The 57,671-nt window shown below is 35.6% G+C and carries 64 protein-coding genes, 7 tRNA genes and 4 riboswitches (1 of these 75 running past the window's edge); of the genes, 17 read left to right on the top strand and 54 right to left on the bottom strand.

What is annotated here, in order from left to right; all coding sequences use genetic code 11:
- The 4 genes from FOT98_RS01565 to FOT98_RS01550 form a co-directional block, all read right to left on the bottom strand.
- Positions 1-111, bottom strand: partial view of a PTS sugar transporter subunit IIB gene (locus FOT98_RS01565; RefSeq protein ID WP_061680155.1) — the beginning only. It extends 195 nt beyond the left edge of the window; the window shows 111 of its 306 coding nt (coding positions 1-111); it begins with the start codon at positions 109-111; the stop codon falls past the left edge of the window.
- Between the two features lies 1 nt (position 112).
- Positions 113-433 (bottom strand): PTS lactose/cellobiose transporter subunit IIA, encoded by a 321-nt coding sequence (locus FOT98_RS01560; RefSeq protein ID WP_000131338.1) that lies wholly within the window; start codon positions 431-433, stop codon positions 113-115.
- Between the two features lie 111 nt (positions 434-544).
- The gene (locus tag FOT98_RS01555) at positions 545-2,485 is read right to left on the bottom strand and encodes a BglG family transcription antiterminator (protein WP_063263482.1); all 1,941 of its coding nucleotides are present in this window, start codon (positions 2,483-2,485) and stop codon (positions 545-547) included.
- 76 nt (positions 2,486-2,561) lie between these two features.
- Positions 2,562-3,650 carry a DUF871 domain-containing protein gene (locus tag FOT98_RS01550; protein WP_063263481.1) on the bottom strand — a complete coding sequence of 363 codons (1,089 nt, stop codon included), beginning with the start codon at positions 3,648-3,650 and terminating at the stop codon, positions 2,562-2,564.
- Between the two features lie 319 nt (positions 3,651-3,969).
- Here FOT98_RS01550 and FOT98_RS01540 point away from each other — a divergent pair, with 319 nt between their 5' ends.
- Positions 3,970-5,172, top strand: a complete 1,203-nt coding sequence (locus FOT98_RS01540; protein WP_061680158.1) for an MFS transporter — start codon at positions 3,970-3,972, stop codon at positions 5,170-5,172.
- A gap of 347 nt (positions 5,173-5,519) precedes the next feature.
- Complete coding sequence (locus FOT98_RS01535) at positions 5,520-7,175, top strand: Na/Pi cotransporter family protein (protein WP_061680159.1); 1,656 nt, start codon at positions 5,520-5,522, stop codon at positions 7,173-7,175.
- Positions 7,176-7,209: 34 nt separating this feature from the next.
- Here the strand turns inward: FOT98_RS01535 and FOT98_RS01530 are convergent, their stop codons facing one another.
- Positions 7,210-8,208, bottom strand: coding sequence for a YhdH/YhfP family quinone oxidoreductase (locus FOT98_RS01530; RefSeq protein ID WP_063263480.1), 999 nt, complete (start codon positions 8,206-8,208; stop codon positions 7,210-7,212).
- Between the two features lie 313 nt (positions 8,209-8,521).
- Between FOT98_RS01530 and FOT98_RS01525 the strand changes: the two genes are divergently transcribed.
- Positions 8,522-9,724, top strand: coding sequence for an LCP family protein (locus FOT98_RS01525; RefSeq protein ID WP_063263479.1), 1,203 nt, complete (start codon positions 8,522-8,524; stop codon positions 9,722-9,724).
- Between the two features lie 146 nt (positions 9,725-9,870).
- Entirely contained in the window at positions 9,871-10,311 is a 441-nt protein-coding gene (locus tag FOT98_RS01520; protein ID WP_063263478.1) for a YbjN domain-containing protein, read from the top strand.
- 33 nt (positions 10,312-10,344) lie between these two features.
- On the opposite strand, the gene FOT98_RS01515 is transcribed toward FOT98_RS01520, so the two are convergent.
- The 12 genes from FOT98_RS01515 to FOT98_RS01460 all read right to left on the bottom strand — a co-directional run bounded on the left by FOT98_RS01515 (position 10,345) and on the right by FOT98_RS01460 (position 20,358).
- A complete protein-coding gene (locus tag FOT98_RS01515; protein ID WP_063263477.1) occupies positions 10,345-11,109 on the bottom strand; it encodes a sulfite exporter TauE/SafE family protein in 765 nt (254 codons plus the stop codon).
- A gap of 33 nt (positions 11,110-11,142) precedes the next feature.
- A complete protein-coding gene (locus FOT98_RS01510) occupies positions 11,143-11,622 on the bottom strand; it encodes a DsrE/DsrF/DrsH-like family protein (protein ID WP_063263476.1) in 480 nt (159 codons plus the stop codon).
- Positions 11,623-11,847: 225 nt separating this feature from the next.
- Entirely contained in the window at positions 11,848-12,144 is a 297-nt protein-coding gene (locus FOT98_RS01505; RefSeq protein ID WP_063263475.1) for a rhodanese-like domain-containing protein, read from the bottom strand.
- Positions 12,145-12,158: 14 nt separating this feature from the next.
- Positions 12,159-12,518 (bottom strand): rhodanese-like domain-containing protein, encoded by a 360-nt coding sequence (locus FOT98_RS01500; RefSeq protein ID WP_061680164.1) that lies wholly within the window; start codon positions 12,516-12,518, stop codon positions 12,159-12,161.
- A 30-nt stretch (positions 12,519-12,548) separates the two neighbouring features.
- Complete coding sequence (locus FOT98_RS01495) at positions 12,549-12,779, bottom strand: sulfurtransferase TusA family protein (protein WP_063263474.1); 231 nt, start codon at positions 12,777-12,779, stop codon at positions 12,549-12,551.
- 32 nt (positions 12,780-12,811) lie between these two features.
- Positions 12,812-13,942: an MBL fold metallo-hydrolase gene (locus tag FOT98_RS01490; protein ID WP_063263473.1), complete on the bottom strand. Its 1,131-nt coding sequence runs from the start codon at positions 13,940-13,942 to the stop codon at positions 12,812-12,814.
- Positions 13,943-13,980: 38 nt separating this feature from the next.
- On the bottom strand, positions 13,981-14,556 hold the full coding sequence (locus FOT98_RS01485; protein WP_176374198.1) for a sulfurtransferase TusA family protein: 576 nt from the start codon (positions 14,554-14,556) through the stop codon (positions 13,981-13,983).
- 73 nt (positions 14,557-14,629) lie between these two features.
- A complete protein-coding gene (locus FOT98_RS01480; RefSeq protein ID WP_000456206.1) occupies positions 14,630-14,893 on the bottom strand; it encodes a metal-sensitive transcriptional regulator in 264 nt (87 codons plus the stop codon).
- 185 nt (positions 14,894-15,078) lie between these two features.
- A complete protein-coding gene (cdr, locus tag FOT98_RS01475) occupies positions 15,079-16,743 on the bottom strand; it encodes a CoA-disulfide reductase (RefSeq protein ID WP_063263471.1) in 1,665 nt (554 codons plus the stop codon).
- A gap of 138 nt (positions 16,744-16,881) precedes the next feature.
- Positions 16,882-18,159, bottom strand: coding sequence for a neutral/alkaline non-lysosomal ceramidase N-terminal domain-containing protein (locus tag FOT98_RS01470; RefSeq protein WP_063263470.1), 1,278 nt, complete (start codon positions 18,157-18,159; stop codon positions 16,882-16,884).
- Positions 18,160-18,267: 108 nt separating this feature from the next.
- Positions 18,268-19,683 carry a stage V sporulation protein SpoVR gene (spoVR, locus tag FOT98_RS01465; RefSeq protein WP_063263469.1) on the bottom strand — a complete coding sequence of 472 codons (1,416 nt, stop codon included), beginning with the start codon at positions 19,681-19,683 and terminating at the stop codon, positions 18,268-18,270.
- 114 nt (positions 19,684-19,797) lie between these two features.
- Complete coding sequence (locus FOT98_RS01460) at positions 19,798-20,358, bottom strand: nitroreductase family protein (RefSeq protein ID WP_000214825.1); 561 nt, start codon at positions 20,356-20,358, stop codon at positions 19,798-19,800.
- 238 nt (positions 20,359-20,596) lie between these two features.
- Here FOT98_RS01460 and FOT98_RS01455 point away from each other — a divergent pair, with 238 nt between their 5' ends.
- From FOT98_RS01455 to FOT98_RS01415, 9 genes are all read left to right on the top strand, one after another.
- Positions 20,597-21,193 (top strand): hypothetical protein, encoded by a 597-nt coding sequence (locus tag FOT98_RS01455; RefSeq protein WP_063263468.1) that lies wholly within the window; start codon positions 20,597-20,599, stop codon positions 21,191-21,193.
- Positions 21,194-21,318: 125 nt separating this feature from the next.
- Positions 21,319-22,836, top strand: a complete 1,518-nt coding sequence (locus FOT98_RS01450; RefSeq protein WP_063263467.1) for a spore germination protein — start codon at positions 21,319-21,321, stop codon at positions 22,834-22,836.
- The gene (locus tag FOT98_RS01445; protein ID WP_063263466.1) at positions 22,833-23,915 is read left to right on the top strand and encodes a Ger(x)C family spore germination protein; all 1,083 of its coding nucleotides are present in this window, start codon (positions 22,833-22,835) and stop codon (positions 23,913-23,915) included. Before FOT98_RS01450 ends, FOT98_RS01445 begins: the two co-directional genes overlap by 4 nt.
- Before the next feature lie 16 nt (positions 23,916-23,931).
- Positions 23,932-25,041: a GerAB/ArcD/ProY family transporter gene (locus FOT98_RS01440; RefSeq protein ID WP_063263465.1), complete on the top strand. Its 1,110-nt coding sequence runs from the start codon at positions 23,932-23,934 to the stop codon at positions 25,039-25,041.
- Positions 25,042-25,086: 45 nt separating this feature from the next.
- Positions 25,087-25,596 (top strand): PCYCGC domain-containing protein, encoded by a 510-nt coding sequence (locus FOT98_RS01435; protein WP_000761019.1) that lies wholly within the window; start codon positions 25,087-25,089, stop codon positions 25,594-25,596.
- 121 nt (positions 25,597-25,717) lie between these two features.
- Positions 25,718-25,966 (top strand): YhdB family protein, encoded by a 249-nt coding sequence (locus FOT98_RS01430; RefSeq protein ID WP_048526289.1) that lies wholly within the window; start codon positions 25,718-25,720, stop codon positions 25,964-25,966.
- A 164-nt stretch (positions 25,967-26,130) separates the two neighbouring features.
- The gene (locus FOT98_RS01425) at positions 26,131-26,550 is read left to right on the top strand and encodes a disulfide formation protein C (protein ID WP_063263464.1); all 420 of its coding nucleotides are present in this window, start codon (positions 26,131-26,133) and stop codon (positions 26,548-26,550) included.
- Between the two features lie 12 nt (positions 26,551-26,562).
- Entirely contained in the window at positions 26,563-27,015 is a 453-nt protein-coding gene (locus tag FOT98_RS01420) for a thioredoxin family protein (RefSeq protein ID WP_042515715.1), read from the top strand.
- A 72-nt stretch (positions 27,016-27,087) separates the two neighbouring features.
- Positions 27,088-27,303, top strand: a complete 216-nt coding sequence (locus tag FOT98_RS01415) for a DUF1540 domain-containing protein (RefSeq protein WP_001115486.1) — start codon at positions 27,088-27,090, stop codon at positions 27,301-27,303.
- 33 nt (positions 27,304-27,336) lie between these two features.
- On the opposite strand, the gene FOT98_RS01410 is transcribed toward FOT98_RS01415, so the two are convergent.
- The 3 genes from FOT98_RS01410 to FOT98_RS01400 form a co-directional block, all read right to left on the bottom strand.
- Complete coding sequence (locus tag FOT98_RS01410; RefSeq protein WP_000834191.1) at positions 27,337-27,588, bottom strand: hypothetical protein; 252 nt, start codon at positions 27,586-27,588, stop codon at positions 27,337-27,339.
- Positions 27,589-27,691: 103 nt separating this feature from the next.
- The gene (locus FOT98_RS01405) at positions 27,692-28,453 is read right to left on the bottom strand and encodes a L,D-transpeptidase (RefSeq protein WP_063263463.1); all 762 of its coding nucleotides are present in this window, start codon (positions 28,451-28,453) and stop codon (positions 27,692-27,694) included.
- 68 nt (positions 28,454-28,521) lie between these two features.
- Positions 28,522-29,388: an SDR family oxidoreductase gene (locus FOT98_RS01400; RefSeq protein ID WP_063263462.1), complete on the bottom strand. Its 867-nt coding sequence runs from the start codon at positions 29,386-29,388 to the stop codon at positions 28,522-28,524.
- A gap of 201 nt (positions 29,389-29,589) precedes the next feature.
- On the opposite strand from FOT98_RS01400, the gene FOT98_RS01395 reads away from it, so the two are divergent.
- Complete coding sequence (locus FOT98_RS01395) at positions 29,590-30,891, top strand: NCS2 family permease (protein WP_061679163.1); 1,302 nt, start codon at positions 29,590-29,592, stop codon at positions 30,889-30,891.
- A gap of 61 nt (positions 30,892-30,952) precedes the next feature.
- On the opposite strand, the gene FOT98_RS01390 is transcribed toward FOT98_RS01395, so the two are convergent.
- From FOT98_RS01390 to FOT98_RS01360, 7 genes are all read right to left on the bottom strand, one after another.
- Entirely contained in the window at positions 30,953-31,225 is a 273-nt protein-coding gene (locus FOT98_RS01390) for a hypothetical protein (RefSeq protein ID WP_063263461.1), read from the bottom strand.
- Between the two features lie 102 nt (positions 31,226-31,327).
- A complete protein-coding gene (locus FOT98_RS01385; RefSeq protein ID WP_063263460.1) occupies positions 31,328-31,978 on the bottom strand; it encodes an ABC transporter ATP-binding protein in 651 nt (216 codons plus the stop codon).
- Positions 31,979-33,211 (bottom strand): ABC transporter permease, encoded by a 1,233-nt coding sequence (locus FOT98_RS01380; protein WP_063263459.1) that lies wholly within the window; start codon positions 33,209-33,211, stop codon positions 31,979-31,981.
- Between the two features lie 9 nt (positions 33,212-33,220).
- Complete coding sequence (locus FOT98_RS01375; RefSeq protein WP_063263458.1) at positions 33,221-34,294, bottom strand: ABC transporter permease; 1,074 nt, start codon at positions 34,292-34,294, stop codon at positions 33,221-33,223.
- Between the two features lie 87 nt (positions 34,295-34,381).
- Entirely contained in the window at positions 34,382-34,765 is a 384-nt protein-coding gene (locus FOT98_RS01370) for a hypothetical protein (protein ID WP_063263457.1), read from the bottom strand.
- A gap of 197 nt (positions 34,766-34,962) precedes the next feature.
- Positions 34,963-35,817, bottom strand: coding sequence for a patatin-like phospholipase family protein (locus FOT98_RS01365; protein ID WP_063263456.1), 855 nt, complete (start codon positions 35,815-35,817; stop codon positions 34,963-34,965).
- Positions 35,818-35,945: 128 nt separating this feature from the next.
- Positions 35,946-36,395, bottom strand: a complete 450-nt coding sequence (locus FOT98_RS01360; RefSeq protein ID WP_390842595.1) for a MarR family transcriptional regulator — start codon at positions 36,393-36,395, stop codon at positions 35,946-35,948.
- A 152-nt stretch (positions 36,396-36,547) separates the two neighbouring features.
- On the opposite strand from FOT98_RS01360, the gene FOT98_RS01355 reads away from it, so the two are divergent.
- Positions 36,548-37,729, top strand: a complete 1,182-nt coding sequence (locus FOT98_RS01355; RefSeq protein ID WP_063263454.1) for an MFS transporter — start codon at positions 36,548-36,550, stop codon at positions 37,727-37,729.
- Positions 37,730-37,751: 22 nt separating this feature from the next.
- Here FOT98_RS01355 and kdpDN read toward each other — a convergent pair whose 3' ends face one another.
- The 18 genes from kdpDN to tenA form a co-directional block, all read right to left on the bottom strand.
- Positions 37,752-38,906, bottom strand: coding sequence for a KdpD-like non-kinase potassium sensor (gene kdpDN / locus FOT98_RS01350; protein WP_080467856.1), 1,155 nt, complete (start codon positions 38,904-38,906; stop codon positions 37,752-37,754).
- A gap of 56 nt (positions 38,907-38,962) precedes the next feature.
- The gene (gene kdpC, locus FOT98_RS01345) at positions 38,963-39,544 is read right to left on the bottom strand and encodes a K(+)-transporting ATPase subunit C (RefSeq protein ID WP_063263452.1); all 582 of its coding nucleotides are present in this window, start codon (positions 39,542-39,544) and stop codon (positions 38,963-38,965) included.
- Positions 39,545-39,560: 16 nt separating this feature from the next.
- Positions 39,561-41,651: a potassium-transporting ATPase subunit KdpB gene (gene kdpB / locus FOT98_RS01340; protein WP_063263451.1), complete on the bottom strand. Its 2,091-nt coding sequence runs from the start codon at positions 41,649-41,651 to the stop codon at positions 39,561-39,563.
- 13 nt (positions 41,652-41,664) lie between these two features.
- Positions 41,665-43,332 carry a potassium-transporting ATPase subunit KdpA gene (gene kdpA / locus FOT98_RS01335; protein WP_061679171.1) on the bottom strand — a complete coding sequence of 556 codons (1,668 nt, stop codon included), beginning with the start codon at positions 43,330-43,332 and terminating at the stop codon, positions 41,665-41,667.
- A gap of 19 nt (positions 43,333-43,351) precedes the next feature.
- Positions 43,352-43,432, bottom strand: coding sequence for a K(+)-transporting ATPase subunit F (gene kdpF / locus FOT98_RS01330; protein ID WP_061679172.1), 81 nt, complete (start codon positions 43,430-43,432; stop codon positions 43,352-43,354).
- On the bottom strand, positions 43,429-43,533 hold the full coding sequence (locus FOT98_RS01325; protein ID WP_000887889.1) for a SipW-dependent-type signal peptide-containing protein: 105 nt from the start codon (positions 43,531-43,533) through the stop codon (positions 43,429-43,431). Before FOT98_RS01325 ends, kdpF begins: the two co-directional genes overlap by 4 nt.
- 94 nt (positions 43,534-43,627) lie before the next feature.
- Positions 43,628-43,773: riboswitch (cyclic di-AMP (ydaO/yuaA leader) on the bottom strand.
- Positions 43,774-44,034: 261 nt separating this feature from the next.
- Complete coding sequence (locus FOT98_RS01320; RefSeq protein WP_000866315.1) at positions 44,035-44,265, bottom strand: hypothetical protein; 231 nt, start codon at positions 44,263-44,265, stop codon at positions 44,035-44,037.
- A gap of 16 nt (positions 44,266-44,281) precedes the next feature.
- On the bottom strand, positions 44,282-44,668 hold the full coding sequence (locus FOT98_RS01315) for a hypothetical protein (protein WP_061679173.1): 387 nt from the start codon (positions 44,666-44,668) through the stop codon (positions 44,282-44,284).
- Between the two features lie 93 nt (positions 44,669-44,761).
- Positions 44,762-44,909: riboswitch (cyclic di-AMP (ydaO/yuaA leader) on the bottom strand.
- Between the two features lie 85 nt (positions 44,910-44,994).
- The gene (gene thiD, locus FOT98_RS01310; protein WP_140384229.1) at positions 44,995-45,816 is read right to left on the bottom strand and encodes a bifunctional hydroxymethylpyrimidine kinase/phosphomethylpyrimidine kinase; all 822 of its coding nucleotides are present in this window, start codon (positions 45,814-45,816) and stop codon (positions 44,995-44,997) included.
- 6 nt (positions 45,817-45,822) lie between these two features.
- On the bottom strand, positions 45,823-46,842 hold the full coding sequence (locus tag FOT98_RS01305) for a thiazole biosynthesis adenylyltransferase ThiF (RefSeq protein WP_063263449.1): 1,020 nt from the start codon (positions 46,840-46,842) through the stop codon (positions 45,823-45,825).
- Positions 46,835-47,605 (bottom strand): thiazole synthase, encoded by a 771-nt coding sequence (thiG, locus tag FOT98_RS01300; RefSeq protein ID WP_063263448.1) that lies wholly within the window; start codon positions 47,603-47,605, stop codon positions 46,835-46,837. Before thiG ends, FOT98_RS01305 begins: the two co-directional genes overlap by 8 nt.
- Before the next feature lie 2 nt (positions 47,606-47,607).
- Positions 47,608-47,811, bottom strand: a complete 204-nt coding sequence (gene thiS, locus FOT98_RS01295; protein ID WP_001049508.1) for a sulfur carrier protein ThiS — start codon at positions 47,809-47,811, stop codon at positions 47,608-47,610.
- A 15-nt stretch (positions 47,812-47,826) separates the two neighbouring features.
- On the bottom strand, positions 47,827-48,936 hold the full coding sequence (thiO, locus tag FOT98_RS01290; RefSeq protein WP_063263447.1) for a glycine oxidase ThiO: 1,110 nt from the start codon (positions 48,934-48,936) through the stop codon (positions 47,827-47,829).
- Positions 48,929-49,549, bottom strand: coding sequence for a thiazole tautomerase TenI (gene tenI, locus FOT98_RS01285; protein WP_063263446.1), 621 nt, complete (start codon positions 49,547-49,549; stop codon positions 48,929-48,931). The genes thiO and tenI overlap by 8 nt, the downstream gene beginning before the upstream one ends.
- Positions 49,550-49,559: 10 nt before the next feature.
- Positions 49,560-50,561, bottom strand: coding sequence for an ABC transporter substrate-binding protein (locus FOT98_RS01280; RefSeq protein WP_063263445.1), 1,002 nt, complete (start codon positions 50,559-50,561; stop codon positions 49,560-49,562).
- Positions 50,558-51,310: an ABC transporter permease gene (locus FOT98_RS01275; protein WP_061679186.1), complete on the bottom strand. Its 753-nt coding sequence runs from the start codon at positions 51,308-51,310 to the stop codon at positions 50,558-50,560. The genes FOT98_RS01280 and FOT98_RS01275 overlap by 4 nt, the downstream gene beginning before the upstream one ends.
- Positions 51,310-52,059: an ABC transporter ATP-binding protein gene (locus tag FOT98_RS01270; protein ID WP_001256807.1), complete on the bottom strand. Its 750-nt coding sequence runs from the start codon at positions 52,057-52,059 to the stop codon at positions 51,310-51,312. Before FOT98_RS01270 ends, FOT98_RS01275 begins: the two co-directional genes overlap by 1 nt.
- Positions 52,028-52,723, bottom strand: coding sequence for a thiaminase II (tenA, locus tag FOT98_RS01265; protein WP_000666826.1), 696 nt, complete (start codon positions 52,721-52,723; stop codon positions 52,028-52,030). Before tenA ends, FOT98_RS01270 begins: the two co-directional genes overlap by 32 nt.
- 82 nt (positions 52,724-52,805) lie before the next feature.
- A riboswitch (TPP riboswitch) is annotated at positions 52,806-52,909 on the bottom strand.
- Positions 52,910-52,969: 60 nt separating this feature from the next.
- A riboswitch (TPP riboswitch) is annotated at positions 52,970-53,081 on the bottom strand.
- A 269-nt stretch (positions 53,082-53,350) separates the two neighbouring features.
- Between tenA and FOT98_RS01260 the strand changes: the two genes are divergently transcribed.
- Together FOT98_RS01260 and FOT98_RS01255 are read left to right on the top strand one after the other, a co-directional pair.
- Positions 53,351-54,511 (top strand): SH3 domain-containing protein, encoded by a 1,161-nt coding sequence (locus tag FOT98_RS01260; protein ID WP_063263444.1) that lies wholly within the window; start codon positions 53,351-53,353, stop codon positions 54,509-54,511.
- Between the two features lie 5 nt (positions 54,512-54,516).
- Complete coding sequence (locus tag FOT98_RS01255; protein WP_063263443.1) at positions 54,517-54,855, top strand: hypothetical protein; 339 nt, start codon at positions 54,517-54,519, stop codon at positions 54,853-54,855.
- 241 nt (positions 54,856-55,096) lie between these two features.
- On the opposite strand, the gene FOT98_RS01250 is transcribed toward FOT98_RS01255, so the two are convergent.
- From FOT98_RS01250 to FOT98_RS01210, 9 genes are all read right to left on the bottom strand, one after another.
- The gene (locus tag FOT98_RS01250; protein WP_063263442.1) at positions 55,097-56,248 is read right to left on the bottom strand and encodes a DUF3965 domain-containing protein; all 1,152 of its coding nucleotides are present in this window, start codon (positions 56,246-56,248) and stop codon (positions 55,097-55,099) included.
- Positions 56,249-56,541: 293 nt separating this feature from the next.
- Complete coding sequence (locus FOT98_RS01245; RefSeq protein WP_063263441.1) at positions 56,542-56,961, bottom strand: CBS domain-containing protein; 420 nt, start codon at positions 56,959-56,961, stop codon at positions 56,542-56,544.
- Between the two features lie 130 nt (positions 56,962-57,091).
- Positions 57,092-57,163 (bottom strand) — tRNA-Glu (locus FOT98_RS01240).
- A 1-nt stretch (position 57,164) separates the two neighbouring features.
- Positions 57,165-57,239 (bottom strand) — tRNA-Asn (locus FOT98_RS01235).
- 8 nt (positions 57,240-57,247) lie between these two features.
- Positions 57,248-57,324: transfer RNA gene (locus FOT98_RS01230), tRNA-Ile, on the bottom strand.
- A 9-nt stretch (positions 57,325-57,333) separates the two neighbouring features.
- Positions 57,334-57,404, bottom strand: a tRNA-Trp gene (locus FOT98_RS01225).
- 6 nt (positions 57,405-57,410) lie between these two features.
- Positions 57,411-57,483: transfer RNA gene (locus tag FOT98_RS01220), tRNA-Thr, on the bottom strand.
- A gap of 9 nt (positions 57,484-57,492) precedes the next feature.
- A tRNA-Phe gene (locus FOT98_RS01215) sits at positions 57,493-57,568 on the bottom strand.
- Between the two features lie 8 nt (positions 57,569-57,576).
- Positions 57,577-57,652: transfer RNA gene (locus FOT98_RS01210), tRNA-Asp, on the bottom strand.
- Between the last annotated feature and the right edge of the window lie 19 nt (positions 57,653-57,671).

Here is a 57,671-nt window from a genome sequence, read left to right as displayed (position 1 = left end):
ATCAACTGCTTTAATTTTATAATCCTTCCCTTGTTTCTTTGCCTCTTCTTGCATTTTTCTTACAACCATACTCGTTGACATGCCTGCTGCACAACATAATAAAATGTACATCTTATACTGTCACTTTCTCTTCTACTCGTTTATGAAGAGTGATAAATTCTTCAGCAAGTTCTTTCACTGTAATTGCATTCATTAAATGATCTTGTGCATGCACTAACAGTAAACTGATTTCTGCATGATTTCCTCTTGCCTCTTCTTGAATTAAGTCTGTTTGAATACGATGAGCTGCTGAAATTTCTTCACTAGCAAGTGTCATCTTTTCACTCGCATTCTCAAAATCTCCTTGTCTTGCAAAAGCAATTGCTTCCAGTGACGCGCTTCTCGCGTTGCCACCATGTAAAATTAACGCAAATGGAGTTTGCATATCAGTCATTTTAAATTCCCCCAAGCTATCTTTTTTCTATATTGCTATCTTATTATGAAAACGCATACAATTAAACATAAAAAACTTCCGTTGTGTAACGGAAGTTTTTACATACTTTTCTTATAACGATAATAATATCTCTTGAAAATCTTCAATCACTTTAGCCTGAGCTAATTTCTCTATCGTATTTTGACTAGACATAACATCATATAAAAAATCATACAGCTTTTGTAAATCTTCATTATTATTACGCTTTACACTAAATAAAATAATAACTTGTACTTTCTTATCTCCCCAGTCAACCGCTTTATCAAGGGTACAAAACATCAAAAATGTTTTCTCACTTAATAACTGCATCGGATGAGGAATCGCAACTAAATTTCCAACTGCTGTAGGAGATGTATTCTCTCTTTCTATAACAGAATCATAAAAGTTTTCTGGTACATAGTTTTTCTCAGCAGCTTTCTCACATAAAAATTGGATAGCCTCTTCTTTCGTAGAAGCGCTATGATTTAAAAAGATTAAATCTTCCTTTATATACTGCTGCACACTAGTATTCACATGCGTAAACAACTGCTGACCAATCGATTTAATCTCTTTATCATCAAATATTGAGTTCACTTTTATAACTGGAACAGGCAAACCACTCGGTATATGAATCGTACTAATAATACAATCTATTTTATCTTTATAAAGGTCTTCCACTTTCAATTGATAATAGCCTGTAATTCCCACAATCTCTAATTTATCTCGGAACTGTGATAGAATTTTATATTTCAATAGCTGGGCGCTTCCTTGACCAGTCGCACAAACTAATAAACATCTTTTCTTTTGATTCTCTTCCTGTAAACGGCTCATCGCTCCGCCGAAGTGAATCGCAATATAACCAATTTCACTTTCCGGAATCGATTCTCCCGTATATTCACCAATTATATCTCCAACGAGAACCGCAATTTCAAAAGCATACGGATAATTCTTTTTCACTTCTGCCAAAAGAGGATTTCTCGTATTTAACTTATACTTCAAACGATTTAATAACGTTTTTAAATGAACACCAAATCCAAATAATAATTCTTCATCATAATAAAAAATAAGATTCCGTTCTTCCGCTACTTTAAAAAGAATATGTTGCATGAATGCATATAAATCTTTCCCTAATAATTCTTCCACATTTTCATAACGATCTCTCGCTGTGACAGCAGTACTTAATAAGTGCATCGTCACATATAAAACTTCTTCTTCTGGAAATGAAAGATGTAACGCTTTCTCTAAATCTCCTAAAATCTCTTTCGCAATTGTATATTCTTTCTTTATGATAAGCTCAGCTTGCTGTTTATTTAGCCCTTTCATATAATGTCGATCTTCACAACGCTTTAATGCGATTGCAATATGAATGACTAAATTATCAATTTCTATATCTGATAAATATATCGTCCCTCCCTCGATATACTTTAATATAACCGAACGGATAAGCGGTATATGAGGTAACGATACATATGTATCACTCTGATCAAATTGCTCATGAAACGGAGTATGGTCATAACGCGGTAAACCATATTGTGATAAACAAGAACGAATATGAAACTCCTCTCCCACAATACGTATACCATAATACGGTCTCTTTTCAATTTGTAATTGATAACGCCCACATATATCTGTAACATCTTTCATAATTAAATTTACAGTCGATTTACTCACATAAATTTCCTCTGCCAACTGTGAAAGCTTCACATATCCCTCTGTCGTTAAAATACGTTGCAGAATGTACGCTATCCTTTCTTCATAAGAAGTTGGGATCTTTTCCGCCTGTTTTTGAAATAGACCCACGCAAAACTCTTCAAACTTCTTCATTTGTATAATTTCTAGTTCGTATCCAGTCCCTCTTTGCGATTCAATTTTCGCCCCGTTTTCTTCCAATATATCATTTAATAATTTTATATCTTTTTGAATCGTCTTCGTTGATACATGTAAACGGCTCGCTAAAAAAGCTCGATTTAACATCGATTTCTCTTCTAAAAACTCCTCTAAAATAGAAACTAATCGCTGATGCACCTTTGTCATAGTTCTTCCTCTCACAATTTATATATAAAAAGGAAAAAGCTGCTGAAGTCAGTAGTTTTTTCCTTTTTTATTTAATCTATTTCTTTAATGTAAACCCGAATTTATCCCATGCTTGTAAATAATCTAATAAGAAAATTTCTTCTTCCACAATTCGGCCAACTACATTTGTTTTTCCTGCATTTACCATATCTTTTAAAGCAATTTGCAATTCACCTTTATATTGACCATACTGTTCATTATCAATTAAAAGATCACCGCGTTTAATTTCACGTGTATTATGCGGTTTGAACTCTTCTTTCTTATATTTCACACGACTTTGTGTCGAGCGAATCATATATTCAGATACATCTCCGCGGTAAAAATGAGGCTCGTCTAATACGATAATTTTTTCTAATTCTGTTGTTGTATCATATAACCCTATATCAAATGTTTGTTTCTCTTTATTTAATGCACCTAGTGCTTGTAATTCTTCTTCTGATGCATACGCGTTTGCAATAATAACATCATCAATTAATTCTGTCGCAAATAAATGCTTCGCCTGTGTTGTCATCGGTAATTCACGATGCTGCTCTAACGTACATAATCCTTCTGTTACTGGCCAAGGTCCGTATGTTGCATCAAATGATGAAATAAACGCAGCCGTTCTCATACCGTAATCTTTAAATTGTTTCGAGCATTTAATGAAATGATCGTATGATAATCCTGAATAACGATGTGGATAAAAATTATGGCAACCAATTAAATTTTCACGATTTGGTCTATGGCTCATAATGTTATCTACATATTTCGTACCGTTACTCATATTAATTTCAATTTTTAAGCCGTATGGATTGTAAGTCATAATCGATTCTTCTAAACCAGAGAAACCGACATCTAAACGAATACCGTACGCTCCTAACTCATGGAAGAACGATAAATCATTATATGAAATACCTAATTGTGTAAAGACAGATGGACTAATATCAACTAATACTTGGAACCCTAATGCATTTGCATGAGAGATCGTTTCTTTAAACTCTTCTATAATTTTCTCTTTTTCTCCATCTACAGACAATAAGCATGTGAATACACGATTAAATCCGTATTTACTTGCTAATGTTAAATATTCCTTATCTTTCTCTACTGTTGAATGTTCTGGATAAATAGAAATACCTAATCGTCTCATATGTACACGCCTCTTTCTTCATTGTTTTGTAAACCTTTTCAAATATGTGTAGTGAAAAAGTATATATCCCCTTCTCATTCACTACTTTTTGAATCCGCTTTCTTTAAAGAAAAAACAATTTCTATCATTCATAACAACTACAAGTCTATACATCTATACTTTACATCTTTTTTTCATAGTTGTGTAGCTTTTACACAAATTTGTCAGTTTTTTCACCTCAAAAATTGTTATACGTTTTCAAGGCACCTTCCTTGACTGTTACATTGACCAATACATATACTCGAAAGAACAGAGATAATTTTATATAGGGGATGAATATATGGGAGAGGCAATACTCGTAAAACGAGAACCGTTATGGACGAAAGAGTTTGTTGCGCTAATTCTAGCAAACTTATGTATGTTTTTAGGGTTTCAAATGTTAATTCCTACTTTACCTGTTTATGTGAAAGAAATTGGTGGCACAAGTTCCAATATTGGATTTGTTGTCGGTATGTTTACCGTTGCAGCACTTTTTGTTAGACCGCTAACTGGAAATGCCTTGCAAAAGTTCAGCAAAAAAATCATTTTAATGATTGGTACTGCTATTTGTTTACTCGCTATGGGCAGTTATCTTTTCGCTTCAACTATCTTCCTATTGCTTGCCGTTCGAATTTTACACGGAGCTGGTTTTGGTATTACAACGACTACATACGGAACTGTCGTTTCAGATTTAATTCCGCAAGCTCGCCGCGGTGAAGGTATGGGATATTTCGGTCTTTCTGGAACAATTGCAATGGCGCTCGGTCCACTTATCGGACTTTGGCTTATGCAAACATATAACTTCACGATTCTTTTTTTATGTGCACTTTCATGTACAATTGTTTCATTAATATTAACGAAACTACTTCAAATCAAAAAATCGCCACAACCACCGCAACAAACATCTGGTACCTTTCTCGATGGATTTATTGAGCGCAAAGCTTTACTTCCTTCATTATTAATATTATGTATTACATTAATGTACGGAGGAATCGGGAGCTTTATTACATTATTTGCTACGGAAGTCGGTATTGCTGATATAAGCCTCTTCTTCTTATTTAATGCACTTGCAATCGCTGTCACTCGTCCGTTTTCTGGAAAATTATACGATGCGAAAGGTCATGCGTTCGTTATTATTCCAGGAGTTATTATTACGTTTGCAGGTATTATTTTATTGTCGTATACAACTACCATTCCGAGTTTAATTATCGCAGCAGCATGCTACGGAAGTGGATTTGGAGCGATTCAACCAGCACTACAAGCATGGATGATTGACCGAGTAGCACCGCACCGACGAGGAGTCGCAACAGCTACATTTTTCTCAGCATTTGACCTTGGAATTGGTGCTGGCGCAATTATATTTGGATTCATTGCACATTTTACAAACTACGCAACTGTATATCGCTATTCCTCTCTATTACTTATTGCTTTCCTGTTCATTTACATCACAAGTATAAGAAAGCAAAAGCATGGCAATAAAAACAGAGAAAAAGCTGCTGGATAATTTCAGTGGCTTTTTTTATGCACAAAAACGAGATGAATAACGAGAAATAAATTTATAAAATCATTTTCCTACATATTTTTTTAACTTTCATCAAAAAATATACGATGAACTCGCAGACGCTTTCCTTCATATCCAACTGAATAATACTATTCTAAAAAGTGTGATTTCTTTACAAAAAACACTGTCTATATAGGGCTTAAACCAATTAAATCCAGCTGTTTCTTTAAAGAATTGTAAACTTTTCATCCCTTTGTAAATTTAGTGTAAATTTTACTGATAAACCGTTTACAGTACCTCAAGGTTTAGTTAATAATTACATCGTACATGAAATTTAAGGAGTGGAATGCGTGGAATACAATATTCAAGATATGATCTTCCAGTTCATTGGTGGATTAGGTATTTTCTTATTTGGTATTAAATACATGGGCGATGGACTGCAACAAGCAGCTGGAGATCGTCTTCGCGATATTCTAGATCGCTTTACAACAAACCCACTTATGGGTGTACTAGCAGGTATGTTAGTTACTGTATTAATCCAATCAAGTTCAGGAACAACAGCTTTAACAGTCGGACTTGTAAGTGCCGGATTTATGACATTAAGACAAGCAATTGGTGTTATTATGGGTGCGAACATCGGAACGACAGTTACTGCATTTATTATCGGAATTAAAATCGGAGAATACGCTCTTCCAATTATGGCAGTTGGGGCTATCTTACTATTCTTCTTTAAAAATAAAAAGGTTCATTCTTTAGGTCAAGTTATATTCGGTTTTGGTATGTTATTCTTCGGTTTAGAATTAATGAGTGCAGGTATGAAACCTCTTCGCTCTCTAGAGTCATTCCAAGAGTTAACGGTTAGCATGAGTGATAACCCTATTTTAGGCGTTGTTGTTGGTACAGTCTTCACTTTAATTGTACAAAGTTCAAGTGCAACAATTGGTATTTTGCAAGAACTATTCGGTCAAGGTGCAATCGATTTAAAAGCTGCGCTTCCTGTATTATTCGGTGATAATATCGGTACAACAATTACAGCTGTATTAGCAGCAATCGGTACTTCTATTGCCGCAAGACGTGCAGCATTAGTTCACGTTATCTTTAATATCGTCGGTACAATCATATTTACGATTTTATTAGTACCATTTACAAGCTTAATTCAATATTTCCAAACATCATTAAACTTAAATCCAGAAATGACAATTGCATTTGCACACGGAACATTTAACGTAACAAATGCAGTTATTCAATTCCCATTCATCGCTGTATTAGCATGGATTGTAACAAAACTTATTCGTGGTGAAGATTCTGCTATTGATTTCAAACCACAACATTTAAATCCAATCTTTATTGAGCAATCTCCAGCTATCGCTTTAACAGAAGCTCAAAAAGAAATCATCCGTATGGCGGAGTTCTCATTACATGGATTAAAAGAAGCAAATCAATTTTTAAATACACAAGACAAAAAACACGCTGATATGGCTACTCAATTAGAGGGTGCTATTAACAATTTAGATAAAAAAATTACCGAGTATTTAGTTTTACTATCAGAAAAGCCACTTTCACCAACAGACTCTGAGAAGCATTCTGTTTTAGCAGGTGTAGTTGGAGATATTGAACGTGTCGGTGATCATGTAGAAAACCTTGTAGAACTTGTAGATTTCCAAATTTCAAACCGTGTTTCTCTATCAGACGAAGCACTAGCTGAACTAAATGAAATGCTTGAGTTAACAATTTCAACATTACAAGATGCAGTTGAAGCTTTAACAAACTTCGATACTGAGCTAGCTCAAACTGTTATTGCAAAAGAACGTAAAATCGACCAAATGGAACGTGTTCTTCGTAAACGTCACGTATTACGTCTGAACGAACGTAGCTGTTCAGGTGATGCAAGTATCATCTTCGTCGATATGGTAAGTAACTTAGAGCGTATCGGTGATCACGCTGTAAATATCGCTGATGGTGTTTTAGGTGAACAAGGTAAAATCAATTTAAAACAATCATTATAATAGAAAAGAGACGCTAACGTGAGCGTCTCTTTTTTCATTTCATATTTACAACCGTTCTTCCTTTTAACTTTCCTTGCAATATAAGTGTAAACTTCTCCTCTAACTCTTCTAATGTACATTCTTCTGTATAAGATAGTAACTCATTATTTTTCCATTCACTTGCTAAGAGCGTCCATACATCTCTTCTCACATCCACTGGGCATTGTACAGAATCTATCCCTAAAAGGCTTATGCCTCGCAAAATAAACGGATATACCGTTGTTTGTAATGCCTCGCCTGCCACATTACCGCATGTCGTTACACAGCCACCATACTTTACCGTTTTTAAAGCGGTTTCTAGCATATGTCCACCTACAGTATCGATAACCCCGGCGTATATCCCTTTTAACATTGGTCTTCCTGATTCATCATTCAACTCCGTACGATGAATCACTTTTTTCGCTCCTAAACGTAGTAGCATCTGTTCTTCTTCCATTTTCCCTGTCGCTCCTACTACGTTAAATCCTAACTTACTTAAAATACTTACAGCTACACTCCCTACGCCGCCTGTGGCACCCGTTACTAACACATCTCCCATATTGGGCGTGATCCCTGCTCCAATAAGCTTATACACTGATAAGGCAGCTGTAAAACCTGCTGTCCCGTACATCATACTTTCCTTTAATGACATTCCCTCTGGTAAAGGGATAACCCAAGATGCCGGCACGCGAATATATTCTCCGAAACCACCAGAAGTATTCATCCCTAAATCATAACCCGTTACAATGACTTGATCGCCTACTTTAATAGTTTCACCTTTACTACCCACAACTTCTCCTGCTGCATCAATTCCTGGCGTATGAGGATATGTTCTCGTTACACCTTTATTACCAGTAGCTGAAAGTGCATCTTTATAATTTAATGAAGAATAATGAACCTGTATGAATACGTCCCCCTCAGGTAAACTACTTACTTCTCTCTCTACAACGTTTCTTACAAACTGCTTACTTTCTGTTTCGTTCACAACGATTGCTCGGAATGATGTATGATTCATTATGGCCTCTCCTTTATCCGTCAAATTCTTCTTTATTATATAGAAGAAATAAGTAAACCTACTCATTTCTTCTTGGCTATATTTCAACAAATCTTACTTCTCTATCACTTTCTCACAATACGTATTTTCATTTCTACTAAAAAACCTTATACTTATTCTACATCTGAAAAATAAAATATAGAAATCTGACTTTTTATAAATAAATTGAATTTTTACGAAATGTAAATGATTTGTAATGTCTTTTTTCGCTAAATTTCATTATAATAAGTGGATGTGAGTGTCGTATTTCAATCCAAATGAAGGAGTACAGGAAATGGAGCAAAACCCATCTTTGCAAGAAAATACACGCAGTAAACCGAAAAAAGGTAAGAAAAAAACAAAAATTATTATAAGCGTTATTCTATTCTTTTTAATAATAGGTGGCGGTTATACTTGGTTTTTAGTAAATAAAGCATCTTCTGCTGTTCGAAACGCCGCACACGATTTAGCGCGCGGTGATAAATCTGATTTACGTGATAAAGCTGTAAAACCTATCACAAATAACGTCTCTGTCTTAATCATGGGTGTTGATGAAAGCGATGTCCGTGGGAAAGAATATGGTGAAGCTATAAGAACGGATGCACTATTACTTGCAACGTTTAATAAAGATAGCAAAACTGTAAAACTATTAAGTATTCCACGAGATACATATACTTATATCCCAGTGGAAAAGAAAAAAGATAAAATTACACACGCTCATGCATACGGTTCTACTAAAAACGGAAAAGACGGTGGACCACAAGCAAGTATTGATGCAGTTGAAAAATTAACGAATGTTCCTGTCGATTACTTTGTAAAGTTTAACTTCAAATCATTTATGAAAATTGTCGATGATCTAGGCGGGATTGAAGTCGATGTACCAGTTGAATTTACTGAACAAGATAGTAATGATACTGCTGATGCAATTCATCTGAAAAAAGGTGTTCAAAAGCTAAATAGTGAAGAAGCTCTTGCTCTTGCTAGAACGCGCCACATCGATAGTGATGCAATGCGTGGGCAACGTCAACAGCTCGTTATTGAAGCAATTTTAAAGAAACTAACAAGCGTTGGATCTGTAACAAAAGTTGGTAACATCATTGATGATATTAACGGACAATTCGTTACAAACTTAACATTCGATGATATGCTTTCATTCTATAAGTATGGATCGGATTCAGAAATTGAGAAATTACAACTTCAAGGTGAAGACTGCTATATGGCAAAAGGTGACGATACATGTAGCCAATCTGCTGGTGGTGGCCGAACATATTACTACAATCCAGATAAAAAAGAATTAGCAAAAGTTACAAACGATCTTCGTTCTCACCTTGGATTACCTGCATATACAAAAACAGACTCTGATTCGAAGAAAACAAGCACAGAGAAAACAAAAGAATCTAAGTCAGAAAATTCAAGTGAACGCGAATCAAGTAACAATGAAGTGAAAAATAAAAATAACAGTGAAGATACAGAAACATCATCTAACGACAATGAATAAAAAAGAAGCAGTTCTCTATGGAGGTAGAGAGCTGCTTCTTTTATTTCTTCAATAAAAAAATCAGAACTTTCTAACTATCTTTTTTAATATTTTTAAATTATAATAAATAGTAGCAATCTATTCCAATTATCAGGGGGCTCATACATATGAAAGCTGCAGTAAAACATAACATCTCAGATTTTAGAGACTACTTAAAGTCAAACGATATATACATGGAAGAAAATATAGATGAAAACAATGGTTCTGTTCATTTTTCAGTAGGATTAGAGACAGAAGCTGGCGCAAAAATTCAACTTCTCGCTGCTTTCCAAAATGAAGATCCTACCGTGGATATATACTGCTTCAATGTTGCTCACGTACCTGATGCAACATCAACAAATGATATTTTGCACGTTATTAATGAATTAAACACATCTTATCGATTTGCAAAATTCACATTAAACAAGCAAAATGCAATTGATATTACAACATCTCTTGCATTCTCAGAACCAAACTTTAATCCAGCACTTGTCTTTGAACATACGCTAACGCTATATAGATTAGCAAATGACCAATATAAAAACTTAATGAAAGTTATTTGGGGATAAATAAAAGGATGGGCTGCAAGCAGCTCCATCCTTTTATTTCGATATCATATCAATCCACATCTTAACAGCAGTGCCTACAATCAAAATCGATAACATATATTGCAATGCTTTTTGATTGATCCTCTTCCCAACTCGCGCTCCAAGCGGCGCAGCAATGATACTTGCAATCGCAATAATAAGAGCTGGAATTACGACCACTTGCCCAGTTATCACTTTTCCAGTCGTAATCCCTACTGAGGAAATAAACGTAATAGCAATAGATGTCGCTATTGTTGTACGTATCGGCAATTTTAAAATCACTAACATAATCGGTACTAATAAGAAAGAACCGCCAGCACCTATAATGCCTGATGCTCCACCTACAATAAACGCTAGCAAACTTGCTAACCATCTATTATATTTCACTTTATCACCATTATTTCGCTTCGGTACGAACATCATAATAGCAGCAATTGTTGCTAACGCTGCATAAACAACATTAACCGTATGTTCCTCTAATACGTTAGCACCAAAACTCCCTATGAAACTTCCTACTAATATACTAGCTCCCATATACATAACTAACGTTTTATCCATATCATTACTTTTCCGATAGGCCCATGCCCCTGCAAAAGTTGCAAAGAATACTTGCACCGCTGTAATACCACTCACTTCATGTGACGTATAGCCAGTAAATCCTAGCAATACCGGAATGTATAGGATCATCGGATAATTAATAATCGCACCGCCAATTCCAACCATTCCTGATATAAACGATCCGATAAATCCAATTATAAAAAGTAATACGACTAAACTCACCTTATATCCCCCGCCTTCTAAAAAGAAGGTGATTTAAATGAATAAGTTCACATTCCCATCCGAAGCATCTGCTAAATAAGCTCCTACTCCTGCAAACTCTACCCCTTCCATAATCTCTTCCTCTTTTAACCCTAATAAATCTACCGTCATTTGACAAGCTACAAGTTTAATTCCCTGTTCTTTCGCCAAATCCATTAAATCCGGTAAAGGCATCGCATTGTGTTTTTTCATAATACCTTTAATCATCTTTGGTCCCATACCGGCAAAATTCATTTTTGATAATCCCATCTTATCCACACCACGCGGCATCATTTTTCCAAATACTTTTTCTATGAACGTTTTCTTTACCTTCACATGTTCATCTTTCCTTAAAGCATTTAAGCCCCAAAAAGTATGAAAAATAGTCACCTCTTGATCATACGCCGCTGCACCATTTGCAATAATATAAGCAGCCATCGCTTTATCATAATCTCCGCTAAATAAAACGATTGTTGTTTTCTTCTGTTGTTCCATGTTGTTCTCCCTCCAATTACCTATAGGGGTATATTATTATTTGTAAAAAGGCTCAAATCATTTATCCCGCATTAACGGGCAGTAAGATCCCCACCTCAAAATTCAGCGGAAGCAAAGAAGTTAGGTGGAGGATCAACTGCCCGTAAAAGCCCGATTGGTTCAACTAATAATCAGTGGGGGATGGACAAAAATCCCCACTGATTAAAGTTTCACTTTATCTCTGTACTATACGACTTTACCTTCCCACGCTAACATACCACCTACCATATTGATTGCTCGGAAACCGTAGCTCTCTAAAAACTGAACTGCTCTTCCACTTCTTCCGCCAGAGCGACAAACGATAATATATTCTTTCTTTTTATCCAACTCATGCATTCGAAACTCTAATAATCCTAGTGGAATATTACACGCTTCTGGGATTTTCCCCTCGGCGACTTCTTCTACTTCACGTACATCTACGATATTTACTACTTCTTTACGTAACAATTTTTCTTCTAATTCTGTTGCTGTCATTTCTTTCATTTTAAATTTCCTCCTCACAAGCCATTCATACCGCCTGAAACATTGATAACGTGCTGAAACCCTAATTTCTTTAATACTTTTGCTGCTTGCTTACTTCTCATCCCGCTCTGACAAATAACGATTACTTCTTTATTTTTATCTAACTGATTTGCCTTACTCGCTAACTCATTTAGCGGGATATTTTGAAATCCTTTCATATGATTTCCTCTATATTCACCTACTGTGCGAACATCGATAAATTGTTTTCCCTTTTTTCCTGCTATACTCTTTAATTCTTTTCCACTTATATTTTGAACACCTTTCACCGGTAAAAAACGTGAAATAACAAGCGCTGCAGCCAGTACAATGAAAAGCGTACTTAATATTGTATTCATATAACCAACCTCTCTACATTTATAAACATGCTACGCCTTCTTAATCCAAAACTTTAGCACATCAGCGTCTTCTTCATGCTTTACGATGTCATGACCACCTTTATTTGCCCACGCTGGAATATCCTTAACTGACCCTTTATCTGTTACATGTACTTCTAACACTTCTCCAGTTTGTAAAGTATCCATCGCTTTCTTCGTTCTTACAATCGGCATCGGACATGCTAAACCTTTCGCATCTAATACTTGTTTTACATTCATCATCTATTCCTCCATTTTTTTATTTGTTTATTTCATTATTCATGAACTGCACAACGGTTTGGACCAATCTCCATTTCACGCTCTTCATCCACACTCGGATGGATTTTACCCATATTCGTTTGACGAATTTCTTCGTAAGCATTCGGCTGAGGTGGTAAATTCTCCGTTACAACTTTACGAAACTCTCCCTCATCCTCAATGTTTAGTCCTGCATTATACGCAAATAAATCGTTTAACTTTGCGCTCACAACACCATTCTCATCCATTTCACTTATTTTTGAATAATGAGCTGGTAACACGATTAATCGTTGAGATAGTACTTTATATCGGTTATATAGAGTTTCTCGTAAATCACTCACCCAATCTTCAGCCTTTCCAGCAAGATCTGGACGTCCGATTGAATCTACAAATAAAATATCACCTGATAATAAATAGGAATTATCTACAATAAATGATGTACTTCCAATCGTATGTCCCGGTGAGTATAATGCATCAATTTCAATTTTAGTACCCCCCACCGTAATAATAGATCCTTCAACAAGCGGTTTATATGAGAAAACGACTTCCTCCGCATCTTTTGGCGGTAACCAATACGCACCACCTACTTTTTCAGCTAACTTACGTCCACCCGAAATATGGTCTGCATGTAAATGTGTATCCATTACATTCGTAATCGTAACGCCATGCTCTTTCGCGAACTCTTCATATGCTTCAACTGTTCTGACTGCATCAATAACTGCCGCTTCACCGTTTGAAACGACCATATAAGATAAACAGCCTTTTCCAAGACGATTAAATTGATATATACTCCCTCCGCCCTGTACATCGCCTACTTTTAACGGCTTCACATATTCACTCCAAGCTTTCATACCGCCAGCTAAATAATAAATATTTTCTAATCCGGCCTCTGTTAATTGCTCAGCAACAAACTGCGAAGAACCTTCTTTCGCACATACGACTAAAATTTCTTTTTCTCTCGGTAATTCACTTACAATATGCTCTACACCATCTAATAAATCAAAATACGGTTTATTTATAGAAGAAATTTGTTTCCCTTCAATTTTCCAATCTTCATAATCCGTCTCATTACGAACATCTAAAATAAACAACTCTCCAAATAAAACTTTCTCTGCAACATCTTTTGCATATAACGGTTTAATGCTCATCTAATTACCCCCATAGGTATACTTTTATTTAAAAAATTTTATTTTTCCACATTCCCTTGCCACTCTAACATACCTGGAATGACATTTTTCACATCTACATACCCTCGCTCTTTCAACATTTGGCAAGCTACATCACTACGGTTACCAGTTCGGCAAACAACATAAATTTGCTTCGTCTGATCTAATGCTGCACTGCCCACTTCGCCTAATGGAACTGAAATAGCCGCTGGAATATGACCAAAAGCGAATTCTGCCGCTTCACGAACATCTACTACAATACATTCTTCACCGCTTAATAATAACTCTTCCAATTCCGCATTTGTAATTGTATGAGGATATTTCACTACTTCATTCACTTCATGCTCATGTGCTTTTCTAACGTAATGCATCAATAGATCACCTTCGTGTTTCGTCCCGATATATTGATGACCTACTTTACTCGCCCAACTTTTTATATCTACAGTAGACCCTTTATCTGTTGCCTGAACTTCAATCACTTGCCCTGATATCAAACCTTCCATCGCCTTCTTCGTCTTCACAATCGGCATCGGACAAGCCAATCCTTTACAATCTAAACTCATATCCACTTTTATACTCATAGTTGATTCCTCCATAATGTATATACATATACCTGTAGGGGTATGTAAAAATGTTTTTGAAAATCTGTCAACACTTATGTTTGACAGATTATCGGCTTTTTACAAGTAATTGAACAGCTTCTTTAATTAACTCTTCATTTGAACCGTTACCACTTTCAAACTGCTCACGTAAACATTGCTCTAAATTTGTTCCCACAACAAGTCCAATTGTACGATCAAGTGCAGAACGGGATGCCGTTAACTGTGTAATAACCTCTCGGCAATCTTTTCCTTCTTCCATCATACGAAGCACACCACGAACTTGACCTTCAATACGTTTCAATCTATTTTTCATATCTTGATTATATTCCATTCTATAATCACCTCATTACCATTATGTCACTATTTATAGCTTATGACAATATATTATACCCTGTAGGGTATTTTGTAAACCCCTATTTTTAATGTTTATCTTATATGTGCATAAAACAAGAAGTGAAACCTTACTATATAGGCTTTCATCTTCCACCAAGTTTTGAAATGGAAGATGAAAAAATATTAATATACAACACGTTCTGGTAATACTGTCCCATACAATTTAAAGCCACCATCTACATTCTTTACCTTATATCCTTTTTCCATTAACATGCGCGCTGCAACATACCCTCTCATACCAAGCTGGCAAGTAATATATATTTCTTTATCTACCGGCACTTCATCCAAACGATCCCGTAATTCATCTAACGGAATATTAATAGAGCCTGTCATCATTCCTTGTTTGAGTTCATTAGGCTCTCGAACATCAATAAGATATCCACCATTTTCAACAATACGATCTATTTCATGCCATTGTACTGTTTCCACAAAACCATCTACTATATTACTTGCTGCATACCCCACCATGTTGACTGGGTCTTTTGCAGAAGAATACGGCGGGGCATATGATAATTCTAAATCTGGCAAATCAATTACAGTTAAATTTGCCTTCATTGCCGTTGCAATAACATCAATACGCTTATCTACACCGTCACGCCCTAACGCCTGTGCTCCATACATTTTTCCACTATCTTTATTAAAAATTAATTTTATTAGCACTGGCGTAGCATTCGGATAGTATCCAGCATGCGAATTCGCCTGTACATGTACTACCTCATAGGGTATATTTAATCGTTTTAATATTTTCTCATTTACGCCCGTTGCAGCAACTGTTAAATCAAAAACTTTAGCTACAGAAGTTCCCATCGTACCTTTATATAAAGAATCTGTATGACCATGAATAATATCCGCTAACATGCGACCTTGACGATTAGCTGGCCACGCTAACGGAATCATCGTTTCTGTTTCTGTAACAAAATCTTTCACTTCAATCGCATCACCAATTGCATATATATGTGGGTCTGATGTTTGAAAACTCTCATTTACCTTTATCGTTCCTCTAACTCCTAGTGCTAACCCTGCATCCTTCGCTAAACTGCTCTCTGGTTGCACACCAATTGCTAAAATAATCATATCTGTCTTTATGATTGAGCCACTTTTTAAACGTACAACAGTCCCGTTCTCTTCTAATGCATCTACACCATCTTCAAAAACAAGCTCAACATTGTGCTTTTTCATATGCTCATGCACATATGCCGCCATTTCATAATCGATTGGTGGCATCACTTGATTTGCCATCTCTACAAGAGTAACATCAATTCCTCGTTCTCTTAAGTTTTCAACCATTTCAACTCCAATAAATCCGCCACCAATAACCGTCGCATGACGTGGTTTCTTCTCATCAATATACGCTTTAATACGATCTGTATCAGGTACATTTCGTAACGTAAACATTGCCTTCGCTTCTTCAATACCTGGAATAGATGGAACAATTGGTTTTGCCCCTGGTGAAAGAATTAAAATATCATATTCCTCGTTATATGTTTCATTTGTAGTTACATTCTTTATAGTAATTATTTTCTCTTCTTTATTAACCTTTACCACTTCACTCAATACACGTATATCTAAATTAAAACGTTTTGACATCCTTTCAACAGTTTGTACCAATAACTTTTGTCTTTCTGTAATAACACCGCCAATGTAGTATGGTAATCCACAATTTGCAAATGAAATATATTCCCCGCGCTCCACCATAATAATTTCATCTTCTTCACTTAAGCGACGAAGCCTTGCAGCGACTGATGCCCCGCCCGCAACTCCACCTACTACTATAATTTTTCTAGACATATTTCAAACCTCCATCTTGTTTAATTTTCTCAATGTATCAAAAATAAAACTCATACCCGTATAGGTATATAATAAAGTGTACAAAAAGCAGTTTCAATATATATGTCTTTTGTTCACAAATTCGAAACAAAAAAGAACTTAGATATTTCCAAGTTCTTTTTCGTATAGTTCTATAACTTTCTGTACGATTACATCTGCTGTATTTTCCTCCGGTGGCATCAATAAATTCGTAGTTGTCCCATACACAATAGGATTCAATTCTACTTCATAACCACCATACGCAAACTCTTCCCTTGTCGGTAAATAACCAATATATCCATTCGTATATCCACCAAAGAAAGCTAGTTCATTTCGAAGACTCTCTTTCACTTCTAACGCAGTTTCTGAAAAAGGTTCCATCGGTATACCAAAAAACATGCCATCATTAACTTGAAACAGTTGAACTTCTAAATCCATACGTAACTGCCGAATACCTTTCATATATTTTTTTAAAACAATAGTAAGCCATTCATCCGTATTCACACCCCACTGCTTCTCCGCCAATTGAGCCATGCTTCGTATCTCATTCATTTCAGGAATATCTTTCAACTTCATTTGCATCGTACTCGAAACTGTTCTTACATTTACAATTGGGCTATATGTAACTGTTGGCAACATCGTTAATACATGTCCACTAAGCGTGTAAGCCATTTGCTTTACTGCTTCTCTTGAACCGCGATACTTCGCATTTACATTTCCAGCAGCTCCTTGCACAATAATAACAGGACAATTTACGATCTTCTCAAGAATCTCCCTCGTCATTCCAGGATAATCAGCTGATAATACATCGCTATCACCTTTTAAAACATTTGGATGCGCAGTACAAAATACTATAATCCCAGATAGCTCCTTCGTTTCAGCATTTCTTATTCCCAACATGCCAATTCGTTTATCTACAACACCTTCTATATTTGTTCCCATCTTTGCTCTTCCATCAGATGTTCTCTCTCTTCGGTTTATCCCAATATCACCTGTCGTAACACTCCAGCCAACTTCACATAGCTCCAAGTTATTATTTGCAGTAACCGCACCGTGCACTACATTATTTACTAAACTCGTTTTATACGACTTTACTAAAGGTTGCTCACAAACAGTTTCCGGACCAGAATGTGTATGTGTATAAACAACTGTTATTCGCTCAAATGGCACGTGAAGCCTACTAGCTACTCGCTCCCGAATCATATTCGTATCTTCTACTAACATCCCAATATTATCAATGCTTATAAACACAGTTTTCATTTCATCTTTTTCAAATACAAAAACTGTCCCATAAATACGCTCTTCAATATTATTTATCCCTGTCTCTCTATGATATCCGACAAAATCAATACCGACAGGCGGCGTAATATCAACCTTACAAACCCCTATTTTGCTCATTTGAATCGCTCCATTTCTCTATATAACTCCCTTTTTTCAAGAATAGCATAGTTAACCTTATTCCAAATAAAAAAGAACGAACATAGCATTCTATGTCCGTTCTTTTCATCACACATACTTCCGATGCACCATCTTCCCATCATAAGAAAATACAACGCCCTTGCTCTCGACAATCGACTCCATATGCACCGTTCTTCCCCATAATTGATGAATGTATGGCAATACTTTTTCTAAGTATTTTAAATCGAGCTCGATTCCTTCGTAACTATGTTTAATGTATAATTCCCCGTTCTTTAAGTAGTCTCCGTCTTCTACTACTAAGTACGGGAAGCCGCCATTTGTACGCATATTTACGAGCTGATCACGTACATGTTCCCATTCTTTATCTATTACTTTATATTCTTTTCCTTGGCGCTGGAATAAGTACATATCTTCTCTCATTACGAGATCTTTGTTTAAGTAGTTTCTTAAGAATGATACATCCCATTCAATTTCGCGTACTTCAAAGATTTTGTCGCGACCAGAACCTGGTTTTACACCGCGTCGTTTCATTTCTTCTGTCGGGTTGTTGTAGCGCTCTTCAATATCTTCAAACATTTTAATACCAAGGTAGTATGGGTTAATACTTGTTTTTGATGGCTGTACGACACCTGCATTTAATTTCGCAAATTCAATTGCTTCATCAGATGTTAAGTCCATTTCGCGAAGTATACGTTGATGCCAGTACGATGCCCAGCCTTCATTCATAATTTTCGTTTCAAGCTGTGGCCAGAAATATAGCATTTCTTCACGCATCATCGTTAATATGTCTCGCTGCCAATCTTCTAGCTCACGGCTATATTCTTCAATAAAGAGAAGTAAGTCTTTCTCTGGTTGCGGCGGAATTTTCTTCTTTTTACGTACATTGGGCCGTTCCCTCTTTTTATTACGATCATCTAAATTCCATAGGTCATCGTATTGCGATGCCTTTTTCTTTTCTACTTCTTCTTCTAAATCATCAATACTCCACGCCAGTTTAGGGCGCATAAGCGACGGATCAATATGTTCTTGAATAGCAAGTACGGCATCCAAAAAGGTTTCGACTTCTGCCTTTCCGTACTTATGCTCATATGCTTTCACGCGATCAGCCGTTGCCGCCATACTCTCCACCATATCTCGTTTCGTATTAGAGAAGCGAATATTATTTTTAAAGAAATCACAGTGTGCTAAAACGTGCGCTACAATTAATTTATTTTGAATTAACGAGTTCGTATCCAATAAAAAGGCATAACATGGATCAGAGTTAATAACGAGTTCGTATATTTTACTAAGACCTAAATCGTATTGTAATTTCATTCTGAAAAACTGTTTTCCAAAACTCCAATGTGAAAAACGCGTCGGCATCCCATATGCACCAAATGTATAAATAATTTCAGCTGGACATATTTCATAACGCATCGGATAGAAATCAAGCCCAAATCCAGTCGCAATTTCCGTAATTTCCGCAATCGCATATTGTAGTGCTTTATCGTCACTTGCTCTCATTATTTTCCCTCCTTACACTTTCCCTTAAGAAAGTGTATGATGAGGAACAAGCTTTCATGAGGATTGATTGCATAATAAAAAGACATCCTCATAAAAACGAGAATGTCTCATCTATTAACCTTCAATAATCTCCATCTTCTCCGTAATCGGTGTACGAGCTTTTCCTTCTGGTGCTTTATCGAAATAGCCAAGGTGAAGAATTCCAACGATGCGTTGACCTCTTGTTAAACCGAGTCCTTCTATAAATAATGGATTGTAGTTTAATCCGCCTGATTTCCAAACGCAACCTAAGCCACGTTCCCAAGCAAGAAGTTGGAAGTTTTGCATAAATGCACATGTTGCAGCGTAATCTTCATCACGTTGAATTTGACGAGGATCTTCATTTATATATACAACGATTTGCGCCGGCGTGCTTAAGAAACGATCTGATAAAATTTTACCGCGCTTCGCTCTTTCTTCTTCTGTGAAAGAGTTTAATACTGCGTCTACTAATTTCTGACGGCCTTCTCCAATATATAATTTACAATTCCATGGTTCACGGTGTTTATGATTCGGTGCCCATGTTGCATCGTTTAATAGTTCAATTAATAATTCTTTTTCTACTGCTTTGTCTGTAAATGTACGAACAGAACGTCTTTCTTTAATCACATTTGCGATGGAAGTATATGTAGTCATATTTTTCTCTCCCTTATTTTTATTTTTATCTATATGTATACGTTTATTATTGATATTGATTTTCAATTTCGATTATACCCTAGTTTTTCACTATTAATCAATGTTTTATGTTGGGAAACTTCCAAAACGTCATTTCATACTTGTGAATAAAAAAACTTGATTTGTTCACAAGTATTTCACATTTTATGGAAATGATATGTGTACAGTTTTCCACATTATCCATCTAGGAGGAATTTATATGTACAAAAAAATCGTAGTAAGTATGACCATGGCAGCATTATTATGCGGGATATCTACTTTCCCTGCTTCCGCTGCCACACCAAAAGAAGTAACAGTGCACCATCATAAACCAATTTCAGAAGAAGAAATGCAGTCGCTCGAAAAGCTCGGCTATAACAAACATGAAATTTGGAAAGCTGCTCACATTGCAAGAATGAGTAAAAAAGAAATAAAAGACGTTTTAGCTTACTATAAACAAAATAAATCTTGGGAGAAAACAGCAAAGCATTTCGGTGTAGATCCAAGTAAATTGAAAAAGCATCATATGAATAAAGAAACGAAAAAAGCACTACTGCAAGAATTAGCAAATATGCAAAAATCTACACCAGACGGACTAAAACAAAAAATGAAAGATTATAATATCGGATTACGTCAGCTCACAGTATTAACAATCATCTCTCAAAAAAGTAATACTCCTCTTGATGATGTACTAAAAATGAAAAAAGACGGAATGGATATTAAACAAATTGCAGAAAAATTAAATGTAAAAAAAGAAGATATACGAGCTGAAATGATTAAACTAGTAAAGTCTATTAAGGAAAAGAAAACAAATTAACATGCCAAAAAGGAAGAGTTTTTCAATACTCTTCCTTTTCTTTATGAACTTTCAATTTTCAAGTATAAATTCCCGTCTTTCCCAAAAACTAACACAAGTAAATGATATATGTTAGGGGTGAGAAAATGTTCGGTTTATCATCTAATAAATCCAAAAAGACTAATACAAAAAAAATTTGTTCTATTCCAGAATTTATACAAACCATGAAAGAATCTAGCGATTTTGTCTCTTATAACGTACTTGAAGATGAAACGTTATGCTTGTTTTATTATAAATCTGTCGTGGAATCACTTATTATTAAACAGTTTATTTTAACTCCTATGAAAAAGGAATCAGAACATATTCAAAATATTTCTGACCTATGTAATATTGTCTCCATTGAAGATATTATTACCTCTCCCTCTATTGATGATATTCGTCAGAAATTATTAGGTGGATATATTTTAGTACGCTTAAAAAGCAATTCGAATCCCAATCAATATGCTTTAATTCGTGCCGAAAGTACTGTTTTAGGAACTCGATTATATAACGATACAGAAAATGAGTATAGCGTAATTGGACCTAAAATCGGTTTCGTTGAAAACATTGACACAAATATACATTTATTGCGCCGAAATATTGTAACGGAGCAACTCATTTTCAAAGAAGTTATCGTTGGATCTATGTCAAAGACGAAAGTAGCAGTTGCTTATATCGAAGGGGTTACAAATGAACAATTTATCAATACTGCAATACAACGACTAGAAGACATTGACTTTGATGTCCCATTTGATTCAACTATGATTGAGCAATTTATTAGTGATAATAGCAATTCACCCTTCCCTGTTCTATTACCTACAGAACGATTAGATCGAGCAGTATTTGCATTAATTAACGGGGAAGTTTTAATTTTAACAGATGGCTCTCCCTATGCTTTATCGGGACCGACAACGTTACTAGATTTTTTCATTTCACCAGAGGATTATTATTTACCGTGGATGATTGGGTCGTTCTTTCGTGTTATTCGTTTTTTCGGAGCTATGTTTTCTCTTTTTTCCTCCGCTATTTATACAGCGGCTTTAACATATCATTATCAAATGATCCCCGCTGATTTACTAGGACCTATTATTTTCTCGAGAGCGAACGTACCTTTCCCGCCTATTCTAGAAGCACTCTTTCTAGAGATTACAATCGAATTGCTTCGTGAAGCGGGAGCACGTTTACCGACAAAAGTCGGACAAACAATTGGTATTGTTGGCGGGATTGTAATTGGGCAAGCATCTGTTGAAGCGGCTTTAACAAGTACGATTTTATTAATTGCAGTTGCTTTATCCGCTCTTGCATCTTTCACAACGCCAACTGTAAAAATGTCTTCTACTATTCGGTTGTTACGATTTCCGCTTATTCTTTTAGCTGGTGCATTTGGTGGATTAGGTCTTATTGTCGGTTTTGTATTTATTTTAGCTCATTTAATTAAACTAAAATCACTGGGATCACCTTATTTATTACCTTTATATCCATTTCGTGGTTTAGGTACAGCGGAAGGTTTTCTCCGTTTACCGTTTAGCCAAACTGCACAAAGACCGTCTTTCCTTAGACCAAAATCTAAATGGCGCTATAATCCAAACAAAGCGAAGCAAAAACGTGACGGTGATAATGAATGAAAAAACTCTTATTGTTCTTTATTATAATCTTTTTTGTTCTACAAACTGGCTGTACACAAACGTATGTAGTGGATACACAGCGTATTATTCATGTTGCTGGATTTGATATAAGAAAAAACAAAAACTTCCAAGGAACGATCTTATTTCCAGAGTATACACATGGTGTAAAGTCTAAACCAGAGACTCAATCAACATCTGCTCGTTCACTTGAAACAATCGCTTCACGATTAAATGCGAAATCCCCTCACAATGTTGTTGTAGGTCAAATGCGTGTCGTTCTATTTGGAAAAGATTTAGGAGAACAAGGAATGGGAGAAATTATTACTAACTTACAACGTGATCCAAATATCGGGCGTGACGTACAACTAGCAATTGTAGATGGATCAGCTGAAGAGCTTTTAAATTATGGCAAACAAAATGGATCATTATATATTGCTGATTTACTCGAGCAAAATATAAGAAATGAAAACATTCCACAAACCTCATTAAACGTTTTTTTATATAATTACTACTCTTCGGTATGTGATGCATATGTCCCTTATATTAAAATGGGGGACAATCATTCCGTCGCTGTCAAAGGGCTTGCTTTTTTAAGAGGTGATAAAGTCGTTATGTATACAAATAAAAGACATTCTGTTTTAGCAAAACTACTAATTAACCCTACAAAAAATGGACGTTACGAAGCAGCGATAAAAAAGAATAAACATAAAGGTATAGTGGTCATACAAAACTTAGCTGGGGAAAGTAAGTATGATATTGATCAAACTGGTGACATACCAAAAGTAAAAATCCATTTAAAATTAAATGGATTAATTAAAAATTCTCCTAATTGGATTGATTTAAGAAAGAAATCAAATATCACTTATATAAAAAAACAAATTGAACGAAATGTTGAAAAAGACTGTGAAGGGTTAATCAAGCAATTTCAAGAAAAGGAGATTGACCCTTTAGGAATACGCGATGAAATTAGAAGTCATACAAGAAAATGGAATATAAAACAAATTCGAAATATGTATCCGAATGTAGCTGTGGATATAAACTTAGATATTAACATTGTACAATCTGGAATCGGTGAATAGTGAGGTGAAATAAGCAATGCATACACTAAATAAAACAAAAACTGTCTCTCCATATTTTGCATTTGTTTTATTACATTCTCTTCAAATCGGAATAGGAATTTTAGGGTATCAACGTGTAATTTTAAAAAATGCTGGTTATGATGCTTGGATTTCTCTAATCATAGCAGGCATTGCAACTCATATTGTACTGTTTTGCATGCTAAAAATGTTAGAAAAAGAGGGAGATTTAATTAGCATTCATACAACGAGCTTTGGAAAATGGATTGGTTCTATATTTTCCATAATTTTCACCCTATATTGCTTATTATTTTGCCTTACTGTTCTTCGTACATATATGGAGGTAATACAAGTTTGGATTTTTCCTACCATTAAGTTATGGAAACTAACCTTTATGTTTTTATTAGTGACTTGCTATATTATAAAGGGTGGATTTCGCTCTGTAACCGGAATATGTTTTTGGGGAGTCGTTCTTCCTATTTTCGTTGTATTCTTTTTAATTTATCCACTGAAATATGCACATTTCAGTAATATTTTACCTATTTTTACACATTCACCCTTTGACATGCTTATATCTGCAAAATATTCTGCGTTAGAGTTTCTTGGTTTTGAGACAATCTTAATCTTCTATCCATTTATTGAAAAAGGAAAATCCTTAAAAAAATGGGCTCATGCAGGTATTGCTTTTAGTACATTAATTTATGTAGTTTTAGCCATCGTATCTTTTATGTATTATAGCGAGGGGCAATTAAATCACACGATTTGGCCTACTTTAACGATGTTAAAAATCATTAAAGTCCCTTTTATTCAACGCTTTGAATATATTATTATTTTCGTTTGGTTTTTAATTATTTTGCCAAATCTTTGTTTAACCATTTGGTCATCATGTCAAACGATGAAGCGGTCATTCCATATTCCCTTTAAATTTACATTACCATTTTTTACTTTCATGGTCTTTACAGCTTCCTTATTTTTCACAAACCGTGAAAGTATCAATACATTAAATACGGTGCTATCTCAAGCTGGTTTATATATTGTATACGCCTATATCCCAATTTTATTTCTATTTCATTCACTACGATGGCGTTTCAAAAATCAGTCGAAAAAATCTTCAACCGATACACCATAATCTCTGATACAATTTGATTAATACATTTGTAAAGGGGACAAGCGTATGAAGAAATATGTATTTTCTTTACTTGCAGTACTGAGTTTAATTCTTGCTGGTTGCGGAGCTACTAGTACAAACGAAAAAAAATCATCTGAATCAAAAGAAGAGCATGACCACGCATCGCATACTCAGCAAGCTGACATTCAAGAAAAAACAAAAGGAGTCGACACACTCCCTACCTTCCTAGACAAGCTTGATCCACAAATGAAAGATATCTACACTGTCGCTGGACAAAATGCAGAGTTATTAGATTGGATTCCATGTTACTGCGGTTGCGGTGAAAGTGTAGGACATAAAAATAATAAAAATTGCTTTATTCGTGAAATTAAAAAGAATGGTGAAGTTGTTTGGGATTCCCACGCGACGACTTGTGTCAATTGCCTAGAAATCGCGGTTGAATCTGCTTCCATGAAACAAAAAGGAAAATCAACGCTGGAAATTCGCAACTATATCGACAATAAATACAAAGAGGGTTACGGCAAGCCAACACCTACGCCAATGCCAAAAGCTTAAAAACGAGGAAATACCTCGTTTTTTTCTTTTCATTCACTTTTTTTCTTAACAAATTCTTTCAAGTGTATTTCTCCTTGCTTTTCACACACTATATATAACTCCTCAGTAAGGAGGGTACACAGTGCAAACATATAACGACTATGATAAAGCTCTCTATTACACGTATTGCTGTAATTGGGATAAATTACTCGTTCTTATGGTTCAAACGAACGATCAATTATTTTCTAAGCGTATTGAACATTTTTTACACGCTTATCAATACAGTAAAGAACTGCCAGAAGTTGATAAACAATTGCAGCTCCTATTTCAATATATTGACCATGCATCCCAAAAGTCACATATAGATGAAGTAGAGCAAATTCAAATGTAAAATATAGCGCTATTCTCTTTATGAGAATAGCGCTTTTTAAAATGTTTATATCAATAAAAGTTTCCCCTTATAAAACTTTTATTGATAAACATATTTTTTCTTTCTTTTCTGTACCACTTCATACTATAATTTAGTATGTAACTATTATAAGAGAGGTATAAAATATGGGACGAGAAAAAAAGCAAGAATATGCTTTACTTACCGCATGGGGAGCTTCTTTTATCGCTACACTAGGAAGTCTTTATTTTTCCGAAATCATGAAATTTGAGCCTTGTGTACTTTGTTGGTATCAACGTATTTTTATGTATCCATTCGTTTTATGGCTTGGCATCGCTGTAGCAAAGAAAGATTATCGCATTGCAAGTTATTCTTTACCAATTGCAAGTATTGGTGCTTGTATTTCTTTATATCACTATGCAATTCAAAAAGTCCCAGCATTTTCAGTAGCTGGAGCAGCTTGCGGCCGTGTACCCTGCACCGGAGAATTTATAAACTGGTTTGGTTTTATTACAATCCCGTTTTTAGCACTTATCGGCTTTATTACAATCGCTGTATGTAGTTTTATTGTAATAAAAAACAAATAAGGAGATGAAACAATGAAAAAAATGCTTATATTTGGTGGTATTATTATCGCCTTGTTTGCAGCCATTTTCGCTGTCACACAAATGGAAGAAAAAAATGCTACTAGCCAAAAAATTGATAATGCTACTGATAGTAAAACAAATGGTCCTGACTACTATACAAATAAAATCTCTCTTTCAGATCTTCAAAAAAATTTAAAAGAGAAAAAAGAAGAAACAGTATACTTTTATCAAACATCTTGTGTTCATTGTCAAAAGCTATCTCCTGTCGTAGTACCAATGGCTAAAGACTTGAACGTTGATATGAAAGTTATGGATATTGAAAAAATAGATGCTCCTTGGGATGACTATAAAATTAAAGGAACTCCAACAATCATTCACTTTAAAGATGGCAAAGAAGTAAGCCGTATTAGTGGTGAACAACCGAAAGAAAAATTACAAGAATGGCTTGAGCAAACGAAAAAATAACGAGAAAAGGAAACTCCTTCTACACATGAAATGGGCGTAAAATCCCAAACTAATGTATAAGGAGGGGGTTTTATGCCAGAAGTAAGATGCTCTGTTTCCAATTGCTCATTTTGGGGACAAGGTAACTTTTGTCAAGCAAGTGCGATTATCGTTCAGCCAGATGCGGATGAAACGGGTCAAACTGAAAATGAATCGTATACAAGTGCAGTTTTAACAAACGAGACACTAGAAAGTTCTGTAGCAACAAGTGTAGAAACTTGTTGTCATACATTTAAGCCAAAATATTAAACATAAAAAGCATACGATTACTCGTATGCTTTTTTACATTCCTCTCCAAAAATCATGCATCATAAAAAAGTACAAAATAACGAGAACAACTGTCCCACATAAAGTAATGCGCCGATATATACTCTTCTCTCCTTCTCTTGCTTTCACAAATGCCCAAATAAATCCGAAGAACAATATTAAATCAACATATGGAACATAAAAAGAAAAGACGAGAAATGCATACAAATACACGATAAATAAACAGGTCGTTACTAAGAAAATTTTAAAAGCAAATTCACTTTTCATAATGTAACCGCCCCCTATCTGTACTGTATTATATTCAGCAAAATACAATAGTTGCAGTTAAACTCAAAGTAGAAATAAGCTACCGTCTATAATACGGTAGCCATTACGGAACATTATATTTTCGTTTATATATATTACTTAAAGTCGAAGAAGGAATTTGTTCATAACGGATTTTTTCTCCTGTTGCATCCATAATATACAAATTGTTTCCTATATAATATATTCCATCTTTTCGTTTTGAATATACCTTATATCTTTCATTCGGCAATACCGTTTTCACTTTCGTTAACTGCCCATTTGGTTCTTGCCAATATATATCGGCGCGATCTACTAACGTAAGCATGCCAATTTGTTCTTCTTCTACTTTACGACCATTCCAGCTTACAACACGGTAACCAAGCTTATTTGCTTCATATTCGGGGCTCGTATAAAAACGGGAAATGATTACTTTTGTTTGTAATTGGACTCGGTCATATAACCACTGTATATCCCTGTCATGCATGCGAATACAGCCATTCGATTCGCGGCTCCCAATCGTCCATTCCCGATTTGTTCCATGAATTGCATACTCCTTTTTATCAAGACCTAACCAACGTGTACCGAGAGGATTATTCGGTGCACCCCCAGCTATTTTCTTTCGATGGTATTCTTTATTTTTAAATTTAGTTATAATACAAAAATTACCTTCAGGCGTAGGTGTACGATCTCTTCCGGTTGTTACGGGGAATGTCTTTGTATAATTTCCATTTTCAAAAAAAGATAATTGGTTTGTCGTAAGGTTCACTAATATTAGATGATCTGTATCAGCAAAAGCACTAACCGGTAGGATGAAAAATAATAGTATGACGAAACATAATTTTTTCATCTATATCCCTCCCCTAGCGCTCACTATAATAAGTGGAATTAACTTTACTTTGCTCTTATCAATGAAAACTATCCATTTACAATAACGCCTCCATTTACATGTATCATTTGCCCGGTAACATAGGATGAATCCCCAGACGCTAAGTATACGTATGCTGGCGCTAATTCATATGGTTGACCAGGTCTTTGCATCGGAACATTGCTGCCGAACTGAGAAACTTTCTTCTCATCAAAACTCGATGGGATAAGTGGTGTCCAAATTGGTCCAGGCGCAACACCATTTACACGAATCCCTTTTTGCACTAATGATTGAGAAAGTGATCTTGTAAAAGCTACGATTGCTCCTTTCGTTGCGGAATAATCAATTAATGTTTCATTTCCTTCATATGCAACGATAGATGCCGTATTTATAATGACATCCCCTTGCTTTAAATGAGAAAGTGCTGCTTTCGTAACGTGAAAATAGGAAAAAATATTAATACGAAACGTCTTCTCTAGCTGTTCTGCTGTAATATACTCTAGCCCTTGCTGCGGATATTGCTGCGCAACATTATTTACTACAACATGTAAACTGCCTAGCTGCCGAACGGTCTCTTCTACAATATCTTTACAATGTTGTTCATTACTGAGATCACCTGGTAACAGCACACACTTTACACCTTCTTGTTCTACACGTCGCTTCGTCTCATTTGCATCCCCATCTTCATCTAAATACGCAATCGCAATATTTGCTCCCTCTTTCGCAAATGCGATGGAAACAGCTCTTCCAATCCCACTGTCTCCTCCTGTAATTAATATACTTTTTCCTTTTAACTTTTCACTTCCTTTATAATTTGGATCTTCAAACTGCGGAAGTGGATTCATTAACGATTCAATACCAGGCTGTTTATTTTGATGTTGCGCAGGCATTGTTACAAAGTTTTTTTGCTGTGGCATAGCTTCTTTCAACTCCTTTTCCTTATAATGCGCACAATAAAAACTGAAATTCACACATCGGTTTACGATTAATATTCGAATTTAAGACACAAAATATGAATTGTTATAAACTTTTTATGCAAAACTATTGCAAAATAGTTAAAAAACGAATATTATATATAACTGTTGTGAAAATTATTCGTAAACAGAAAGGATGTTTATATGTTTAACCTTTCAAAACATAAAACTTCTATTAAAACTGAAATTATGGCAGGTATTATTACCTTCTTAACAATGGCATATATCATTGTCGTAAACCCTGTCATCCTTGGGGATGCGGGAGTTCCATTTGAACAAGCATTTACAGCAACAATTATTGCTGCTGTTGTCGGAACATTATTTATGGCGATCTTTACAAACTTACCAATCGCAATTGCACCAGGTATGGGATTAAATGCTTACTTCTCTTACTCTGTTGTAAAAGCTCATGAAGGCATGACTTTCGCAATTGCATTCTCTGCTGTATTCGTAGCAGGTATGATTTTAATTTTGTTATCATTTACATCTTTCCGTACAAAATTAATGGAAGTAATTCCTGAAAACTTAAAACATGCACTGACTGCTGGTATCGGTCTTTTTATTGCCTTTATCGGTTTACGTTTAACAGGTATCGTTACAAAAAATGATGCAAACTTAGTTGGACTTGGTGATCTTCACTCTGCTCCAGTACTACTAGCATTAGCTGGACTTGGAATTACAATTGTTCTTATGTCTTTAAATGTAAATGGCGCACTATTTATCGGAATGCTATTAACTGGTATTATTGCTTACTTCACAGGACAATTAACATTCTCAAACGGCGTTACATCAATGCCTGGATTACCAGAAGGAATCATCGTTTCAAATCCAATTACTGCTGTATCTGATGTAATTAACTACGGATTATACGGCGTTGTATTTTCATTCTTCCTTGTTACATTATTCGATACAACAGGTACATTACTTGGCGTAGCTCAGCAAGGTGGATTTATGAAAGATGGAAAGCTTCCAAAAGCTGGACGAGCTCTTCTATCTGACTCATTCTCAGCAACAATTGGTTCTATGTTCGGAACAACACCATCAACAGCTTACATCGAATCATCTGCTGGTGTTGCAGCTGGTGGTCGTACTGGTTTAACAACTGTTACAGTAGCTGTTCTATTCGCACTAGCAGCATTCTTCGGACCATTAGTAAGTGCCGTTTCTGGTGTATCAGCTATTACCGCACCATCATTAATTATCGTTGGTAGTCTTATGATGGGTTCAGTTCGCCACATCGATTGGGACGCATTTGATGAAGCATTCCCAGCATTCTTAGTAATCTTAAGCATGCCACTTACATCAAGTATCTCAACGGGTATCGCACTTGGATTTATTTCATACCCACTTATGAAAATGGCAAAAGGACAATTCCGTGCTGTTCACCCGCTTGTGTATTTATTCGGAATCTTGTTCGCCTATCAATTAGTTTTCTTACCACATTAAAATCCCTCATAAAGAGGGATTTTTTTATACATAAAAAAATAGAGCATCGAATTTCGATGCTCTATTTTCCTTTTGCAACAATCACACGAACTACTTTCAATGTAAGAAGTAAAAGACCGTTCACTATCGCTGCAATCCCTAAAGAGACTGCTATCATCAGCTCTCCCATTCCGTTATTCAATACAAACATAACAGAAGAAATGACCGCCAAAATAAACAATATTAACGTTGGTATATATTTAATAACAGGCTTCTTATATGATTTTTTTGAAAGAAGAAACGTAATTACTACTGTCATAATGATCACAAAATATACTGCAAATAAGAAAATCATACGAAAGCCTCCACTATTCTTAAACTATGAAAAAGATAAAAGAAGTTAAAAATTATTAATATTTTTCATTCACCTGTACCTCTTCACATACTTTTATCCATATTATACCACACATCCATCAAGCAAACGTATTGTCCTCTGGCAGTATGCAGCTACCTTTTGATCGTGTGTTACAACTAGCACCGTTTTTCCTTGTTTATGAATCTCTTTTAAGATGCTCATAATTTTCTTTCCGTTTTCTTGATCAAGAGCGCCGGTTGGTTCATCAGCGAGGATAATTTTTGTATCCTGTGCTAAGGCCCTTGCTATTGCTGTTCTTTGCTGTTCTCCACCTGATAACTCGTAAGGATATTTGTTAATATGCCTCTCAAGCCCTACCATTTCCAGCATTTCTTTTGATATTTGTATACGTTTCTTATGAGAAATTTTTCTATATATAAGCGGCAGCATTACATTTTCAACAACTGTATAATCATCGAGTAGCGAAAAGTTCTGAAACACAAATCCAACTTCCGTATTTCTATACTTATGATAATTTGCCTTTAATGTACTCGTATCCATTCCATCTAAAAAATACTTTCCAGCAGAGGGGCTATCGATTAAGCCAATAATGTTAAGGAGAGTAGATTTCCCAGAACCAGAGGGTCCCATAATAGCTATCATTTCGCCTTTTTCTATTGTAAGATTAATATCCTTTAAAGCACTAAAATCATTCTTTCCAAAACCCTTAGCCACATTTGCGAGTTGAATCATCTATAACACCTCTTTCATATATGTATTTTTTATTTTTAGTACATTGAAATAAATGATTGCATATATAACGAGGGTCATTACAATTGATAGAGCACCTATAACAATCAATGATTCTATAGAGACTTTTAACGTTCCAAAGAAAGATACCACACTATTTTCTAGCCCTTTCTGAATTTCAATTACTCCGCTATTCTCCCATTGGAAATACATAATTCCTATACATATAGATAAAATGAATAACAACATATACTCAATAACAAACGGAAGACATAGTTGAAAAGTACTTGCTCCTAATGCTGATTTAATAGAAATATTTTTACGTTCCATATAAAGCGTTGCCATTGATGTTAATAAAATAGATAGAAATGAAAAAGATAAGACTGTACCGCTTAATAATAAGGGATATGACATATTATCAATGCCCTGCTTTTCATTTTCTAACAATTTATCCGGATTTGTAACATAATACGAATACCCCTTACCTTCTGTTACCTTTAATACTTTCTTTTGAAATTCATTTATATTTATCTTCTCATTTGTTTCTATAATTAACCCATTGTATAAAAGTTCTACACTATAGAACTCTATTTCTTCTGTTCCAATTGGTAAAATCGCCATGTCATCTAATAATGTAATACGATTATCCGATATTTCACCGCTTCGAGGATATGTAAATGCTGAATTTTTTTCTAAAAAGCCAATTACTTTTAGTTTCATTTTTCCAGATGGTATGATATCACCAATAGATGCCTTTCCTTTATAATTAGCCCCTAATATAACAGGTCTACTATCAAATACTGATTTATGAAATTCCGATTCCTCAAAGTATCTTCCTTTTGAAATTCGTATATGAAAGTATTTATTAATATCTTTATCAACAATAAGAGTCTTTATCGTTCCATTTTCTTTTTTAAAATTAAATGAATAGTTACGGAACAAATAATTTGTTTTATTTGTTATTGGTATCGTATTAGATAACCCTTGAATGAAATGTTGATAATCATTTTTCGCTTTTTCTTCGCTAAATAACGTTATATCTTGCGTCGCATAAAGTTCATAGAAATTTTTATGAGTTGATAAATTATTTGCTGCCGTCATCATTTTTCGATATCCCGAAAGATTACTAACAAATTCTATTGCTGAAGAAAATGCAATAATTAAAGAAATTACTATAATCAAACTTGGTAACAACCGTTTTTTCACAGACCGTATAGAATCAAATATAAAAAACATAACGACCTCCTACGTTCTTAAATGTTTTCCAGGATATATATTTATAATGTGCTTAATTGGAATTACAGTAACAAACATTGTAAGAAAAATCATAAAAACAACATTATATATGAATACATACGGTGTTAACGGTTTTAGTAAGTATGTTTGAAAATACGTATGAATGGTTCCAGAAAATATTTCTAACGTAAGAAAAACCAATAACATCGCTACTAGAGCAATAAACAAAATTTGAATATATAGTTCGTAGTAGATAGATATATTAGAAGCACCTAATGCTTTCTTTAATGAAATCTCTCTCTCTTTTTTGTAGATCCAAAATAACACTGCGGAAATGCCCGAAACGATTGCAACAAGAAGGAATTTATAATAATACTTATTTGCTGGATTTATATGTGTTACATGTAGTTCCTGAAGATCTCGTTCATTCAATATTTGAACATCTCCCGAAAGCACTTCCTTACTCCTACCCATAAATTTTTTTATTTCGGTATGAATAGATGATGTAGGATTAACAACTGTTAATTGTAATTGTTTACTCGCGATAATACCTTTTTTAGATATAGCAGGTAAGTTTTGAAGTGGAACGTATATGCCTGCTACACCGACGTCACTGTCTTTTCTCGATATAGTTCCTATTTTTTTATATGTATCATCAAATTCATATAACTCCTCTACATTCGTTTGATCGCCAACAACCATATCATTTACATTTTTACGATGAAAATATTGTCCTTCAGAAATATATGGCTTCCAATAGTAATCATCTTTTAAGTTCACAGCTATGATTTTTGTTGCCCCTGAACTATTTAATGCTTTTAAATGCTCTACGTAAATATCACTTTTAACAAAAGTATCTTGTATGAAAAGAATTATCGCTTCCAATTCAGTTGCATTCGCTACCGGAACAGTTAAAATTTGATTATTCTCTGGAAAACCGATTTGAAAAGCAGATATAAAATTCCGTTTAGACTCTGTTAAAAGTGCGGCTACTGATATAGAAAGAAAAGAAATAAAAAATGCCATAAGAAGAATGACTGAAAACAGTTTGTTGTTTTTTATATTTTTAAAAGCTAAATACATCTCTCTGCTCCTTTTAGATAAGAAGGAGATGATGAACATCCCCTTCTCCTTATCCAAATATTTATAAAGACAACTGTTTAATGCTTTTTACCACTGTAATCGTAAATTACCATTACTATCAAAAGTACCTTTGTGTGTATCTTCTTGATAGTCATTATTCTCATTAGCATAATGCTCAGAGTATAGTCCTTTTGCACCAAAGGCATTATATGCACCATTACTCACAGTAGCGTTTAATGCTCTTCCAGATTCATGGGATCCTAATTTATCCGAAGCGCTTTCAATATATGAATTATTTCCATTTGAATTAATAAAAGAAATTGCTACCGAACAACGAGATGCATTTTGATTCGTAGTTGTTTGAGCTCTGTAAGATAGTAGGTGACCGCTTAGAGTTGGATAGAATGCACTTGTTGAGATTGATGTTGCTAATAATACTAAAGTCGTAATCGAAAAAACTTTTCCTTTCATTAACAATCACCTCATAAATTAAATAGTTTAGTAGCGCTACATCATCATAATATCCTTCAAATAAATTCTCCTCAATAAGAACCCCCGATGTTTTACAAACTCTTTAAACATTTAAACATTAATACATTTTTAAAAAGTAACGTATAAGTAGCAATACAAAAAAGGCTGCGGAGAAATTCTTCTCCACAGCCTCATACTTATTTTTGTAAAAACGACTGTAAATCTGCAAACTGTCTCTTTGCATCTTCATAGCCTTGCTCATATAGATTTTGTAGTTTTGCTGTATCTTTTTCCATACGATCTACTTGAAGTTGTACTTCTGGACGGATAACAAATAAGTTCCCAGCTTGCTCTTCTTTTTCAATGTAGTGAAGTGTTTCATTATATACTTCATAACGATTCAACATCGTATTAACAAGGTTAGGATATTTTTTATAAGCTTTCGCTGCCACCCATCCAAACTTTGATTTTTTCTTAGCATAACCATGATTTCTCGTTAAAATAACGACTGATTTCTTAAACCCATCTTCCTGTGCTTTACGAACTGGAATTGGATCAGAAATTCCTCCATCTAATAACTGCTTACCACGGTAATTTACTACAGGTGCAATGAAAGGTAATGAACTAGATGCTTGTAATAAATTTAGCGCATCATCATTTGTTCCCTCTTTTTCAAAATAAACAGACTGTCCTGTTTCACAATCTGTTGTTCCTACAAGAAAACGCTCTGGACTATTAAAGTATGTTTCGAAATCAAACGGCACATGCTTTTCTGGAATTTCATGAAAAATGAACTCCATATCAAACAACTGGCGTTTTCTCCATAAGTTTTTATACGATAAATATTGTGGATGTGATGCATAATCAATATTTACTGTTTTATTTCTATTTCTTTGTCTGGAAAGATACGACGCTGCATGACAAGCACCAGCTGATACACCGATTACATATGGAAAATATAAATCTTGTTCCATAAAATATTCCAATATCCCGCCTGTATATACACCACGCATACCGCCGCCTTCTAATACTAATCCCGTATTTTCAAGCATGTTATTCTCTCCTCTTTATATATTGACTCTTTAATTATTCACTATGTTAAGTATCTGTTTCTATTATATATGAGTTCTTTTAGAAATTATATTCAAAAGGCTTGAAATAAAGGAGTTTTTTCTTCCAATTATATTTCCAAATGTTCGGAGACATCCTTTATAAACCTTTGAATAAAATCTTGCTCCTCTTTCGTATATCTATCTAACAATAACAGCCACTTTTCTTCAGCTTGTTTATGCAATTTTTCATGAGCTTTATATATTTCATTTCCACTTTCCGTTAAGCGAAAGAAAATTTCTTTTTGATTATCTAACATTTGCATCTTCTCAACGAATTTCTTTTGAAACAACTTTGTACAAATTTTAGAGATTGCCCCCTTCGTCATTCCCATTTCTTTTGTAATAGCAGTCACATTCATCAGAGTATTTTTTCCAATACACTCGATAACATGTAATTCAGATAAAGACATACCACTTATACCTGTTTCACGAAGAAACTTCTCATTTTGCCCTTTCGAATGTTCTTCTTTTTTATGCAAAAGTGTACGAATGTCCGAAAGTATTTCCACTTGTTTCATTGTACGTTCCAATCCGTTCGCCTCCTAGGTTTCCAAAGAAACAATTTAACTATATACCATTTTAAAATCATTTTTTCATATTTACAAGTGAGAAAATCATGTTAAAATAAATTTAGTTTCCAAGGAAACTAAAGAACAAGGAGGTTAACATGATGAAAAAATCCAAACTACATTTCATTTTATATGTTGTCTGTATAAGTGCCTTACTCGGTTCCTTCGCTCAAAATATTTACACACCTATCTTGCCTATGATTCAAGCTTCTTTTCACACTTCTCTTTATCTAGTAAATTTAACAGTTTCACTATTCACATTCGTTCTTGCCATTATGCAGCTCATATACGGACCTTTAATTGATACAAAGGGGAGAAAATATGTCCTTATCCCTAGTTTAATCATTAGTACAATTGGTTCAATCGGATGTGCTTTTTCGGCGAACGTTTATTTATTTCTATTTTTCAGAGCTGTTCAAGCTATAGGAATAGCAGCTATCCCTGTAGTTGCAGCAACGATTATTGGTGATTTATTTGAAGGAAAAGAACGCGGAGAAGCAATGAGCCTGTATCAAATGTTACTTGCTCTCGCACCTGCAATTGGTCCTCTTATAGGTGGTTATCTCGGCAGTATAAATGGCCATTTATACGTATTTTTATTTTTATCTACACTTGGCATTCTCTTATTAATTATAAATATTTCACTACTTCCAGAAACAAAACCAACTGTAATTAAGCAACCGCAAGCAAAAAAGAGTTATTGGTTTATCTTAAAAAATAAAACTGGATTTTCTATTACTCTTATTGGCTATATTCAACTTTGTATTTACTTTTGTTTCCTCGTTTTTTTACCGAACATTTTAACAAATTTATTTCACTTAACTGCAAGTGAAATTGGTCTTATGTTTGTACCGATGTCCCTTTCTATTATGTTAGGAAGTTATTGCTTCAAGCTTTTGCAAAAGCGTCTCACAACAAAGCAAGCTTTATTCATTACTAGTTTCTTCAATATTATATGTGTCACTTTATTCTCTTTCACATATAGCATCAATATCCCATTCATCATTATCGTTACATCTTTGTACGGTTTTAGTATGGGGATTTCTATGCCAACTCACACTACTTTATTAACGGAAGAATTTGTACAAGAACGCGCAACTGCTATCGGTATGTACAACTTTATTCGCTATCTCGGTATGGGCACAGGGCCACTTGTAGGTGGATTTCTTGTATTTAATCAAAATTACTTTTGGATTTTCTTCCTAGGTGCAATTACATTTCTATTTATCATTTTATGCACAATGAAAATGATACGTTTTCAGGTTGTACAAAAAGCAAAATAGAGACCTATAGATGGTCTCTATTTTAAACTCTTTGATCCGCAACGATATGAATATCAATATACTTCGTTTGCCTCATAATTTCATTTACAATTGAACCTTTTCGAATTTCTTCCCATCTTGTTCTTGCCGATTGCCCGAGTAAAATTTGCGTTACTTGTAGTTTTTTCGCGACTTCAATAATAACATCAGCCGGCTTTCTTCCATTTGCCTCTTCTAAAACAAAACTCGCATCAAATTGATTCGTTAGCGACTTCCACTCTTCAATTGTTTGCTTTTTCCCTGCTGAAAGAGAATCTATCTTTTCCCTTTCTACATTTAATACATACAATTCAGCGTTTAACCGATCTGCCATACGCCAACCTCTCCGTATTAACTTCTCCGCTGTTGAACTATATTGTACACAAACGAGAATTTTTTCTTTCACGCCAATCGGTTCTATAACGGTTTGGCTAATTTTCTCGTCCATATCGTCAGCAACTTCCCGAAGCGATAATTCTCTTAGTGCCCCTAAATTATTAAGCGTGAAGAAATTTTGTAAGCTTTGCTCTATTTTTTCTTCTTTATATATTTTCCCGTCTATTAATCTCTTCCTTAATACTTCTGGAGTTGCATCGACAAGCTGAATTTCATTTGCTTTTTGTAAAATAAAATCTGGAATACGTTCTCTTACTTTGACATTCGTAATTTGAGCTACAATATCATGAACGCTTTCTAAATGTTGAATATTAAAAGCTGATAAAACGGATATACCGGCATCTAACAATTCCTGTACATCCATATAACGTTTCTTATTTTTAGATCCAGGAATATTGCTATGCGCAAGTTCATCCACTACAACGACCTGTGGTGCACGTTTTATAATTCCTTCCACATCAAGTTCATAAAATACTTTCCCTTTATAATCTATTTCTTTTAAAGGAATTTTTTCTAAATCAGCAATTGCTTCTTCTGTCTCTTTTCTTCCGTGCGTTTCAATTAAACCAATTACAATATCCGTACCGTCTTTTTTCATCTCTCTTGCATCAAAGAGCATTTTATAACTTTTCCCTACTCCTGGAGCCGCTCCTACATATAGCTTTAACTTCCCGCGATTTTGCTGACGAATATATTCTAAATACTCTTCTGGTGTTCGCCTTTGAAAAGTTGGTTTATAGTCATCCGCATACAAAACACTCACAACCTTTCTTTCGAAACAACGCTACCTCAATCCATTAGATTGAGGTAGCACTGTTACTATTTCAATAGTTTCTGTAATTCCAAATTTAACTTTAAAACGTTCACGCGATCTTCTCCAAATAAACCAAGTGCTGCACCTTCTGTTTGATCTTTAATCAACTGATTTAACGTTTCTTTCGGAATATTCGTTAATTTAGAGATACGATCCACCTGTACAGAGGCTGCCTGTGGACTAATGTCAGGATCTAGCCCTGAACCTGAATTCGTCACTAAATCGATCGGCACTTCTGTAACTGGAACAGCCCCGTTTTGTTTCTTCCACTCCTCAATACTTTTCTCTACTCGTTTCGCTAAATCTGGATTAGACGGTGCATAGTTATTAGAGCCTGATGCTTCTGCTTTATATTCAATACTAGAAACACGCCCCTGAAAATAACGTGGATCTGTGAAATTTTGACCGATTAATTTAGAACCAATTACTTCATTTTTATCATTATATATTAGACTTCCATCCGCATTATCCTTCATCACTGCTTGTGCAATACCAGTAACAACAAGCGGGTATACAAGGCCGCACAACACTAAAAATGTAAAAGTAATACGGATGATTGGTGATAGTATACTTTGTTTCTTCGCCATCTTTTTCCCCTCTTCCTTATATAAACAAGCCGACAATTATATCAATTACTTTAATTCCAATGAATGGTACAATCACTCCGCCAAGCCCATAAATAAGTAGGTTTCGTCCCAGTAGTGCATTCGAACTCATCGGTTTATATGCGATACCTTTCATCGCCAATGGAATAAGTAACGGAATAATAACAGCGTTAAATATTAATGCTGATAAAATCGCTGACAGCGGTGATGTTAATTTCATAATATTTAATGCTTCCATTTGCGGAATCGCAAGTGTAAACATCGCTGGAATGATGGCGAAATATTTCGCGATATCATTCGCAATACTAAACGTCGTTAACGCACCACGCGTCATTAACAATTGCTTACCGATTCCTACAACCTCAATAATTTTTGTCGGGTTCGAATCTAAATCAATCATATTCGCTGCTTCTTTCGCAGCTGTCGTCCCACTATTCATCGCTAATCCAACGTCAGCCTGCGCTAGTGCCGGAGCATCATTTGTACCATCACCTGTCATCGCTACAAGTTTCCCTTTATCTTGCTCTGCTTTAATAACCGCAATTTTATCTTCTGGTTTACACTCAGCAACAAATTCATCTACCCCTGCTTCTTTTGCAATGGTTGCTGCTGTCAATGGGTTATCACCCGTACACATAACCGTTTTAATCCCCATTTGACGCAATTGTTCAAAACGCTCACGCATACCTGGCTTTACTGTATCCTTTAAATAAATTAAACCGTAAATACGATTATCCACAGCAACGACAAGGGGTGTTCCGCCCTCTTTGGAAATGGAATCTGCTTTTTGATTTACATCTTTCGGAATCGTTCCGCCTTGTGACCTAACCCATTCAATCACGCTACCTACAGCACCTTTTCTCACTTTCGTTCCGTCCTGTAAATCGACACCACTCATTCTCGTTTCTGCTTTAAATGGAACAAATTCACCTTGTTCTGCAAGTGCTCTATCATATGATAGAGCTTTCGTTTTTACATATTCGATAACAGATCGACCTTCTGGTGTTTCATCTAAAACAGAACTAATCGCAGCCCATTTTCCTACTTGCTCAATCGTTTCATTACCTACAGGAAGCAGTGTATGTGCCATCCGGTTCCCGAAAGTAATCGTACCTGTTTTATCTAAAATAATTGTATTAATATCACCCGCAGCTTCTACCGCTTTCCCTGACATTGCTAATACATTGAACTTTGTCACTCGGTCCATCCCAGCAATACCAATCGCTGATAATAACCCACCAATTGTCGTTGGAATTAAACAAACTAACAACGCAACAAGTACAGCTGTATCAATTTGAAATCCTAAATAGTTTGTAAAAATCGGTAACGTCACAACAACGATTAAGAAAATAAGAGTTAAACTCGTTAATACTGTATTTAAAGCAATCTCATTCGGCGTTTTTTGACGAGCAGCCCCTTCTACTAACGAAATCATTTTATCGATAAATGATTCACCTGGATTACTCGTAATGACAATCGTAATTTCATCACTGACGACCATCGTACCACCTGTTACGGAACAAAAATCACCGCCCGCTTCTTTTATAACAGGAGCGGATTCCCCTGTAATCGCAGATTCATCAACAGACGCTAATCCTTTTATGACTTCCCCATCACTTGGAATCATTTCTCCTTGTTGTACAATAACAACGTCACCTTTTCTCAGATCAGTTGCTGAAACTTGAACAATATCTCCATTTTCTTTTACAACATTTGCAAACACATCTTTCTTCGATTGTTTTAAAGAATCGGCTTGCGCTTTCCCCCGTCCTTCCGCTAACGCCTCTGCAAAGTTAGCAAATAAAACTGTAAATAAGAGAATGAGAGAAACTGTTATATTAAACCATCCTGGTACACTACTAGAATGACTTGGAAGAAAAGATAAAATGAACGTAATGATAAATCCAATTTCTACAACGAACATAATAGGATTCTTTATCATGACTTTCGGATTCAATTTCGCAAAGGATTGCTTCATCGCGTGTTTCATGATATCACGATCCATCGTTTTCGCTTGTCTAACTTCATCTTCTACAGCATGTATTTGTGACTCATTTACTCTTTTTTCTTTTACTACTACCGGTCTCATCATTTACCCTCCATTACTTCAATGTAAGAAATTCTGCAATTGGGCCAAGTACTAACATCGGGAAGAATGTTAATGCACCGACAATTACAATTGTTCCGATGAAAATGCCACCAAATAAACTATTATCCGTACGGAACGTTCCGACTGTTTCTGGTACAACCGTCTTTTCTTTCAATGAAGCTGCAACAGCTAGCATCGTAATTAAACTGAAATAACGGCCTAAAAACATAACTAAACCAGTTGTAATATTCCAAAACGGTGTATTATCCGCTAATCCTTCAAATCCAGATCCATTATTCGCAGCTGACGATGTATATTCATATACCACTTGCGTCAAACCGTGGAAACCGGAATGAGAAATAGCATCCGTTCCTAAACTTGTTGAAAGAGCTAATGCTGAAAATCCTAAAATAAGCAGTGGATGAAATAGTATTGTTACCGCAATTAATTTCATTTCCTTCCCTTCAATTTTCTTACCTAAAAACTCTGGCGTCCGTCCAACCATCAATCCAGATATAAAGACTGCGATAATCGCATACATAATAATGTTCACAAAGCCTGCTCCAACGCCGCCGTATACTGTATTTAACATCATATTTACGAGTGGTACTAATCCGCCAATTGGTGTTAACGTATCATGCATCGTATTAACAGCACCTGTTTCGGCAGCTGTCGTTACTGTTGCGTATAGCGAAGAAAATACTGTTCCAAATCGTACTTCTTTTCCTTCCGTACTTCCCTGCACATGCTGAATACCCATTTGATTCAATACTGGGTTTCCATGCAATTCAGATGTCGTAATCGTTATAAATCCTAGTAAGAAAACCATGAACAATGATACGAAAAGGATACGTCCTTGCTTTTTATTACCTACCATTCGTCCGTACGTAAATGGAAGTGCCGTTGGCAATAACATCATAAGCATCATTTGTAAGATATTGCTCATTTGTCCTGGATTCTCGAATGGGTGCGTAGAGTTCGCTCCGAAAAATCCACCGCCGTTATTTCCAAGTTCTTTAATGGACACGAATGATGCAACAGGTCCACGTAATATACTTTGCTTTGCCCCATCAATCGTTTGTGCCGTAACCGCCCCATCTAACGTTTGTGGTACACCAAGTGCGACAAAGACTAGTGCCGCAATAAATGCGATAGGAAGAAATACTCTCGTTAAAGCTCTCGTAAAATCAACGAAAAAGTTACCGAGCTCTTTTCCAGCAAGCCCTCTTATAAACGCCATTACAAGTGCTAACGTCGTTGCCGGTGCTGCAAACATTAAAAATGTAATTCCAATTAATTGTGATAAATAAGATAAACCATTTTCACCGCTATAATGCTGTAAGTTTGTATCTGCCATAAAACTAATTGCTGTATTAAAAGCGAGCGTAGGCTCCATTCCTTCAATGTGTGCTGGATTTAATGGCAATACTCCTTGTAGCCTGAAAATGAAATATACGACAACAATCATAAATCCATTTAATAAAACTAATGACAACGCGTACTGTTTCCACGTTTGATTGTATTCTTTTACACCCGTAATTTTAAAAATAAGTTTTTCAAAAGGTCCGAATACTTTATCTAGCTTTTTACTCCCTTGAAAAGCTTTCTCTAAATAAATTCCCGTTGGCTTTGCCACAAGAATAAACAACAGCATTGTAATAACAACTGCGACCCAGATCATAATGAATGACTCCCCCTAATTAAAACTTTTCCGGATTTAATAATGCATACACTAAGTACACCGTAATTGCTGTAACAATAACCGATAAGGCAATCGTCATGATTGCTTCCCTTCTTTCACAACTTTATCTGACCAACTCGCAAGACTTGCCATCGATGCGACTAACACAACAAAGATCCCGATCATCACAACATCTAACATAGCTATCCCTCTCTTTTGTAAAAATTTACCATTAACTAATCAAAAAAAGAACACTAAGCTCTACTTAGTGTTCGAAATGAACAACACAAAGTAAACCTCCTCTCTAAACGCTTACGAGGTTAGCTGTCGGATTCGGGCCTAAAGAGTAGCCCTACTTTCAAAACTGAAAGATTCACCCCAAGTGACGATGCACAAAATTGGTTCCCCCGCTCCATTTCTGGAACTCAGCGATTTTAGGTTTTTTTGGAAATTTTATGAATGATTTATGAGAGTAAATATACTCCTCTATATTTGACTTGTAAAGAGTCAAATTACTGAAAATAAGAAAATATCCATCTATTTAAACGCTTACATTGAGTATTATTAATATTCTTTCATCTATTTTCTCGTCTTTTCTTTCTTTTTCACGGAAATAACCTTTTAAATACGAAATAAAAAGAGCGAATGACATGAAGTGCATAGCTTGTTGCACTTCGCATTCGCTCTTTTTTCACTCACTATTTATTCCCCTCGTAAAAAAGCACGTAAATTTCTCCCGCGAATATAAACTTGTGACAATTCTGCATGTAGTTGCTCATATTCGATAACATCTGTTTTTAAATATAAAGCGTCTTTTGATGGCAATATGATATAGGGCCTTGGAAAAATAGGATCGAGCACCACCAATTCTTGAACTCGCTCTACCGATACTGCCCAACGATTCGCTATATCTCCTAATAACAACACTTTCATCTTCTTTTCCCCCGCCCTATTCAAAAAATAAAAAAGAAATATTATCACAATTCGTAAACACGACAAATGTAGCTCCCATTATTTCATAGAGCCTCGCTGGATATCGTTTATTCCTTGTAACAACAGTAATAGGTGCTTGAAAAGAAAAGCGAATGTGTTCTGTGAAGAAGCTAACGATTGGAAGCTCATCACCTAGTAAAATCACCTTTTTAATACACTCACAAATACTAGTAAAATCCTGCTCCTTACTACAACTATACGTCCAATCAAATCCACAATCCCTAACTTCATCCGCTATTTCTTCATTTGCTGTAAAGATGATTAACTCATGTTGAAATGCTACTAAATCTCTTAAACTATTTACCTTGCTTTCTTCTCCAACACAAATAAGTGTTAGCTCCATGTACCTCATCCTCCTTAGCATAAAAGAACACAAACATAGATTGATATTCCCCTATACTAATCAGATCGATGAAGTGATGTATCCATCATGGCACCGCCCTCTCTCAAGACGCTTACGAAGTTAGCTGTCGGATTCGGACTTTGAGAGTAGCCCTACTTTCAAAATTGAAAGATTCACCCCTAGTGACACTGCACAAATTGGTTCCTCCGCTCCTTATATTTGGACTCAGCGTATTACAAAAAATATATTCTGGCTGATATATTACTCCTGTATTTGGAAAAAGTAAACAGAAAAAAAGCCAGTTAACAAACTGGCTTCTCATTTCTTTATACACGTGTATTATTCATCTTATATGCAAAATGATTCGTCGGTCCATGACCACTTCCAATATTCAATGGCTCTTCAATTGCTATACTAATAAATCGTTTTGCTTCTTGAACTGCCTCTTCAATGGAGTGGCCTTTCGCAAGTCCTGCAGTAACCGCTGAAGCAAATGTGCACCCGCTTCCGTGCGTTTGCTTTGAAGGAATTCGTTCACTTCTAAATTCGACAAATTGCTCACCATCAAAGAGTAAGTCAATTACTTCATTACCTTGATATTCTGCATGTCCACCCTTCATAAGCACGTATTTCGCACCTAATTCATGCAGTACTTTCGCAGCTTCCTTACTATCTTCAACATTATGAATCTCCATCCCAGTTAACACTTCTGCTTCAGGAACATTCGGTGTTACAACCGTTGCTACTGGTAATAAATATTCTTTTAATGCTTGTACTGCTTCTTGTTGTAATAATGATGCACCGCCCTTAGCAATCATAACAGGGTCTAGTACAATATTATTCCAGCCAAATTTATTAATATGTTCTGCTACAATTTGAATAATTTCGCTGCTAAATAACATTCCTAGTTTCACAGCATCTGGTGTTAAATCCGTACCAATTGAATTCAGCTGTTCCGTAATACCTTCTAACGGAACTGGATATACCCCTTGAACGCCAAGCGTGTTTTGAGCAGTAATTGCCGTAATAGCCGTCATCCCATACACACCAAGCTCTTGGAATGTTTTTAAATCTGCTTGAATGCCGGCACCGCCGCCACTATCAGATCCTGCAATTGTTAAAGCTTTATTTACTTTCATCCCACTCATCCTTTTCTACCCAAAATAGCGATGATAAATTGTCTTTGCTTCGCTTATATCTTTCGTTCCATGTACAAGTACACGACCATCTTTAAAAGCAACTAATCTCTTTTCTTCCACAGAAAATGATAATAAATATGGATTCACATTTAAATCATTCACACGATCATTCAGCAATTCTTTGTATCGTTCAAAATCCATTTCCTCTTTATGAGGTGGTCTAATTTGAACTGTATTTCTCCCGCATAACACTGCTGTTTTCGATGTATTTTCTTTATTTAAATACGGATATAATGCATTCTCTCCGCACGAAGGACAATTTTGTTTACGAAGCTTTTGCACATTCATACATGAATATTCATTCTTCCATACATCAAACGACACAAGTCCATCTCGAAGTGATTCGTAATCTTCCACTAACAATTTAAGAGCTTCCGTAACTTGATGAGAAACAACGAGAGATACAGCAGGTGATATAATCCCCGCTGTATCACATGTCGCTCCGCCAAGTGGAATCGATTGTAATAAACAAGATAAACATGGCGTTTTACTAGGAAGAATTGTATAAGAAAGGCCATAACTCCCTACACATGCTCCGTAAATCCATGGAATAGAATGTTTTTGTGCTATATCATTTACAATAAAACGTGTTTCAAAATTATCAGTCGCATCAATAATTACATGAACGTTTGTAACGAGTTCTTCTAATTCCTCAGCTGTTACATCTTGAACGAGAGCTTCTATTCTTACTTCACGATTGATCTCTTCTAGACGTTTTTTTGCCGCTACAGCCTTCGGAAGATTATTTTCTACATCACTCTCTGCATACAATTGCTGCCTTTGTAAATTACTCCAATCGACATAATCCCGGTCAACAATCGTTACTGTGCCAACACCAGCTCTTACAAACATCTCTGCATTTGCACTACCTAATGCACCTGCACCGATAATGAGTACATGCTTTTCTCTTATCTTTCGTTGCCCCTCTTCTCCAATTGGAGAGAATAATTCCTGGCGAGAATATCGATTATTCAACTACGCTCATTCCTTCTAAAGGACTACTTGCTGTTGCACAACGTTTACGTGCAATACGACCTGCTTCAAAGCCAATTCGCCCTGCCTCGATACCTAATTTCATTGCGTATGCCATCTTAATTGGATCTTTTGCTCCCGACACAGCCGTATTTAATAACACACCATCAGCTCCTAATTCCATCGCAAATGCCGCATCAGCTGGACTACCAATACCAGCGTCAACGATAACTGGTACTGTCGCTTGTTCAATAATGAAGCTTAAATTTAACGGATTCACAATACCAAGCCCTGAACCGATTGGTGATGCTCCTGGCATAATTGCATGCACACCTAGTTCTTGTAATTTACGTGCTAATACAACATCATCAGATGTATACGGAAGAACGATAAATCCTTCTTCTAGTAACATTTCAGATGCCTTTAACGTTTCTACTGGATCAGGTAATAACGTTCTATCATCACCAATAACTTCTACTTTGATCATGTCGCAAAGCCCCGAAGCTTTTGCTAACTTTGCAATACGAACCGCTTCTTCAGCATTTTTTGCTCCAGCTGTATTTGGTAACAACTTATATTTTTTCACATCCAGTTTCTCTAATAAATTTGGCTGCTTTGCATCAAATATATCCATACGACGTACTGCGAACGTTAAAACCTCCGCCTCAGATACGTCAATTGCCTTTTGCTGCACATCAAAATCAGGGAATTTTCCTGTTCCTAATAAAAGTCTAGAATGAAATGAAAATGGTCCAATGTTTAACATAATCAACCGCCTCCTACGAAAGTTACAATCTCAATTTGGTCTCCATCAAAAACAGATGTATCTGTATGATCATCTTTTTGTAAAATATCTTTATTACGCTCTACTACAACAATTCTGTTTTCTAACTCTAAATGTGTAAGTAGCTCTGCTACTGTTTTTACACTCTCTGGCACTTCAATTTGATTACCATTAATTTTCAAATTCAAACTTCCAGCCCCTTTCTAAAATGTTTTAGAAAGCAATGAATCTAGCAAGTGATTCTCCTGCTTTCCTTCTATTAAATCCGCCATATACTGACCAGAAACAGGACTTAATAAAATACCGTTTCGATAATGCCCAGTACAAGCATATAAACCTTTTATCTCTTCATGCTCTCCCATATAAGGAGCTTCGTGATTCGATTGTGGTCTTAACCCTGCCCATGTGCTTTCCCACTCTGCTTCTTTTAAAGCTGGTAATATCGTATACGCGCGCTCTAATATAGAAGTAATACTTTCCGGTTGCACAGTTTTATTAAACGTATGAGGCTTCATCGTTGCTCCAATTACGTAACGTCCACCGCGCTTTGGTGCAATGTAAAATCTTTCTTGGAAAATAGGAGCCTTTAAAAGTTGCTTTCTACTTCTTACCGCTACTACTTCTCCTTTAACTGGATATGTACCCCATTCGTGGTGAAAATGACGCAGTAACTTCGTACTCCATGAACCACCCGCAATAACAACTTTTTCACATGTGATACTACCTTCGCTCGTCACAATCCCAGTCACTTTATTATTTTCAATACAAATATCAAAAACTTCTGTCTGTTCATATATATCAGCACCCGAAAATGATGCAGAATGTGCGAATGCTTTCGTAAGCTCTGGTGCAATAACATGACCATCTTTCGGATAATATACAGCACCTATAATTGACTCAGAAAGAAATGGTTCTTTCTCTCGTAAACGATCTCCCGTTAGAAAATAAGAATCTTCACCCGTTTTCTGCTGCCAATTCATAATGTGAAGAATTCTTTCCTTCTCCTCTTCATTTTGAGCAATACGATAAATGCCTTTCTCTTCATACCCAATATCGATGCCTGTTTTTTCACGTAAAACTTCTGCAAGTTGTGGAAATATAGCACGGCTTTCTCTTGCAAGTTCAAATAGTGGGTCATATGCATCCCATTCTGCCTGAACCCCAAGTAAACCAGCGGCTGCTTTCGAGGCTTCAGATGCAATTCTTTGCTTCTCTATAATCGCCACTTTATGTCCTCTTTCTGCCAGAAAATGTGCAACTGAACTACCAATTACACCACCGCCAATTATCGCTACATCATACTTCTTACACATGTTTTTCCGCCCACTTTCTTATTGATTCCTTATAAGATTTCGCTTTGCTATACGGGTTACTACTACTTATAATTCCAGACATAACAGCAATACCACTGACGCCGTTAGTAAGAACATCCCTGGTGTTTTCTATGGTAATTCCGCCAATTGCTGTAATTGGTATGGATAAACACTTTGCAATGTCTGAAACCTCTTCAAGCCCTCTCGCTGGCACGCCTTTTTTACAATCTGTCGGAAATACATGACCATAGACGAGTGAATCCGCTCCATTCTTAAATGCATCGATCGCCTCTTCTAAAGAATGCACAGAATAACCGACATGCAAATAAGAAAACTTTTCTTTCACTGACCTTACATTTGCACTTCGATATCCTAGCTGTACACGCGGAATGTTTAATAAAATAGCAATATCAATTCGATCATTTATCACTATTTTTGATGCCGGAAAGCCTTTTTTCAAAAGGCTTTCCACACCTTCATACAATTCCTTCGTACTTTTCTCACGCTCACGAATATGCAAATAATCAATCTCACTTTCAATTTGCATCGCTGCACTCACCAACTCTTCGAATGACATGTGACCATTTGAGATTACATGAAGCTCATTTTTCATATTCATTCGCCTACTTTAAAATGTTTTCGAATAACTCATCGGCCGGAACGATTTCTTTCGTCATACCTTTATCCTTCAGCCATTTATTTTGTTTCTCCCATGATTCTTTTGAATCCGATAAGAATGGCTCATCTTTCGTTTCCATCTTCTCTAATAAAATTTTCATACTTTCTTTTTCAACTTCTGGTACAAGTGGGAAGTTTTCTTTTTCTTGATGATTTAATAAAATATTTAATGCTTCATCTGGATTTTTCTTCATGAAATCATAGCCTTTTTTCGTACCACGTAAGAATGCTTGCAACGCTTCTTTATCTTTTTTCAACGTTTTATCACCTGTTACAAATACAAGCTCATGGTAATTCGGTACACCGTAATCAGCTGGATTAAAGTATGCTGGTTCATGACCTTCATGACGCATAACAGGTACTTCATGGTTAATGTATGCCCCCGTTACCGCATCCACTTTTTTCGTAATTAATGCCGGTACTAAATCAAAGCCCACATCGACTACTTTCACTGTATCTGGATTACCACCAGCTTCTTTTACCATCGTTTTTAAATACATCTCACTTAAAGGTGTTCCAGAATATCCAACTGTTTTCCCCTCTAAATCTTTCGGCGATTGAATGCCTGCTGATTTCAGCGATACAACATGATTTAATGGTGAACGTACGACAGCTCCAATTGATTTCACTGGAATTTGTTCATTTGCTTTTGCCATGACAACATCAGGCTGATAATATAAGCCCACTGTTACTTTTCCTGCAGCTGCTAAAGTTAATGGGTCAGTCGGATTAGAAGGGAATTTAATATTCACCTTTACTCCTTCTTCTTTAAAGTATCCTTTTTCAATTGCCGCATAAATAAAGCTATGTACCGCATTTGGGTACCAATCAAGCATGACCGTTATTTCTTTTTCTTTTTTACTCTTATCTGATGCTGAATTACTAGAACATCCAGCAATCATTGCAACTAATAATGTAAACACAAAGATGCGTTTTAAAAATTTCATGAATGCTTCCTCCAACTAATGAATTTCTTTTCTAATACCGAAATAAGTATGACGAAGAAAATAGCTAATAATGATAACAATACAATGGGCGCAAATACACCTGCTCCGTCTAACTGCGTCATCATTCTTTTACTGAAATATCCAAGCCCAGCTTGTGCACCGAGCCATTCACCAATTGCTGCCCCAATTACACTAAGCGGAACTGCAATTTTTAAAGCTGAGAAGAAATAAGGAAGAGCAGACGGCAATTTTAATTTAAGAAAAACATCTTTTTTCGTCGCCCCGTACGTAACTAAAAGCTCTTCCCATTCTTTTTTCGTACTGCGTAGTCCATCATACGTATTGACCGCAATTGGGAAAAACGTAATTAAAACCGTAACAACAACCTTACTCCAGATCGTATATCCAAACCATAAAACGAAAAGTGGGGCAAGCGCTGTAATCGGAATCGTTTGTGAAGCAACTAATAATGGATAAAATGCTCTCTCCATCCAATTACTCGCATTCATTAACATCGCTAGCCCTACCCCAAGTACGATAGAAATAGCTATCCCTATTAAAACGACGTACAATGTTGCTGGCAAATGAACCGTGAATAATATATCTTTTAGTTTCCATATCTTCATTACAATTGCAGACGGTGACGGTAAAATGTACATTTCATCTACGATTCTTGCTCCTACTTCCCAGAAGGCAAGTAAAATGCTAGAAAGTGTAAAAGCAGGTAATAGCTCCTTCAACCGGTTCATCATACGAGTACCTGCCTTTGTAACATACTAAGAAGCTCATCTTTAAGCGCTAACACTTCCGGCTTATATAAATCTTTTCTTGTTCGATTACGATCAAGTGGTACAACCCTCTCGGTTAAAGTAGTTATCGGTTGCTGCTCTACTACTAAAATTCGATTAGAAAGAAACAACGCTTCTTCCACATCATGAGTGATAAATAAAATTGTTTTTTCCCACTCTTTCCATTGTTCAAACAGCCATTCTTGCAAAGATGCCTTCGTTAAAGCATCCAACGCGCTAAACGGTTCATCCAACAACAATATCTCCCCGCCTGTTAATAAAGTTCGAATGAAAGATACGCGTTGCCTCATACCTCCAGATAAATCTTTCGGATATTTTGTCTCATACCCTTGTAAGCCAAATTTATGTAACAGTTCCTTTGCCTTTATTTGCGCTTCTTTCTTCTGTACACCTTGGCACTCTAGCGGCAGAGCAGCATTCTCAATAATCGTTCTCCATGGCAGGAGCATGTCTTTTTGGGGCATATACCCTACAGGATGGCTCTTTGTTTCTGTCAGTTCTATCTGTCCAGTACTCGCTTCTTCTAAACCTGTAATAAGGCGAAATAAAGTACTTTTCCCGCATCCACTCGGTCCGATAATACTTACAAACTCTTTATCTTGTATAGAAGCATTTAATTCATTGATGATTGGTTTCTCATCATAATGAAAAGAAACATTATGAAACTGTAGTATGTTCTTGCTCCTCAAATCCCCACATCTCCTTACGATAGGACATATCCCAGAATAAATATTCAAATCGACTGGAATATAGGAAAATCTCCTCTAATCGATCTAGCTCTTTTTCAGACTTTCCAACTGCCATTTCATTTAATAAATCTATTAACCAAATACAAAGGTTACCGTATTCTTCAGAACTATATCCTTGAATCCACTCACCAAAGAACTCATGATCTCTTGCTCCAGGTATATCATTTAAACGCTTTCCAATTTCCCAATAGCTCCACATACATGGAAGAAGTGCTGCTATTAATTCCGCAAGTGTGCCATTTTGAGATACGGACATCATGTAATTTGTATAAGCTAAATTTTTAGCAGATGGTTTTGCTGACTCTATCTCCTCTATAGAAATTCCAAGTCTTTTTGCATACTGTTTATGGATTGTCATTTCTCCATTTAATATGCCATCAATTTGTTCAGCAAATTTCCCCATTACTTGTGGATTCGTTGCCTTTACAACACCAATCGCATACAGCTTTGCATAATCTAACAAATATAAATAATCTTGAATAATGTAATACTGAAACTTATCTTTTTCTAACGTGCCATCCCCCATACCTACTACAAACGGATGATTATGACTCATCTCCCAAACTGGTTGTACAGTTTCTAATAATCTATCGCAAAATTTCATTTCCCTATCCCCTTCCGGTATGTGTATGTAAATAAAAAACCACTTCTAAATAAGAAGTGGTTACAACAAATAAAATTATAATTTATTCGTTGCTCCACTTCCCTTCGCTAGTATTACCTAGATCAGGTGTTATAAGGGTTAAGGATTATTCCTCTCTCAGCACAACAAGCACCCCTAGTGGTTTCAATATGAAATTTTCAAACAAAAAAGCCCCGTTTCTATACGCAAAGAAACGGGGACTCATTATTAGTGTCCGAATTGCTTCCCTACGCTAGCATAATCTAGATCAGGTAATGAAAAGGATCAAAGGCTTACGGCCTACTCTCAGCTGGCAACACCAGCTCTCCTAGCAAACTATGAAATTAACACTGTCAGTATAACATCGTAATAAGACATCATCAACTGTTTTAATTTTCTCAATTGTCAACAAAATAATAAAACTATATAATACTTATATTCTATCTTAGAAATTATTATCCTAATTAATTGGATAAAAAGGAATCATTATCCTCAAAAAATTTATTTTTATATTGATTTCATATTACATTTATGTGAATACACCCACTATATTATATCTTTATACTATAATAAAATTACAACTATACAACTAGAGGAGGTCTCTATTATATGAATATGAAAGCTACTGCTTTAACAGCAACTACTGTCGCAATTGCCTCTTTACTTCCTTCTATGGGAGAAACAAACGTACAAACAGCCAACGCTGAACAATTGTCTAATGTGAAAACTGGATATGTCAAAGTCGATCAAGTATCCTTACATACAAAAGATAACGCAAATAGCTCTTCAATTGATACAATTCGCTTTAATACGAAAGTAAACATACTTGAAACAACTAATGGCTGGTATAAAGTATCTGTTAATAATAAAGTAGGTTACGTACAAAAAGATGCTATTCTACTAAAAAACAAACTTCAATCTAATAATCAATACATCGTTAATGCCAATGCATTAAACGTTCGTTCTGAACCTAATTTAGAATCTTCAATTTTAGATGTATTACCAAATGGGAAATTCGTTACCATTCAAGAAGAACAAGGCGAGTGGTATAAAATTTTACATAATGGCACAACAGGTTACGTACAAAAAGCGTTCGTGTCTAATGGTTCACATCCTTTAGTAAAAGGCATCACAGTTCAAAATAATACGAAATACACAGTTGCAACACCTAAACTTAATGTACGTAGCAACGCTAGTACAAGTAGTGCACTACTTGGTTCATTACAAAATGGTACACAAGTACAAGTAGTCGAAACTGTAGGAACTTGGTATAAAATTCGCTTTGGTACAGGATACGGATACGTGGCAAAACATTATGTAGTGCAAAATCAAACGCAATCACAGGCTCAAACGGCTCAACCTACTTCCATTCCAGCAGTTTTCAAATTCCCTACTCAAGGAAGAATTAGCTCAACCTTTGATATGCGCTGGGAACAAATGCATTATGGTATAGATATCGCAGCTCAAGGTACTGTCTCTATCCAAGCGGCAGCTGCAGGTAAAGTGGTGAAATCATATTATTCAGCTAGCTATGGCAATGTTGTGTTCATCGCCCATCAAATAAACGGGAAATTATATACAACAGTCTATGCTCACATGAACGATCGCACTGTACAAGCTGGTGATCAAGTTCAAGCTGGACAATTAGTAGGTCATATGGGAAACACAGGTCATTCATACGGGCAACATCTTCATTTTGAATTACACAATGGAGAATGGAATTTCGAAAAAACAAATGCAGTAAACCCACTGCCATATTTAGTTAGGTAAATTGTATGCCACGCAATATCAATATACCTCTCTTAATTGAATACTTAGCCTTTCTAGGTTTAATCTGTTGTTTAATCATTTACAATACAAACACTGTATTTTTATCTATTATCATTGCTTTTGTTGCTTTAGAAATTATGATGGAATCTTTTCAAGTACAATTTAAACAAAAAATTGCCCATATATATAATGCCATCTTTCTATTAAGTGCCCTAATAACAAATATTATTAGTAATGGTTTTTATTTATCTACCGTATTTCCTGTATTCTTTATGGCTATTTTATTATTCATAGCTAGGTACATTCATGTTCCTAAAAACAAAAAACACGAACAAGAAGCTTAGAAAGAGGAGACACTGTGTACCAATCTTTCAAAGATAATCCGATAAAATATATATCGAATTTATACACGAAAATAAATACTTTTTTTGGTATACAAGGAAGCAATACGGCACAATTTCTCCTTTATGGAATGTTATTTCTCGTCTTAATTGCGTTCTCCTTGCTTTACTAATAAAAAAAGGATCTCACATAAACTTGAGATCCTTTTTAATTTATATAAATTTTTTATATAGAAAATGCTCTTTATCCACAAGCATATTTTTCATAAATAAAGCTAAGATTATATTTCTTCTCTAAGCTCATTCTTTGTTCATCATCGCACCAATAGAACAGAATGTCATGAATCGTTGCATAACGCTTATTTTTAAGAAATAGTTTAAAGAATGATGGTAAACAATCATGTAATTGTATAAATATATAATTGCGTAATATTTCTTCTTTATATTCAATGCCCTTACAAATATACAGTAATTCTTCACAATAATATGCATGTTGTGGAACTTGAATCATTTCGAAAAATGGCACATATGATAATAACTTCCCAATAAAATGATCATATCGATCCATTATTCCTATCGTCATATGCTCCATCATTTCTTTCATTACATATAAATAATCATCTACATGAGTAGTCTTAAGTGGGTCTAATCGATCTGAAATTTGAGAAAGTACAGCTCTTTGACAAGCTAACACCGCTTGACTAGGTCCATAATATGATAGGAAGTCTGTACACTTACGATATTTTCGTAATAAGTCATGTGTATATAAGTCATACACGAAAGTATTACAATACATCGCTAGACTCATCATATCACTATTTAATTGCTCTTTTGATAGTAATTTAGCTCTCTTACACATATAAAAGAATGTAAATTCCAATACTTCTTTATGGGATAATAGATGCTTACAATCCGTTATACATTTCTCATTAAATTTAACTCTATCCCAAATTTCTACATCCCCATCAGTCAATTCACCAATACGATATTTAATAATTAAATAGTTTAAAGCGACCGCTTGCGTCAAAAGATCCCACGTTTCATATTCCAATGAAGTGTGAACAAACTCAGCTAGTCCTTGATTTACCATAAAAGTATTTGCTTCTTCATACCAACCAATCTCTTGGCATAAGCGAAGAATACGTACTAGAGTTGGAATTTCATCTTTATGAAACTGCGGTAAATTCTTTGCTTTATTCATTCCATATACGATAAATGCCGCTAAATTTTCTTCTTTATAAAATTCTTTTTCTTTCCACACTAATATAGTTCGTTCTTTCCCTTCACCTTTTGGGTGACAAGGTACAAGCAAAGAAAATAATTCAGCGAAATTATTTGGTTCTATATATGTATCTGTAACCAAATTCCAATTTGGATCGCGCTGTACAGCCCTCATATAATTCCCCTTCCCTTTTGTCTACATAGGAAATATTAATCCATTATTACATCATTAATAATAAATATTGTTATATTCGAAATCTTTCATAATACTTATATCTATCAGTATATCATTTTTTCTCTTATTTAAAATTAGGAATGACAAATTTAAAAAAACTGTCGAAATTACTAACTATATACTTATTATATAATGTCTCAGATACATCATGCTAACATATTAGTTTAATCCATATACTAGAATAATGCATCTGATTTTGATACGTAACTTATCCCACTAATAAAAGTCTCTCTTCACTCCGTGTGCTCCGAGATTTCACTTAGAGCAAATCCAGCTTGATCATCTGCCGATTCTTTTATGGCTAAATCACCTAGTGCTAGCATCCCAACAAGTTGACCACTCTCAACTACTGGTAATCGTCTAATTTGATACTGTGCCATTAACTCTGTAGCTTTTTCAATAGAATCATCTGGAGAAACTGAAACAATGTTTGTTGTCATTACATTTGTAATTTTATTAGATCCAGGATGTTTCTCAGCAATCCCACGAACAACTAAATCTCGGTCCGTAACAAGCCCAACAACTTGCTCATTTTCAACAACTGGAATCAATCCAATCGATTCTTCTTTCATCTTTACAGCAGCCTCATATACATTGTCTAACGTTGTACACTGTACAACATGAGTACTCATAAAGTCTCTCACTCGTGTCATTTTTGTCTCCTCCTTTTTATACATACCATAGCTTTTCCTAAATCCCTTTATTTATTTCAGGAAAATCAGCTGATAACGGAGGATTCTACAAAATAAAAAAGAGTCAGCATATTGCTGACTCTTTTTTTTATGACCCGTACGGGATTCGAACCCGTGTTACCGCCGTGAAAGGGCGGTGTCTTAACCACTTGACCAACGGGCCATGGCTCCGCAGGTAGGACTCGAACCTACGACCGATCGGTTAACAGCCGATAGCTCTACCACTGAGCTACTGCGGAATAATATATGGTGGGCCTAAATGGACTCGAACCATCGACCTCACGCTTATCAGGCGTGCGCTCTAACCAGCTGAGCTATAGGCCCATATACTTACAGGGGCAGTAGGAATCGAACCCACACTGGAGGTTTTGGAGACCTCAGTTCTACCTTTAAACTATGCCCCTAAAGGATGCCGACTAGAGGACTTGAACCCCCAACCTACTGATTACAAGTCAGTTGCTCTACCAATTGAGCTAAGTCGGCATAAAAAAATGGTGGCTCGGGACGGAATCGAACCGCCGACACGAGGATTTTCAGTCCTCTGCTCTACCGACTGAGCTACCGAGCCAACATAAATGGCGGTCCCGACCGGGGTCGAACCGGCGATCTCCTGCGTGACAGGCAGGCATGTTAACCACTACACCACGGGACCATTTGGTTGCGGGGACAGG

This window comes from Bacillus sp. HY001 (genome assembly GCF_007558965.1).
In the GTDB taxonomy this organism is placed as follows: domain Bacteria; phylum Bacillota; class Bacilli; order Bacillales; family Bacillaceae_G; genus Bacillus_A; species Bacillus_A mobilis.
The sequence above is the reverse complement of the archived record's forward strand: the minus strand, read 5'-3'. Positions and strand labels throughout refer to the sequence as shown.

Bases quoted from the DNA above. Each gene is read 5' to 3' on its own strand.
- FOT98_RS01425 (WP_063263464.1), top strand. From the start codon at position 26,131: ATGGGACGAGAAAAAAAGCAAGAATATGCTTTACTTACCGCATGGGGA.
- FOT98_RS01405 (WP_063263463.1), bottom strand. From the start codon at position 28,453: ATGAAAAAATTATGTTTCGTCATACTATTATTTTTCATCCTACCGGTT.
- FOT98_RS01355 (WP_063263454.1), top strand. From the start codon at position 36,548: ATGAAAAAATCCAAACTACATTTCATTTTATATGTTGTCTGTATAAGT.
- FOT98_RS01435 (WP_000761019.1), top strand. From the start codon at position 25,087: ATGAAGAAATATGTATTTTCTTTACTTGCAGTACTGAGTTTAATTCTT.
- FOT98_RS01415 (WP_001115486.1), top strand. From the start codon at position 27,088: ATGCCAGAAGTAAGATGCTCTGTTTCCAATTGCTCATTTTGGGGACAA.
- FOT98_RS01495 (WP_063263474.1), bottom strand. From the start codon at position 12,779: ATGATGAATGTAAAACAAGTATTAGATGCGAAAGGTTTAGCATGTCCG.
- FOT98_RS01450 (WP_063263467.1), top strand. From the start codon at position 21,319: ATGTTCGGTTTATCATCTAATAAATCCAAAAAGACTAATACAAAAAAA.
- FOT98_RS01440 (WP_063263465.1), top strand. From the start codon at position 23,932: ATGCATACACTAAATAAAACAAAAACTGTCTCTCCATATTTTGCATTT.
- FOT98_RS01485 (WP_176374198.1), bottom strand. From the start codon at position 14,556: ATGGAGGAATCAACTATGAGTATAAAAGTGGATATGAGTTTAGATTGT.
- FOT98_RS01370 (WP_063263457.1), bottom strand. From the start codon at position 34,765: ATGAAAGGAAAAGTTTTTTCGATTACGACTTTAGTATTATTAGCAACA.
- FOT98_RS01250 (WP_063263442.1), bottom strand. From the start codon at position 56,248: ATGAGGGCTGTACAGCGCGATCCAAATTGGAATTTGGTTACAGATACA.
- tenA (WP_000666826.1), bottom strand. From the start codon at position 52,723: ATGAAATTTTGCGATAGATTATTAGAAACTGTACAACCAGTTTGGGAG.
- FOT98_RS01245 (WP_063263441.1), bottom strand. From the start codon at position 56,961: ATGACACGAGTGAGAGACTTTATGAGTACTCATGTTGTACAGTGTACA.
- FOT98_RS01560 (WP_000131338.1), bottom strand. From the start codon at position 433: ATGACTGATATGCAAACTCCATTTGCGTTAATTTTACATGGTGGCAAC.
- thiG (WP_063263448.1), bottom strand. From the start codon at position 47,605: ATGTTAAACATTGGACCATTTTCATTTCATTCTAGACTTTTATTAGGA.
- FOT98_RS01455 (WP_063263468.1), top strand. From the start codon at position 20,597: ATGTACAAAAAAATCGTAGTAAGTATGACCATGGCAGCATTATTATGC.
- FOT98_RS01390 (WP_063263461.1), bottom strand. From the start codon at position 31,225: ATGATTTTCTTATTTGCAGTATATTTTGTGATCATTATGACAGTAGTA.
- FOT98_RS01315 (WP_061679173.1), bottom strand. From the start codon at position 44,668: ATGGAGCTAACACTTATTTGTGTTGGAGAAGAAAGCAAGGTAAATAGT.
- FOT98_RS01410 (WP_000834191.1), bottom strand. From the start codon at position 27,588: ATGAAAAGTGAATTTGCTTTTAAAATTTTCTTAGTAACGACCTGTTTA.
- FOT98_RS01520 (WP_063263478.1), top strand. From the start codon at position 9,871: ATGAAAGCTGCAGTAAAACATAACATCTCAGATTTTAGAGACTACTTA.
- FOT98_RS01360 (WP_390842595.1), bottom strand. From the start codon at position 36,395: ATGAAACAAGTGGAAATACTTTCGGACATTCGTACACTTTTGCATAAA.
- FOT98_RS01470 (WP_063263470.1), bottom strand. From the start codon at position 18,159: ATGAGCAAAATAGGGGTTTGTAAGGTTGATATTACGCCGCCTGTCGGT.
- FOT98_RS01320 (WP_000866315.1), bottom strand. From the start codon at position 44,265: ATGAAAGTGTTGTTATTAGGAGATATAGCGAATCGTTGGGCAGTATCG.
- tenI (WP_063263446.1), bottom strand. From the start codon at position 49,549: ATGAAAAATGAGCTTCATGTAATCTCAAATGGTCACATGTCATTCGAA.
- kdpC (WP_063263452.1), bottom strand. From the start codon at position 39,544: ATGGCGAAGAAACAAAGTATACTATCACCAATCATCCGTATTACTTTT.
- FOT98_RS01555 (WP_063263482.1), bottom strand. From the start codon at position 2,485: ATGACAAAGGTGCATCAGCGATTAGTTTCTATTTTAGAGGAGTTTTTA.
- FOT98_RS01255 (WP_063263443.1), top strand. From the start codon at position 54,517: ATGCCACGCAATATCAATATACCTCTCTTAATTGAATACTTAGCCTTT.
- spoVR (WP_063263469.1), bottom strand. From the start codon at position 19,683: ATGAGAGCAAGTGACGATAAAGCACTACAATATGCGATTGCGGAAATT.
- FOT98_RS01385 (WP_063263460.1), bottom strand. From the start codon at position 31,978: ATGATTCAACTCGCAAATGTGGCTAAGGGTTTTGGAAAGAATGATTTT.
- kdpF (WP_061679172.1), bottom strand. From the start codon at position 43,432: ATGACGATTGCCTTATCGGTTATTGTTACAGCAATTACGGTGTACTTA.
- FOT98_RS01375 (WP_063263458.1), bottom strand. From the start codon at position 34,294: ATGTATTTAGCTTTTAAAAATATAAAAAACAACAAACTGTTTTCAGTC.
- FOT98_RS01395 (WP_061679163.1), top strand. From the start codon at position 29,590: ATGTTTAACCTTTCAAAACATAAAACTTCTATTAAAACTGAAATTATG.
- FOT98_RS01510 (WP_063263476.1), bottom strand. From the start codon at position 11,622: ATGGAACAACAGAAGAAAACAACAATCGTTTTATTTAGCGGAGATTAT.
- FOT98_RS01480 (WP_000456206.1), bottom strand. From the start codon at position 14,893: ATGGAATATAATCAAGATATGAAAAATAGATTGAAACGTATTGAAGGT.
- kdpA (WP_061679171.1), bottom strand. From the start codon at position 43,332: ATGATCTGGGTCGCAGTTGTTATTACAATGCTGTTGTTTATTCTTGTG.
- FOT98_RS01400 (WP_063263462.1), bottom strand. From the start codon at position 29,388: ATGCCACAGCAAAAAAACTTTGTAACAATGCCTGCGCAACATCAAAAT.
- FOT98_RS01490 (WP_063263473.1), bottom strand. From the start codon at position 13,942: ATGAGCATTAAACCGTTATATGCAAAAGATGTTGCAGAGAAAGTTTTA.
- FOT98_RS01365 (WP_063263456.1), bottom strand. From the start codon at position 35,817: ATGCTTGAAAATACGGGATTAGTATTAGAAGGCGGCGGTATGCGTGGT.
- FOT98_RS01505 (WP_063263475.1), bottom strand. From the start codon at position 12,144: ATGAAAGAAATGACAGCAACAGAATTAGAAGAAAAATTGTTACGTAAA.
- FOT98_RS01550 (WP_063263481.1), bottom strand. From the start codon at position 3,650: ATGAGACGATTAGGTATTTCTATTTATCCAGAACATTCAACAGTAGAG.
- FOT98_RS01540 (WP_061680158.1), top strand. From the start codon at position 3,970: ATGGGAGAGGCAATACTCGTAAAACGAGAACCGTTATGGACGAAAGAG.
- FOT98_RS01530 (WP_063263480.1), bottom strand. From the start codon at position 8,208: ATGAATCATACATCATTCCGAGCAATCGTTGTGAACGAAACAGAAAGT.
- FOT98_RS01525 (WP_063263479.1), top strand. From the start codon at position 8,522: ATGGAGCAAAACCCATCTTTGCAAGAAAATACACGCAGTAAACCGAAA.
- FOT98_RS01275 (WP_061679186.1), bottom strand. From the start codon at position 51,310: ATGAACCGGTTGAAGGAGCTATTACCTGCTTTTACACTTTCTAGCATT.
- cdr (WP_063263471.1), bottom strand. From the start codon at position 16,743: ATGTCTAGAAAAATTATAGTAGTAGGTGGAGTTGCGGGCGGGGCATCA.
- FOT98_RS01280 (WP_063263445.1), bottom strand. From the start codon at position 50,561: ATGAAATTTTTAAAACGCATCTTTGTGTTTACATTATTAGTTGCAATG.
- thiD (WP_140384229.1), bottom strand. From the start codon at position 45,816: ATGAGTGGGATGAAAGTAAATAAAGCTTTAACAATTGCAGGATCTGAT.
- FOT98_RS01420 (WP_042515715.1), top strand. From the start codon at position 26,563: ATGAAAAAAATGCTTATATTTGGTGGTATTATTATCGCCTTGTTTGCA.
- FOT98_RS01325 (WP_000887889.1), bottom strand. From the start codon at position 43,533: ATGTTAGATGTTGTGATGATCGGGATCTTTGTTGTGTTAGTCGCATCG.
- FOT98_RS01380 (WP_063263459.1), bottom strand. From the start codon at position 33,211: ATGTTTTTTATATTTGATTCTATACGGTCTGTGAAAAAACGGTTGTTA.
- kdpB (WP_063263451.1), bottom strand. From the start codon at position 41,651: ATGAGACCGGTAGTAGTAAAAGAAAAAAGAGTAAATGAGTCACAAATA.
- FOT98_RS01445 (WP_063263466.1), top strand. From the start codon at position 22,833: ATGAAAAAACTCTTATTGTTCTTTATTATAATCTTTTTTGTTCTACAA.
- thiO (WP_063263447.1), bottom strand. From the start codon at position 48,936: ATGTGTAAGAAGTATGATGTAGCGATAATTGGCGGTGGTGTAATTGGT.
- FOT98_RS01260 (WP_063263444.1), top strand. From the start codon at position 53,351: ATGAATATGAAAGCTACTGCTTTAACAGCAACTACTGTCGCAATTGCC.
- FOT98_RS01460 (WP_000214825.1), bottom strand. From the start codon at position 20,358: ATGACTACATATACTTCCATCGCAAATGTGATTAAAGAAAGACGTTCT.
- FOT98_RS01500 (WP_061680164.1), bottom strand. From the start codon at position 12,518: ATGAATACAATATTAAGTACGCTTTTCATTGTACTGGCTGCAGCGCTT.